This is a genomic window from Mycobacterium sp. ML4 (genome assembly GCF_054515735.1).
Window position 1 is genome coordinate 173,015 of the sequence record NZ_JBTNSY010000001.1, and the last position, 56,394, is coordinate 229,408.

The 56,394-nt window shown below is 66.4% G+C and carries 57 protein-coding genes and 2 pseudogenes (2 of these 59 only partly in view); 30 read left to right on the forward strand and 29 right to left on the reverse strand.

Annotation, left to right across the window (positions count from 1 at the left end):
* Together ACX9NE_RS00740 and ACX9NE_RS00745 are read right to left on the reverse strand one after the other, a co-directional pair.
* Window positions 1–137, reverse strand: partial view of a pirin family protein gene (locus ACX9NE_RS00740; RefSeq protein ID WP_459360213.1) — the start only. Its footprint begins 853 nt before the window's first position; 137 of the gene's 990 nt are visible here — the first part of the coding sequence; the start codon lies at window positions 135–137; the stop codon falls past the left edge of the window.
* 97 nt (window positions 138–234) lie between these two features.
* Complete coding sequence (locus ACX9NE_RS00745; protein WP_459360212.1) at window positions 235–660, reverse strand: WhiB family transcriptional regulator; 426 nt, start codon at window positions 658–660, stop codon at window positions 235–237.
* Window positions 661–807: 147 nt separating this feature from the next.
* Here ACX9NE_RS00745 and ACX9NE_RS00750 point away from each other — a divergent pair, with 147 nt between their 5' ends.
* Genes ACX9NE_RS00750 through ACX9NE_RS00775 form a run of 6 tightly spaced genes read left to right on the forward strand, consistent with a single transcriptional unit; the run spans window position 808 to window position 4,841 of the window.
* Complete coding sequence (locus tag ACX9NE_RS00750; RefSeq protein WP_459360211.1) at window positions 808–1,599, forward strand: helix-turn-helix domain-containing protein; 792 nt, start codon at window positions 808–810, stop codon at window positions 1,597–1,599.
* Complete coding sequence (locus tag ACX9NE_RS00755) at window positions 1,592–2,380, forward strand: C40 family peptidase (RefSeq protein WP_459360210.1); 789 nt, start codon at window positions 1,592–1,594, stop codon at window positions 2,378–2,380. Before ACX9NE_RS00750 ends, ACX9NE_RS00755 begins: the two co-directional genes overlap by 8 nt.
* Window positions 2,381–2,395: 15 nt before the next feature.
* Entirely contained in the window at window positions 2,396–2,749 is a 354-nt protein-coding gene (locus ACX9NE_RS00760; RefSeq protein WP_459360209.1) for a DUF4226 domain-containing protein, read from the forward strand.
* Between the two features lie 49 nt (window positions 2,750–2,798).
* Complete coding sequence (locus ACX9NE_RS00765) at window positions 2,799–4,184, forward strand: DUF4226 domain-containing protein (RefSeq protein ID WP_459360208.1); 1,386 nt, start codon at window positions 2,799–2,801, stop codon at window positions 4,182–4,184.
* Between the two features lie 24 nt (window positions 4,185–4,208).
* On the forward strand, window positions 4,209–4,520 hold the full coding sequence (locus ACX9NE_RS00770) for an ESX-1 secretion-associated protein (protein ID WP_459360207.1): 312 nt from the start codon (window positions 4,209–4,211) through the stop codon (window positions 4,518–4,520).
* A gap of 15 nt (window positions 4,521–4,535) precedes the next feature.
* Complete coding sequence (locus ACX9NE_RS00775) at window positions 4,536–4,841, forward strand: DUF2694 family protein (RefSeq protein WP_459360206.1); 306 nt, start codon at window positions 4,536–4,538, stop codon at window positions 4,839–4,841.
* Between the two features lie 4 nt (window positions 4,842–4,845).
* On the opposite strand, the gene ACX9NE_RS00780 is transcribed toward ACX9NE_RS00775, so the two are convergent.
* Entirely contained in the window at window positions 4,846–4,989 is a 144-nt protein-coding gene (locus ACX9NE_RS00780) for a hypothetical protein (RefSeq protein WP_459360205.1), read from the reverse strand.
* A gap of 81 nt (window positions 4,990–5,070) precedes the next feature.
* On the opposite strand from ACX9NE_RS00780, the gene ACX9NE_RS00785 reads away from it, so the two are divergent.
* From ACX9NE_RS00785 to ACX9NE_RS00810, 6 genes are all read left to right on the forward strand, one after another.
* On the forward strand, window positions 5,071–6,222 hold the full coding sequence (locus ACX9NE_RS00785) for a DUF5631 domain-containing protein (RefSeq protein ID WP_459360204.1): 1,152 nt from the start codon (window positions 5,071–5,073) through the stop codon (window positions 6,220–6,222).
* Window positions 6,223–6,258: 36 nt separating this feature from the next.
* Window positions 6,259–6,594, forward strand: coding sequence for a DUF2710 family protein (locus ACX9NE_RS00790; protein WP_459360203.1), 336 nt, complete (start codon window positions 6,259–6,261; stop codon window positions 6,592–6,594).
* Window positions 6,595–6,651: 57 nt separating this feature from the next.
* Window positions 6,652–8,154, forward strand: a complete 1,503-nt coding sequence (gene eccB / locus ACX9NE_RS00795; protein WP_459360202.1) for a type VII secretion protein EccB — start codon at window positions 6,652–6,654, stop codon at window positions 8,152–8,154.
* 2 nt (window positions 8,155–8,156) lie between these two features.
* The gene (gene eccCa, locus ACX9NE_RS00800) at window positions 8,157–12,239 is read left to right on the forward strand and encodes a type VII secretion protein EccCa (protein ID WP_459360201.1); all 4,083 of its coding nucleotides are present in this window, start codon (window positions 8,157–8,159) and stop codon (window positions 12,237–12,239) included.
* 81 nt (window positions 12,240–12,320) lie between these two features.
* On the forward strand, window positions 12,321–12,626 hold the full coding sequence (locus ACX9NE_RS00805; RefSeq protein WP_459360200.1) for a PE domain-containing protein: 306 nt from the start codon (window positions 12,321–12,323) through the stop codon (window positions 12,624–12,626).
* Window positions 12,627–12,633: 7 nt separating this feature from the next.
* Complete coding sequence (locus ACX9NE_RS00810; RefSeq protein WP_459360199.1) at window positions 12,634–13,809, forward strand: PPE domain-containing protein; 1,176 nt, start codon at window positions 12,634–12,636, stop codon at window positions 13,807–13,809.
* Window positions 13,810–13,989: 180 nt separating this feature from the next.
* Here ACX9NE_RS00810 and ACX9NE_RS00815 read toward each other — a convergent pair whose 3' ends face one another.
* A complete protein-coding gene (locus ACX9NE_RS00815) occupies window positions 13,990–14,763 on the reverse strand; it encodes a TIGR03084 family metal-binding protein (RefSeq protein WP_459360198.1) in 774 nt (257 codons plus the stop codon).
* A 12-nt stretch (window positions 14,764–14,775) separates the two neighbouring features.
* Window positions 14,776–16,095: an MFS transporter gene (locus ACX9NE_RS00820; RefSeq protein ID WP_459360360.1), complete on the reverse strand. Its 1,320-nt coding sequence runs from the start codon at window positions 16,093–16,095 to the stop codon at window positions 14,776–14,778.
* 104 nt (window positions 16,096–16,199) lie between these two features.
* Here ACX9NE_RS00820 and ACX9NE_RS00825 point away from each other — a divergent pair, with 104 nt between their 5' ends.
* A complete protein-coding gene (locus ACX9NE_RS00825) occupies window positions 16,200–16,805 on the forward strand; it encodes a YqgE/AlgH family protein (protein WP_459360197.1) in 606 nt (201 codons plus the stop codon).
* Between the two features lie 114 nt (window positions 16,806–16,919).
* On the opposite strand, the gene ACX9NE_RS00830 is transcribed toward ACX9NE_RS00825, so the two are convergent.
* Together ACX9NE_RS00830 and ACX9NE_RS00835 are read right to left on the reverse strand one after the other, a co-directional pair.
* On the reverse strand, window positions 16,920–17,270 hold the full coding sequence (locus ACX9NE_RS00830) for a hypothetical protein (protein ID WP_459360196.1): 351 nt from the start codon (window positions 17,268–17,270) through the stop codon (window positions 16,920–16,922).
* A gap of 54 nt (window positions 17,271–17,324) precedes the next feature.
* Window positions 17,325–18,422 carry an LpqN/LpqT family lipoprotein gene (locus tag ACX9NE_RS00835; RefSeq protein ID WP_459360359.1) on the reverse strand — a complete coding sequence of 366 codons (1,098 nt, stop codon included), beginning with the start codon at window positions 18,420–18,422 and terminating at the stop codon, window positions 17,325–17,327.
* 199 nt (window positions 18,423–18,621) lie between these two features.
* Here ACX9NE_RS00835 and leuS point away from each other — a divergent pair, with 199 nt between their 5' ends.
* Entirely contained in the window at window positions 18,622–21,483 is a 2,862-nt protein-coding gene (gene leuS, locus ACX9NE_RS00840; RefSeq protein WP_459360195.1) for a leucine--tRNA ligase, read from the forward strand.
* A 4-nt stretch (window positions 21,484–21,487) separates the two neighbouring features.
* Here leuS and ACX9NE_RS00845 read toward each other — a convergent pair whose 3' ends face one another.
* The 8 genes and pseudogenes from ACX9NE_RS00845 to ACX9NE_RS00880 all read right to left on the reverse strand — a co-directional run bounded on the left by ACX9NE_RS00845 (window position 21,488) and on the right by ACX9NE_RS00880 (window position 27,327).
* Complete coding sequence (locus ACX9NE_RS00845) at window positions 21,488–22,156, reverse strand: SDR family oxidoreductase (RefSeq protein WP_459360194.1); 669 nt, start codon at window positions 22,154–22,156, stop codon at window positions 21,488–21,490.
* 39 nt (window positions 22,157–22,195) lie between these two features.
* Window positions 22,196–22,690, reverse strand: coding sequence for a MarR family winged helix-turn-helix transcriptional regulator (locus tag ACX9NE_RS00850; RefSeq protein WP_459360193.1), 495 nt, complete (start codon window positions 22,688–22,690; stop codon window positions 22,196–22,198).
* Between the two features lie 89 nt (window positions 22,691–22,779).
* Window positions 22,780–22,918, reverse strand: a pseudogene (locus tag ACX9NE_RS00855) (peptide ABC transporter ATP-binding protein); the annotation flags it as partial.
* A gap of 2 nt (window positions 22,919–22,920) precedes the next feature.
* Window positions 22,921–23,649 carry a GntR family transcriptional regulator gene (locus ACX9NE_RS00860; RefSeq protein WP_459360192.1) on the reverse strand — a complete coding sequence of 243 codons (729 nt, stop codon included), beginning with the start codon at window positions 23,647–23,649 and terminating at the stop codon, window positions 22,921–22,923.
* Window positions 23,650–23,751: 102 nt separating this feature from the next.
* Window positions 23,752–24,552 (reverse strand): LLM class F420-dependent oxidoreductase, encoded by an 801-nt coding sequence (locus ACX9NE_RS00865; protein ID WP_459360191.1) that lies wholly within the window; start codon window positions 24,550–24,552, stop codon window positions 23,752–23,754.
* Window positions 24,553–24,569: 17 nt separating this feature from the next.
* Window positions 24,570–25,487 (reverse strand): alpha/beta fold hydrolase, encoded by a 918-nt coding sequence (locus tag ACX9NE_RS00870; protein ID WP_459360190.1) that lies wholly within the window; start codon window positions 25,485–25,487, stop codon window positions 24,570–24,572.
* 121 nt (window positions 25,488–25,608) lie between these two features.
* Window positions 25,609–26,727: an inositol-3-phosphate synthase gene (locus tag ACX9NE_RS00875; protein ID WP_459360189.1), complete on the reverse strand. Its 1,119-nt coding sequence runs from the start codon at window positions 26,725–26,727 to the stop codon at window positions 25,609–25,611.
* Between the two features lie 57 nt (window positions 26,728–26,784).
* A complete protein-coding gene (locus ACX9NE_RS00880; RefSeq protein ID WP_459360188.1) occupies window positions 26,785–27,327 on the reverse strand; it encodes a PadR family transcriptional regulator in 543 nt (180 codons plus the stop codon).
* Window positions 27,328–27,549: 222 nt separating this feature from the next.
* Between ACX9NE_RS00880 and ACX9NE_RS00885 the strand changes: the two genes are divergently transcribed.
* Window positions 27,550–29,709 carry a PE family protein gene (locus tag ACX9NE_RS00885; RefSeq protein ID WP_459360187.1) on the forward strand — a complete coding sequence of 720 codons (2,160 nt, stop codon included), beginning with the start codon at window positions 27,550–27,552 and terminating at the stop codon, window positions 29,707–29,709.
* A 36-nt stretch (window positions 29,710–29,745) separates the two neighbouring features.
* On the opposite strand, the gene ACX9NE_RS00890 is transcribed toward ACX9NE_RS00885, so the two are convergent.
* The gene (locus ACX9NE_RS00890; protein WP_459360186.1) at window positions 29,746–30,621 is read right to left on the reverse strand and encodes a DUF1707 SHOCT-like domain-containing protein; all 876 of its coding nucleotides are present in this window, start codon (window positions 30,619–30,621) and stop codon (window positions 29,746–29,748) included.
* Between the two features lie 124 nt (window positions 30,622–30,745).
* On the opposite strand from ACX9NE_RS00890, the gene ACX9NE_RS00895 reads away from it, so the two are divergent.
* From ACX9NE_RS00895 to ACX9NE_RS00935, 9 genes are all read left to right on the forward strand, one after another.
* Window positions 30,746–31,180: a DUF5318 family protein gene (locus ACX9NE_RS00895; protein ID WP_459360185.1), complete on the forward strand. Its 435-nt coding sequence runs from the start codon at window positions 30,746–30,748 to the stop codon at window positions 31,178–31,180.
* Window positions 31,155–33,665 (forward strand): transglycosylase domain-containing protein, encoded by a 2,511-nt coding sequence (locus ACX9NE_RS00900; protein WP_459360184.1) that lies wholly within the window; start codon window positions 31,155–31,157, stop codon window positions 33,663–33,665. Before ACX9NE_RS00895 ends, ACX9NE_RS00900 begins: the two co-directional genes overlap by 26 nt.
* Before the next feature lie 11 nt (window positions 33,666–33,676).
* Window positions 33,677–35,299, forward strand: coding sequence for a glycosyltransferase family 87 protein (locus ACX9NE_RS00905; RefSeq protein ID WP_459360183.1), 1,623 nt, complete (start codon window positions 33,677–33,679; stop codon window positions 35,297–35,299).
* Window positions 35,299–35,937, forward strand: a complete 639-nt coding sequence (locus ACX9NE_RS00910) for a DJ-1/PfpI family protein (protein WP_459360182.1) — start codon at window positions 35,299–35,301, stop codon at window positions 35,935–35,937. Before ACX9NE_RS00905 ends, ACX9NE_RS00910 begins: the two co-directional genes overlap by 1 nt.
* 110 nt (window positions 35,938–36,047) lie before the next feature.
* Window positions 36,048–36,338, forward strand: coding sequence for a 30S ribosomal protein S6 (gene rpsF, locus ACX9NE_RS00915; protein WP_459360358.1), 291 nt, complete (start codon window positions 36,048–36,050; stop codon window positions 36,336–36,338).
* Between the two features lie 68 nt (window positions 36,339–36,406).
* Window positions 36,407–36,919 (forward strand): single-stranded DNA-binding protein, encoded by a 513-nt coding sequence (locus ACX9NE_RS00920; RefSeq protein WP_459360181.1) that lies wholly within the window; start codon window positions 36,407–36,409, stop codon window positions 36,917–36,919.
* Between the two features lie 43 nt (window positions 36,920–36,962).
* Entirely contained in the window at window positions 36,963–37,217 is a 255-nt protein-coding gene (rpsR, locus tag ACX9NE_RS00925; RefSeq protein WP_459360180.1) for a 30S ribosomal protein S18, read from the forward strand.
* A 43-nt stretch (window positions 37,218–37,260) separates the two neighbouring features.
* Window positions 37,261–37,719: a 50S ribosomal protein L9 gene (gene rplI, locus ACX9NE_RS00930; RefSeq protein WP_459360179.1), complete on the forward strand. Its 459-nt coding sequence runs from the start codon at window positions 37,261–37,263 to the stop codon at window positions 37,717–37,719.
* A gap of 537 nt (window positions 37,720–38,256) precedes the next feature.
* Window positions 38,257–40,908 (forward strand): replicative DNA helicase, encoded by a 2,652-nt coding sequence (locus tag ACX9NE_RS00935; RefSeq protein ID WP_459360178.1) that lies wholly within the window; start codon window positions 38,257–38,259, stop codon window positions 40,906–40,908.
* Between the two features lie 496 nt (window positions 40,909–41,404).
* Here the strand turns inward: ACX9NE_RS00935 and ACX9NE_RS00940 are convergent, their stop codons facing one another.
* Genes ACX9NE_RS00940 through ACX9NE_RS00950 form a run of 3 tightly spaced genes read right to left on the reverse strand, consistent with a single transcriptional unit; the run spans window position 41,405 to window position 42,328 of the window.
* Complete coding sequence (locus ACX9NE_RS00940) at window positions 41,405–41,560, reverse strand: hypothetical protein (RefSeq protein WP_459360177.1); 156 nt, start codon at window positions 41,558–41,560, stop codon at window positions 41,405–41,407.
* Window positions 41,557–41,958, reverse strand: coding sequence for a toxin glutamine deamidase domain-containing protein (locus tag ACX9NE_RS00945; protein ID WP_459360176.1), 402 nt, complete (start codon window positions 41,956–41,958; stop codon window positions 41,557–41,559). The genes ACX9NE_RS00940 and ACX9NE_RS00945 overlap by 4 nt, the downstream gene beginning before the upstream one ends.
* Window positions 41,951–42,328, reverse strand: a complete 378-nt coding sequence (locus tag ACX9NE_RS00950; RefSeq protein WP_459360175.1) for an RHS repeat-associated core domain-containing protein — start codon at window positions 42,326–42,328, stop codon at window positions 41,951–41,953. Before ACX9NE_RS00950 ends, ACX9NE_RS00945 begins: the two co-directional genes overlap by 8 nt.
* A 30-nt stretch (window positions 42,329–42,358) precedes the next feature.
* On the opposite strand from ACX9NE_RS00950, the gene ACX9NE_RS00955 reads away from it, so the two are divergent.
* From ACX9NE_RS00955 to ACX9NE_RS00965, 3 genes are all read left to right on the forward strand, one after another.
* Window positions 42,359–42,802, forward strand: a complete 444-nt coding sequence (locus tag ACX9NE_RS00955) for a hypothetical protein (protein ID WP_459360174.1) — start codon at window positions 42,359–42,361, stop codon at window positions 42,800–42,802.
* 506 nt (window positions 42,803–43,308) lie between these two features.
* On the forward strand, window positions 43,309–43,959 hold the full coding sequence (locus ACX9NE_RS00960; protein WP_459360173.1) for a polymorphic toxin-type HINT domain-containing protein: 651 nt from the start codon (window positions 43,309–43,311) through the stop codon (window positions 43,957–43,959).
* Between the two features lie 204 nt (window positions 43,960–44,163).
* On the forward strand, window positions 44,164–44,406 hold the full coding sequence (locus ACX9NE_RS00965; protein ID WP_459360357.1) for a DUF1918 domain-containing protein: 243 nt from the start codon (window positions 44,164–44,166) through the stop codon (window positions 44,404–44,406).
* Window positions 44,407–44,607: 201 nt separating this feature from the next.
* On the opposite strand, the gene ACX9NE_RS00970 is transcribed toward ACX9NE_RS00965, so the two are convergent.
* From ACX9NE_RS00970 to ACX9NE_RS00980, 3 genes are all read right to left on the reverse strand, one after another.
* Entirely contained in the window at window positions 44,608–45,009 is a 402-nt protein-coding gene (locus tag ACX9NE_RS00970; protein ID WP_459370674.1) for a VOC family protein, read from the reverse strand.
* Window positions 45,010–45,185: 176 nt separating this feature from the next.
* Entirely contained in the window at window positions 45,186–45,569 is a 384-nt protein-coding gene (locus ACX9NE_RS00975) for a PIN domain-containing protein (RefSeq protein WP_459360171.1), read from the reverse strand.
* An 8-nt stretch (window positions 45,570–45,577) separates the two neighbouring features.
* Entirely contained in the window at window positions 45,578–45,862 is a 285-nt protein-coding gene (locus tag ACX9NE_RS00980) for a type II toxin-antitoxin system Phd/YefM family antitoxin (protein ID WP_459360170.1), read from the reverse strand.
* A 424-nt stretch (window positions 45,863–46,286) separates the two neighbouring features.
* On the opposite strand from ACX9NE_RS00980, the gene ACX9NE_RS00985 reads away from it, so the two are divergent.
* On the forward strand, window positions 46,287–46,466 hold the full coding sequence (locus ACX9NE_RS00985; protein WP_459360169.1) for a hypothetical protein: 180 nt from the start codon (window positions 46,287–46,289) through the stop codon (window positions 46,464–46,466).
* 275 nt (window positions 46,467–46,741) lie between these two features.
* Here ACX9NE_RS00985 and ACX9NE_RS00990 read toward each other — a convergent pair whose 3' ends face one another.
* Window positions 46,742–47,920, reverse strand: coding sequence for a glycosyltransferase (locus ACX9NE_RS00990; RefSeq protein WP_459360168.1), 1,179 nt, complete (start codon window positions 47,918–47,920; stop codon window positions 46,742–46,744).
* Between the two features lie 202 nt (window positions 47,921–48,122).
* On the reverse strand, window positions 48,123–48,722 hold the full coding sequence (locus ACX9NE_RS00995; RefSeq protein WP_459360167.1) for a TetR/AcrR family transcriptional regulator: 600 nt from the start codon (window positions 48,720–48,722) through the stop codon (window positions 48,123–48,125).
* 68 nt (window positions 48,723–48,790) lie between these two features.
* On the opposite strand from ACX9NE_RS00995, the gene ACX9NE_RS01000 reads away from it, so the two are divergent.
* On the forward strand, window positions 48,791–49,651 hold the full coding sequence (locus ACX9NE_RS01000; protein ID WP_459360166.1) for an MBL fold metallo-hydrolase: 861 nt from the start codon (window positions 48,791–48,793) through the stop codon (window positions 49,649–49,651).
* Between the two features lie 277 nt (window positions 49,652–49,928).
* Here ACX9NE_RS01000 and ACX9NE_RS01005 read toward each other — a convergent pair whose 3' ends face one another.
* Window positions 49,929–50,420: a TspO/MBR family protein gene (locus tag ACX9NE_RS01005; protein ID WP_459360165.1), complete on the reverse strand. Its 492-nt coding sequence runs from the start codon at window positions 50,418–50,420 to the stop codon at window positions 49,929–49,931.
* A gap of 304 nt (window positions 50,421–50,724) precedes the next feature.
* Here ACX9NE_RS01005 and ACX9NE_RS01010 point away from each other — a divergent pair, with 304 nt between their 5' ends.
* Window positions 50,725–51,441: a hypothetical protein gene (locus tag ACX9NE_RS01010; protein WP_459360164.1), complete on the forward strand. Its 717-nt coding sequence runs from the start codon at window positions 50,725–50,727 to the stop codon at window positions 51,439–51,441.
* Between the two features lie 43 nt (window positions 51,442–51,484).
* On the opposite strand, the gene ACX9NE_RS01015 is transcribed toward ACX9NE_RS01010, so the two are convergent.
* The 4 genes and pseudogenes from ACX9NE_RS01015 to ACX9NE_RS01030 all read right to left on the reverse strand — a co-directional run.
* A complete protein-coding gene (locus ACX9NE_RS01015; protein WP_459370675.1) occupies window positions 51,485–54,442 on the reverse strand; it encodes a DUF6531 domain-containing protein in 2,958 nt (985 codons plus the stop codon).
* A 426-nt stretch (window positions 54,443–54,868) separates the two neighbouring features.
* Window positions 54,869–55,549: a hypothetical protein gene (locus ACX9NE_RS01020; protein ID WP_459360162.1), complete on the reverse strand. Its 681-nt coding sequence runs from the start codon at window positions 55,547–55,549 to the stop codon at window positions 54,869–54,871.
* Window positions 55,550–56,038: 489 nt separating this feature from the next.
* A pseudogene (locus ACX9NE_RS01025) lies at window positions 56,039–56,110 on the reverse strand (type II toxin-antitoxin system VapB family antitoxin); the annotation flags it as partial.
* Between the two features lie 73 nt (window positions 56,111–56,183).
* On the reverse strand, window positions 56,184–56,394 hold the 3' portion of the coding sequence (locus ACX9NE_RS01030; RefSeq protein WP_459360161.1) for a PIN domain-containing protein. 191 nt of this gene lie beyond the right edge of the window; 211 of the gene's 402 nt are visible here — the last part of the coding sequence; its start codon lies off the right edge, out of view; the stop codon is at window positions 56,184–56,186.

Sequence of the window (56,394 nt, forward strand, 5' to 3'; positions counted from 1 at the left end):
GTGCGCTGAACCGGCATCGCCCGCGGCCCGCCGAGTGGCACCTCGCGCGGGCGCAGGACCTCCACCATCGGCGCAACACCGGCGACCTGTGAAGCGCCACAAGCAAATTCAGTCGGAGCCGGTTCGAGGTTGCTCACCTACGTGACCTTACTCGCCGAGTCATCGGCCCGGCGGCTGCAGCGCCTGCATCGCCATCCGCAGCACCGGCTCAGGGGTCCGACCCTCGACGAGAGGTCAGGCCGCCGAGCGCGGGCCCACGTGTGCGGGAAGGTGCAACACCACCGCGCCCACCTCGACGTCGGCGGTTGCGCGTTCGCTTTCCCGGCGGGCCAGCAGTGCCGCATTCTCGGGCAGTTCCCGGGCGTTGATCTCGCCGGAGGCGATCTGCCGCAAGACCTCATGAGCTTGGGCGAGCTGTTCGCGCTTGCGATATTGCCCGCCGGGTAGCTTGACGCCGGCCCACACTCCATACTCTTCGCGGTGTCTGATCGCCCACGCGGCGCACTGCCGTTGCTGCGCCAGCGGGCAGCGGCGCAGGCACTGAACCCGTGCCTCAAGGGCCGACCGTTCGTACAGGCGTGCCTTTGCGGCGCCGTCGCCGCCGTCGTCGTCGGGGTAACCGAACCACAGTTCCGGGTTTGATGTGCAGGGGTTTGCCATGTGCCGGCCTCCTTGTGCAAAGCGAAACGTATGCGAAAGCGTATACGCAAGCAGTAGTGCCACGCAAGCAAAACGTTGACAAGAACGTATATGCACGGCTGAATAAGCGCGTCTGTGTAATATTCGCCGTATGGCCTGGAGCCCGCCGTGAGCCGTGAGTCGGCGGGTGCGGCCATCAGGGCGCTTCGCGAGTCGCGGGACTGGTCACTGGCCGATCTGGCCGCAGCCACCGACGTGAGCGTCATGGGATTGAGCTACCTCGAGCGTGGCGCCCGCAAACCCCATAAAAGCACTGTTCAGAAGGTGGAAGAGGGCCTTGGTCTGCCGCCGGGGACCTACTCCCGGCTACTGGTGGCGGCGGATCCGGAAGCGGAACTTGCTCGCCTGCTCGCGGCGCGGCCGCCGGCACCGCCGGCGACCCGAGACTCAGGACCAGTCGTTGTGGAACGCCACAGCGACACCGACGTGCTCGAAGAGTACGCCGAAGCACAGCTGGAAACACTGCGTTCGCTCATCGATAGGATGCCTGCGACGACATCAAACGAATATGAGACGTATATTCTGACCGTGATCGCACAGTGCGTGAAAGCGGAGATGCTGGCCGCCAGCTCGTGGCGGGTGTCGGTCAACGCCGGCGCCGACTCGGCCGTTCGTCTCATGGAGCATCTGCGGGCGCTCGAAGAGACGCGGAGCTCTCTGCTCAAACGGATGCCCACGAGTCTGAGCGCGCGATTTGATCAGGCATGCGCGCGGTCGTCGCTCCCGGATGCGATCATCGCGGCCCTGATCGGCGTCAGCTGTGACGACATGTGGGACATCCGCAACCGCGGGGTGATTCCGGCCGCGGCACTTCCCCGGGTACGCGCGTTTACCGATGCGGTGCGCGGGACGGAGGCGGCTGGCGGGACAGGGGCGACCGAAGGCAAGGCCGATGAGTGAGCCCGAACTCCGGGCGCTGACCCGCGCCCACCGCCTGTTCGTCGGAGCCAGCCCCGCGGTCATGCTCGATACGATCGGCGTCCCCGAGTCCAATTCCGTTATCAGACAACACCAATACCGGACTGCGGTGGATCGAAGCCGCGTCGTCCTGGCATCGGCGGGCCAGACCGACTCGGCACTTGCGACGATCATCGCCGACGCGCACCGCGATCGGGGAGTCGCACGCGGGCTCACCGCCGGGATTGTCGAGGAGGCCCGTGCCGACGCCGCGTCAGGGCCGACGACGCCGCTTGCACAGCGCGAAGCGCTGCGCCGACGGGCGGCACGGTTACGGGCGCAGCGGTCCCACGTCCTGTCGGCGCACGGCCGGGCGCGACGCCATGCCGAGGCGGTGCGGGCGCTGCACTACCGGACCTCATACCACCACCGGCTGCCCTCGGCGCACGGCCGCGCCGGCGCCGCGGTACGGGCGGCGCTCTCCCGGCTCGGTCGTCCCTACGTCTGGGGTGCCGCCGGCCCCGACCGGTTCGACTGCTCAGGCTTGGTCCAGTGGGCCTACGCCCAGGCCGGCGTGCACCTGGACCGCACCACATACCAGCAGATCAATGACGGAGCGCCGGTGGCGCGCTCGCAGGTGCGGCCCGGCGACCTGGTCTTCCCGCACGCCGGACATGTGCAGCTGGCCATCGGGAACAACCTGGTGGTCGAAGCCCCCTATTCGGGCGCCTCGGTTCGGATCAGCCGGATGGGCGCCAACGTCGCGATCCGCAGGCCCTGGTGAGAGAAAGCTGAAACCATGTCAGAGCAGACGGGATCCTCGATAGCGGCCATTGCCGCCCGGCAGGCCGCGCTGTCCGCGCGCCACCGCGCGGCGACCGACGCCGACCGCGTGTTGACCGAAACGCTGGCCAGCGCACATGAGGCCGTGCGGAGCAGCCTGCGTCGGCTCGACGCAATTGCGGACGAGATTGAGCGGGCCCGCGAGCTTGCCGTCGACGCCCCGCTGGGAGCGCGGGAATTTCAGCGGTTCCTCCTGGCCAGGCAGCGCGACGTCGCCGCCGTCGTCACCGGTGTCCGCGAATTGAGCCGGGCGAAAAGCGTTGTGCTGCAGGAGTTACGCACGCACTACCGCCACTCACTCACAACGTGAATTGTCCGCGTGAGGGTGCCTGGGTACTGTCCCGCGACATGGAGGGGCCGTGACGACGTATCAAGACCTCGTCGACACGATGCGACTCATCCAGGAGCGCACCGGCGACCCGTTGGCGTGGATGAGCGGGTTGACGCCCGAGGAGTGGAGTGCGGTGGTCGCGCCCCAAACGAGCGCACCGCAACTGGCCGCGATCCTGGCAAAGATCCGTCAACAACATTCCGACCTGTTCGTTGCGCCGGCCGCGCCGAGTCGTGCGGACGGCGACGCAGCCAAGGCCATCGCGGACGCCGAAGCCGCACTCGCGCATCAGAATTCCGTCACATCCCAGCTGGACCTTCAGGTGGTTTCGGCCATCCTCAACGCACACCTGATGACCATCGACGGTCGCGACGCGCTCGACAGATTGCAGCGGGACATCGAGATCGCGGTGGCAACGCGATCGGATCTCGATACCCCGGCCGGTGCGCGGGACTTCCAGCGGCTGCTGATCGGCAAACTCAGGGATATCCGCGAAGTCGTTGCGACCGCACACCTTGACGACACGTCGAAGTCCGCCTTGATGGCGGCGTGGACATCGCTGTACAACGCATCGAAGGACACGCCGGAGCCGCCTGCCGAGCACCGGCCGGTGACGACACCCGACGCCGCCGGGCGGCGTGGCGGTGACGCACAACCGGCACCGGACGCCACAACCGATCCGCTGCTCGATTCGCTGCTGCCCGACGATTCGATGCCGACCGCGTCACCCGGGCCGGCGGCTGCGGCCCCCTCATCCGCACCGACGGCGCCCGGCACAGGCATCGGGCCGTCTCCGGTGGGCGCCGGAGTGCCCGCCTTGGGTGCACCGGGCGGTTTCCCCATGCCGACCATTTCCTCGGGTGGCACCGGACGGAACGCACGGCCCCTGGATGAAGGATTGTTCGGAGACGACGCGTTGGATGCCGAGTCAACCGGAGAGAAGCACAAGCGTGATGACGACGACGACCGCCGAGAAGACGAGAGCCCCGACGCGGGGCAGACCGAACCGCCACCCGCGGGTCCGACAACGGTGACGCTGCCCACCGGGGAGACGGTCACGGCTGCCAGCCCGCAACTCGCGGCGGCGATCCGGGCCGCGGCAAGCGGTACCCCGATCGCCGAGGCATTCCAGCAGCAGGGCATCACAATCCCGCCGCCGGGCACCGCGGTCAGCACTCCCCTGGATCCCTCCCGCGTCGAACCGGGCGACATCGGCATTTTCACCGACCGGCACGCGCTGGCGCTCGGTCGCGACAAGGCCTTGCTCGACGGACAGATTCAACACATCTCGACCGTGACCGGCCCCAGCTTCCTAGGCTGGGAGCACCCGCCGGCTCCGGCGACCCAGTCGTCACCGCCCGAACTGACCGACACACCGACCCCGACCCGGCCGTCCGCCATCGCGACGGCCTAGCGACGCACAGCAAGGAGAGAGCGGATGGCAGATCGAATCCATGTGGTGCCGGCACACCTGCGTGACGCCGCAGCCCATCACCAGCAAACATCCGAGCAGCTGCGGGCCCTCCCGGCGTCACACGCGGCGATCCAGGAAAGCCTCGACTCTCTCGGACCGATCTTCAGCGAGCTGCGCGAGGCCGGACGCGAGCTACTCGAGCTCAGGCGCGAGTGTTATGAGCAGCAGGCCGACGACCACGCCGAGATCGCCCAGAACCTGCACACTTCAGCGGCGACGTGGGAGCAGCACGAGCAGGAGGCAGCCGACAAACTCGGCGGCATCATCGACCGATGACGGTCCCCCAGATTCATGACTGACGCCAACCCCGCCTTCGATACCGTGCACCCCAGCGGCCACATCCTGGTGCGGTCGTGTCGTGGCGGATATCTGCACAGCGTCGCACTCGGTGAGGGGGCGATGGAGACTGACGCGGAAACCTTGGCGGAGGGCATTCTGCTGACAGCCGACGTCTCCTGCCTCAAGGCCCTGCTGGAGGTGCGTGACGAGATAGTCGCCGCCGGTCATACCCCGTCCGCCGAGGTGCCGACGGCGGGCGACCTCGATGCCGCGATCGAGAGATTGCTCGAGCACAGGCTGCGCCGCCGCGACCGGTGACTGCTCAGAGCAACCAGGTTCTGGCGGTTTCCGGGTCCGGTGCGATGTCGGCGGGTGGTTCGATCGGATTGTCGCCGAACAACTCTCGTGCACGGCCGAGTAGGGAGCGCACCTCATCGAGTTGCTGCTGCAGCGCCGAATCGGACATGGCAACACGCTACCCACGACCTGTTGGCGGCACAATTCACCGTTCGCCGGAGCCGTCGGCGGCGCGGGCTACTCTTACCCGGTGGGGATCCTCGGTCGCATCACAGCGCGTCAGCGGCTGCGCAGAGCGACGCAGGAATCGCTGTCGGTACCGACCTTCAGTGCTCCACTCGATTGCACCCCGTGGGTGATCGGCGGCTTGTGGCCCAACGAGTTGTCCACCGGTGATGCCGAAACCGCAACGCTCGCGGAGTATCTCAAGGCGGACCTGCAACGCATCGCCAGCGCCGCAAACGAGGATCTGCGAGCCATCGGCCGCGCCGGCATGGCGTATGCAGCCAGGCGCGAGGCCGAAGCCACAGTGATCGACGAGGCCCGTGACCTCGCGGCACGCCGTGTCGAGTCGACCATGCGTCAACTGCGCCAGATGCGACAGCCCGCGTACTCCGGCACAGATCTGGACGAGACGCGGATACTGCCGAAGGTTTGGGACCTGCGGCCCGCCGACATGGACAAGACGCAGCTGATGCCCGCCGTGAGAGACGACGAGGAGCCCGCCGAAGCAGCGCAAGCCGGTTGGGACGACCGGCTCTACGGGTTGCTGGCGTTCGTTGCACGCCAGGAGCCGCGTCTGAACTGGGCGGTCGGCGAGCGCCCGGACGGCACGACGGTGCTGGTCACCGACCTTGCGCACGGCTGGATTCCGCCGGGCATCGCCGTGCCGGAGGGGGTGCGGCTGCTGGAACCGGACGCTCGCGCGGGCCGCGCGGCGGACTTGCTCGGCCCCACGGCCCGGGCGGTGACCTACGTTCCGGGAGATCCCGCCAGATGGTCGAGCGCCGCACCCGATCCGCGCACCTCGGTTGATCCCTTGCAGCTGCCGGCGGTCGAGGACCTGGGCCGGCAGCTGGGAGTGGCCACACACGGGCGCGAGGGACTGCCCCGGCTGGTCAACGCGCTGGCCAAGGCGGCCGCGGCCGGCGCGGACATCGTCGAACCGGAGATCGACCTGCTGCGGGTGCACCTGGACACCAGCCGCTACCAGGTACTGGCGCAGTATCCCGACATCGATAGGGCGCAACTGCTCCACTGCATGGTGCTGGCCGCCACCGTGGACTTCGTTTCCGGCGACCCGGTCGCGGCCAACTACCACTTCTCCTGGTTCAAGAAGCTGGATGCCGCCGAAACCGGCCACCGGGCTGAGCATAGGCCCGAAGATCACGCCCGATTCTGAATTGACGCTGGTGGGGGGCATCGACATACTGTCAGGGTGCCGGGGTCGGGTCGTTCCAGCGAACTCAGCGACCGCGGCACCGGAAGCGATGCGGACCTCGTCGAAGCGGTTCTTCGTGAGCTGAGCGAGGCAGCCGACAAGTGGGAAGCACTGGTCGCGCAGGCCGAGACCGTCACCTACAGCGTGGACCTGGGGGATGTCCATGCGGTGGCGAATTCGGACGGCCGTCTGCTCGACTTGACGCTGCATCCGGACGTGATGACCGGCTACGCACCCGGCGAGCTGGCTGACAGATTGAACCTCGCGATCGCAGCGCTGCGGAAAGAGGCCGAAGCCGACAACCGGGCACGGTACGGCGGCCACCTGCAGTGAATCGGCGACGGGTACGGAATCGGGTCCGTACGGGTCACCGGAAGGAGAAAAAAGACTTTGCCACTCAATCTGTCCAACCGCGACCAGAATTCGGGGCATCTCTTTTACAACCGCAGGTTGCGCGCCGCGATCACCCGATTCTCCGTGCGGATGAAACACGACGATCGCAAGCAGCAAGCGGCGGTAGCGCTGTCGGTGGTCCTCGTTCTCATCGGTGTCGGCTGGATGGCGCTGCTGCATGTCATGAAGCCGGCCGGGCTGGTCGCGGCGGCGGCCGTCGTCGGCAACCGCGACACCGGAGCGATTTACGCCAAGGTGAACGGGCGGCTGTATCCAGCGCTCAACCTGACTTCCGCGCGACTGGTTGTCGGTGCTGCGAACGCGCCCACCTGGGTGACGGCCAACGAGATCGCCAAGTACCCGACCGGGCCGCTGATCGGCATTCCCGGGGTGCCGGACAGTCTGCCGATCACGGCGGGCGCGGTGTCCGCGTGGGCCGTCTGCGACACAGCACCGACCGCTGGGGCGACGCGGGGCAGCGCAACACCGCCACTGGTCACAGCGATCGCGGGGCCGCTCACCCGGTCGGACCGGGCTGCGGTGATGGGGCCGAAGCAGGCACTACTGGTGACCCACAAGGGCGCAACCTACGTGATCTGGGGCGGGCAGCGATCCCGTATCGACCCGGCCGATCGATCCGTGACATTCAACCTCGGCTTGGATCTGGGAGTGACCTATCCGGTCGAAGTCTCCAACGCGCTCTTTGATGCCATGCCGGCCACCGAACCGCTTGTCTCACCGGTCATTCCGGAATCCGGCAGCCCGTCACAGTGGTTGCCCGGGATCAAGGTGGGCAGCGTGCTGGAATCCCGCGACGCCGGCGGTGCGGTCACCGGGTTCTACGTGCTGCTGAGCGCAGGCGTGCAGAAGATCAGCGGCTTCGTCGCAGATCTGCTGCGCACCGGCGACTCTCAGGGCGCAACCGCGCCCACCCTGGTCCCACCGGACAAGCTGATCCACATTCCGGTCATCGATGCGCTCGATGTCGACTACTACCCGCCGGGCAAGCTGGATTTCATTGACACCAAGGCGAATCCGGTGACATGCGTGGGGTGGGAGAAGCAGTCCAGCGATCCACAGGCCAGGATCTCCGTGGTCTCCGGCCGAGGTCTGCCCGTCCCGATCAGCATGGATGTCCGGCTGGTGCACCTGGTGCGCGACGACCGCAACCCCGAATCCACGGAGGCGGATCAGACCTTGATCCTGCCGGGCGCGGCGAACTTCGTGGCCACCACGAGCGAGGTGGTGACGGCCGGCAGCCGAGAGAGCTTGTATTGGATTTCGCCGCAGGGTGTTCGCTACGGAATCGAGTCGGATCCGCGGACATTGCAGGCACTGGGACTGCAACCGCGGTTGGCGGTGCAAGCGCCCTGGCCTCTGGTGCGTACCTTCGCTCCCGGCCCGGCGATCAGCCGCGATGCTGCCCTCGTTGCCCGCGACGCGGTGGCGGCGGGAGGCGCATTGGCACCCATTCCCGACTCCGGCGAGCCGGGGAATTAGTTATGTCCAAGCGAGGTTTCGTGCGTCCGAAGCGCACGCCGCCACCGAGTGTCCCGCCGGTACGGGTCGCGGTGGCCGCGCCGATGGCACTGCCCGAGCGCGAGCCGCGCAACATCCTGCTGATGATCGCACTGCCGGCCGTGCTGGTCGGCATCGTCGGAACCCTGGTGGTGATGTACGCATCCGGGGTGCGGTCGCTGCAGTCGGGCTTCTTCCCGATGGTCGGACTGGTGGGTTTCGGCGCGCTGATGTTCGGCGGGCGGTTCGGTCGTGGCCGCCGCATCAGTTGGGGCGAGTTGGAACGGCAACGGCGCAGCTATCTGCGCCAACTCGACGACGACCGAGAAGAGGTGCAGCGCGCCGCACGGGAGCAGCGGCGGAGCCAGCTGTTCGTGCATGCCGACTCGCGCCAGCTCGGCTGCGTGATCGGTGGACCGCGGATGTGGGAGCGCCGCCCGGCTGATCCGGACTTCCTTGATGTGCGGCTCGGCATCGGTGTTCAGCAGGCTGGTGAATCAGCGGTCTCGCTGCAATGGCCCGATGTTCCCGTCGGTGAGGAGCTGGAGCCGGTAACCGGCGGCGCCTTGCGGGATTTCATCGTGGAGCAGAGCAAGATCCGCGGAATCGGCAAGGTGCTGAGCCTACGGTCCAAACCCGGTTTCAGTTTCACCGCCGAGGATCTCAGCGAGTTGCACAGCATGATGCGTGCGGTGTTGTGTTCGCTCGCCGCCTACCACAGTCCGGATGATCTCAAGCTGATGGTGGTGACACGCCATCCCCAGCATTGGCAGTGGCTGGTCTGGCTGCCGCATAACCAGCATGACGAGATGTTCGACGCGTGCGGACTTCGGCGCCTGGTGTTCGCGTCTCCGACCGAGTTGGAAGAGGCGCTCGATGCCGAGTTGCACCGCAAGGGTCGTGGACCGTGGTCGCCGCCGGTCACGGTGAGCCCGACGTCCATGCCGTCGCCGATGGAAGCCGCGACCGCCCCGGCGTTGGGTCCGCACTGGGTGATTGTGGATGACAATGTCGGCACCCCCGAGCAGTGGGAGGGGGTGACCGGTCAGAAGGGTATGGCCGGAATCACGGTGTTGCGGTTGGCAACCCGGGACGGAGTCGGTGTCGGGTTCTCCGAGGAGAGCCAGCGGTTCACCCTGCGCGACGGTCGGCTCATCCACCGCGGCACCTGCTACGCCGTCGCCGACACGCTCGCCGACAGCACCGCCAACCGGTACGCGCGGGCCCTGGCCCGCTGGTCGCCGATGGATGCCGGTGAACTGTCCGAAACCGACAGCCAGGCCGGCGAACTGTTGCGAGCACTGGGCATCGCCGACCCGCGGGACCTCGATGTCGACCGACTCTGGGCCGAGAGTCGCGGCCGGGGCGACCCGAAATGGGCCATGGTGCCAGTCGGCGTCCGGCAAAGCGGCGATCTGCAGTACGTCATCCTGCGCGCCAAAGACTTTGGTGGGTACGGCTTTCACTCCGTGGTCATCGGAACGTCGGGCTCCGGCAAGTCGGAGTATTTCCTGTCGTTGTGCAGTGGAATCGCCCTGACGCACTCGCCGGAGACGTTCATCGTGATCTTCGTGGACATGAAGTTCGAATCGGCCGCGCAGGACCTACAGGGCTTTCCGCACGTCGCAGGATCGTTGTCGAACCTCGGGAAGGACGACCGGCACCTCGCCGAGCGGATGCGTAAAGCCGTCAACGGTGAGATCGCCCGTCGCTACCGGCTGTTGAAAGACGCCGGCGCCCGCGATGCCAACGAGTATGAGGAGATGCGGCTTGCTGGAAGGGATCTGGAGCCCATACCGATCCTGCTGGTGATCATCGATGAGTATCTCGAGTTGTTCATCCACCATCCGGAGTGGATCGATCTGGTGATCCACATCGGCCAGGAAGGGCGCGGATGCAACGTCTTCTTCACCCTCGGCGGCCAGCGACTGGACCTGTCATCGTTGAGTAAAGCCAAGAGCAACATCGCCTTTCGGGTGGCGCTGCGCGCCGAGACCGCTGAGGACTCCCGCGACGTCATCGGTAGCGACGCCGCGCTGCACCTGCCGTCACAGGAGAACGGTTACGCGCTACTCAAGGTCGGGCCCCGCGATCTCGAGCAGTTCCGGTGCTTCTACGTGTCCGCGCCGTTCGTGGTGCCCAAGCCGGCGCTGGATGTGAACAAGCCGGTGGCCATGAGCTTTTCGCAGCCCCGCGCCTACACCTCGGACTACCAACCGCTCAGCGAGTCCGACAGTGCGGCATTGGCGGTCGCCGATGCCCCCCGGGAACCCGACGAATTCCTCTTCCATTCCGATGGGTTCCGCAAGAAGAAGCTGGTTGACGTCGTCCGTGAGGCCCTAGTCTCGCATCCCGCCCGTCCGCCACACCAAATCTGGCTTCCACCACTGGAAGTCAGTGAGCCGATCGACGCGCTGGTGGCACGGTGGCTGGGCCGGCCGTGGCACGTCGAGTACGGGCAGAATCCCGGTCTGGTGTTTCCGCTCGGCATCGTCGACATCCCCGAGGAGCACGATCAGCGCGTGCACGCGATCAACGCCGAAATGGACAACGTCATGGTGGTCGCGACCGCGCAGCGGGGCAAGTCCACCACGTTGATGACGCTGATGACGTCGGCGGCGTTGATGTACCGCCCGCAACGGGTAACGTTCTTCTGCATCGGGGCGTCGCTGTATCCGGTAGAAGACCTGCCGCATGTGGCGTCTGTGGTCAGCCCCACCGACCGAGAAGGAGTTTCGCGAACCATCGCGTCGATTGAAGGCCTGATCCTGGCCCGCGAAGCAGCGTTCAAGCACTACCAGATCGATATCTCGGAATTCCGGGAACGTCGATTTGCCCCAGATGCCGTTGGGAACACGGATCCCGACGACAAGTTCGGCGACGTCTTCCTGGTCATCGACAACTTCAGCGATCTCTACGACAAAGACGCCGCCATCGGAGAGCGTGCCATCGCCATTGCCCGCCAAGGCCTTTCGTACGGTGTGCACATCATGACGACTGCAACGGCGTGGCTGGTGGGCCAGAAGCAGCAACTGGTCAACGTCTCCAACGCCCGCATCCAGTTGCGGTTGAGCAATCCCGACGAAACTCAGATGGGTCAGGGATTCGAACGCAAGAAGGCTGCCCGCAACACGTTGGACCGTCCCGGTTTCGGGCTGACCCGCGAGGGCTTCGAGCTGCTAATCGCAGTGCCCGAGATGACCGGTCCCACCGGGGAGCGGGTGGCCACACGCGACATCGGGGCGCTCGTCTCGGAATTGACCGGGGCCGACCGTGTCGAGCGCCTCGCCCGGCTGCCCGAACGGATTCCGCTCGCCGAGGTGGCGGCCGCGTTCGCGCGCACTGCCGCCGACGCGGACCCGTTGACCATCCCGTTCGGCATCGGCGAAACCGCATTGCAACCGGCGGCGCTGCCCTGCCGGCTGGTGCCCAACATGCTGGTAGTAGGCCGCCAACAATGTGGCAAGACAACGACGTTGGCGGTGTTGGGGCAGATGATCGTGGCACGGTGCACACCGGAGCAGGCGCAGATCACCATCATCGATCCCAAGACCTCGCTGATCGGCAGGATCCAGGGCGATCACGTGCGGGCCTACGCGTACACCACCGACGACATCGACGCGGCGATCGCCGAGCTGGCGCAGCTGCTGCGCGACCGCCTGCCACCGTCGGGTCTGAGCCAGCAAGAGCTGATCAACCGGAGGAGTTGGGACGGTCCGCACCACTTCGTATTGATCGACGACGAACAGGAACTGCGTCCGCACGGTGTCCTCGGGAAGAATGCGGCGACGGCGCCGTTGTGGGGTCTGATCGAGCGCAGCCGCGAGATCGGACTGCATGTGATCGCGTCCCGGCTGCCCGGTAACTGGGCGGGTGTCTCGGTCACGAATCCGTTCCTGCAAAAGATGACGGGATCCAGGGCGCCGACGTTGTTCATGGACAACGACCCGGCGGCGGTGAAGGTGTTCGGCCGGACCAGCGCCCAGCAATTGCCGCCGGGCCGTGCATTGCTGGTCACCACCGACGGCCTCATCGAAGGCGTGCTGGTAGCAGAGCCGCGGACTTGAATCGACAGCCGGCCAACGTCAACTTAGACTCAGCGCAACTTGTCGCCGGACGCGTTCGGCGGGATCAACAGAGAGGTAGCAATGGGCGGATTTTTCGGCATGGTGCCGGGCGGTGTCGACTTGTCGGCGGCTGCCGAGGCGGGAATCAGCGAGGAGATGGCTGCGACGACGGCCGCGGGTGCGGCCGCCCTGACCGGAGTGCTGCCCATGGCTGCTGACGCCGACTCGATCGAGTTCGCGGCCGCACTCAACGCGGCCGGTGCCACCTACCTGGGCACGGCAGCGGAGCACGTCGGGCAACGCGTCGGCCTCTCCGGAGCACAAGCGCTGTCCTCGGCCGCCACCGTCGCTGCCGAGGCCGCCAACGCGGGCGCCGTAGGGCTCTAGAACGTCGATGCCAGATCCCCGCTGGACCGGACCACCCGAGGTCGTCGCGGCAATTTTCGAGGCCGGCTCCCCCGCCTCGGTGATCGCCAACAACCTGGTCTGGGTCACCGAGACCGCCAACAACGAAGTGTCGGCGGGACTGTCGACGGTCAACACCCTTGCTACCCAGGCGCAGTGGCAGGGAATCGGCTCGGCGGCGTCGACGGTCGCCGCGAGCGGGCTTAATGCGGGGCTGCACACGCTGGTCGGCTGGACTGCCGAGAAGATCAGCGTGACCCAGGCCGCGGTCGAGGCGTTCATGCTCGCGCGCTCTTCGGTCATTCCCTCGCTGGTCTCGCAGACCAACCGTGACGAGTGGACCATCCTGAACGCCACCGACTTCTTTGGCCAGAACACGCCGGGGATCGTGGAGCGGGACACGACGTACTTCGGCGAGCACTGGCCGCACAATTCCGGAGTCGGCTGGACGTACTCCGCGGCGTTGACCGCCCTGACCGCGGCATTGTCGGTTCCGCCGCCGCTGGCGCCGATGGGTGCCTCACCGGCGGCGCCCGCCGCCGCGGCGGAGGCGGTGGCGCAGGCCGCTGCCCAGACCGGCATGCACGACGCGGTTCAGGCCTCGGGTCAGGTCGCGCAGACCGCAGGGCAGGGCGCCTCCTCCCCCGCCGACGCGACCGGCCAGCTCAGTTCGCTCATGCAGCAGCCGATGCAAATGGTTTCGGGTGTTACCCAGCCCTTCAAGGAAATGCTGCAGGCGCCGATGCAGGCCATGCAGGGCGTCACCGGCCTGCCGCAGAGCATGATGCAGTCCTTCGGCGGGATGTTTTCTGCTGCCGGGGCGCCGAGTGCCGCGGCCGTCGGTGAACCCGTGGGGGCCGTCGGCGGCGGCTCGGCGGGCGGCATCTCGGGCGGCATCGGCGCGGCCGGCGGGTTCCCGGGCGCCGGGCTGACCAGCTATACCCGTCCCACCAGCAGTTTCGAACCGGAGACCAGCGGCAAGCCGATCGGCCTGCGGGCCGGGGTGCTCAATGCCGCCGAGATGCGAGGGCCGACGGTCTCGACGGGTGGCGCCCCGCTGCCGATGACGCCGGCGGGCATGCTGGCGCGAACCGGGAGCGAGGCCGACAAGGAGGACGTGACGCGGGCACGCGTCGTCGTCGACCGCGACCCTCGTCGAACGTGAAGCCAGTCGCACGTTCGGACTCGAGCGTGCCACTAGCTTCACATTCGGCGGGCAAGGCCCGCGCCGGCGCGCTCATCGCCCGGGGCCGGGTCTAATGGCCCCGGCTCTCTTCCCGGGCCGGCGCGCTCATCGCCCGGGGCCGGGTCTAATGGCCCCGGCTCTCTTCCCGGGCCGGCGCGCTCATCGCCCGGGGCCGGGCGGGCCCGCGAAGGCTTGAGCGATCTGCAGCCACTGCTGCGCATCCTCCCCCACCGCCTTGACGTCCAGCCCGGCCAACGGCCGCCGCCGGGTGGCGAGGTAGCAGAAGTCCTCGGCCGAGCCGGTGACGCGCTGGGCCGCGTCCGCCGGCCCCCACGACCAGATGTCGCCGCCGGGCCCGCGCAGCTCGACGTGAAACTCTTCGGTCGGCGGGGTCAGGTTGTTCACGAAGTAGGCGTAGTCGCGGGCGCGCACGCCGATGTGGGCGATCGAGCGCAACCGATCGGTGGGCGCCCGGGTGACGCCCAGGGCGTCGGCGACATCGAGGCCGTGCGCCCATGTCTCCATCAGCCGCGCGGTGGCCATCGACGACGCGCTCATCGGCGGGCCGAACCATGGCAGCTTCCGGCCGTCGGCGACCCCCAGCAGCGCCTGGTGCAACCGCCTTCGAGTCTCGCGCCAGTCCGCGAGTAACTCGGCGGGTGGCGTCGCCGCCAATTCTTCGGCCGCGGCGTCGACAAAGCCAACAGGATCTGCCGCGGCGGCGGCCAGCGCATCGCCGAACGCCGCCTCATCGGTGACCGAAAGCAGCGACACCCGGTCGGTCCACAACAGATGCCCGATCTGGTGTGCGATGGTCCAACCCGGCGCCGGCGTCAGCGTGGCCCACGCTTTCGCCGGCAGCGGGGCCACCAGCGCGTCGAGGTCGTCACTCTCGGCCTGCAGATCAGAGACCAAAGCAGCGGTACCGGCCATCTGAAGTACCTCCTAACTCGCAGGATGCGCCCTACGGCCGACCAGGCTGTGCACCAGCAGCCCGATCAGGTAGATCACCGAACCGAACAACACGAATGCGGGCGCGCGCCCATCGTCGGGAATGAAGGCAGCGGCGACGGTGACCGCGACGATGAATGAGACCCAGAACAAGGCATCCTGGACCGCGAACACGTGCCCGCGCAACGCGTCATCGACGTCGATCTGCATCGCCGAGTCCGCACACAGCTTCACCACCTGACCTGCGATGCCCAGCAGAAACCCGCAGACCACCATGACCCACAGCAGCAGCCTGGCGCCCGCTGTCTCAACTACGGCCGCGGCCACCAATGCGCCGTTGGCCGTCGCGTACCGGCCCCAGCGCCGAATGAGTATTGGAGTCAGCACGTTGGCCAGAAAAGCTCCCAAACCCGTCGCCGCGAAGAACACCAGGGCCGTGCCCAGGCCCTCGACCTCGGCGTTCTTCATGTGGTGGACCAGCAGCAGGATCAGCAGCGAGTTGATCCCGACGACCATCCGGTGGGCGGCCAGCCCGGACAGCGCCGCGGCCACCGACGGGAGCTGAACGATCGTCCGCACACCGTGCAGCCACCCGGTGATCACGGCGTACACCGCAGAGCCGTGGATGGCCCGTTTGGTGTCGTCGGGACCCAGGACTCGCGGAGCGAACCGCAGCGACAGCACCAGCGCCAGGGCAACCGGAATCAGGGCGGTAAAGATGACCGCCGCGGCGCCGTGATCCCCGGCGCCGCCGAGCCAGCGCGGCACCAGCATGAAGTTGGCGCCCAGGAACGCAGCGATCGCGCCCGAGGCGGTGGCCACCGAGTTCATGGTGACGACCTGCGGCCTCGGTACGACGTGCGGCAACGACGCCGACAGCCCGGACGCGACAAAGCGGGCCAATCCGTTGGCGAGCAACGCGGCGCACAACAGGACCACGTCGCCGGCACCGACCGCGAGGATCGTGCCGATCGCGGCGATGAAGCACAACCGCGCGATGTTGGCGCCGACCAGCACCAGCCGCCGGTCCCACCGGTCCATCAGCGCGCCGGCGAACGGGCCCAGCAATGAATACGGCAGAAACAACACCGCGAACGCGCGGGCGATCGCCAGCGGATCGGCGGCCCGGTCAGGGTTGAACAGCAACGCACCCGCCAGGCCTGCTTGGAACAATCCGTCGCCGAACTGACTCGCCATGCGTAGCTGCAGGAGCCGCCCGAAGTCGGGTAGAGCGCGCACTGACCGCCATAGCTCGACGGGTGCGCTTGCCTGCATCCGGGTGCGAATCACTAACCCCACTTCCGCGATCGGCACAGGCAAGGTCGGCTCGGTTCTGCGCCCTCCCAATCACAGTACAAATCTCTGCCGACCGCGGCTGTTTATACCGGCGATGCGCGTGCGAGTGCGATGATGTGGTAGTGACACAGCACGAAGATCCTGAGGACTATGTCGCACCCGCTGCACAACGTGTCCGGGCGGGTACCTTGCTTCTGGCCAACACCGATCTGTTGGAGCCGACCTTTCGGCGCAGCGTCATCTACATCGTCGAACACAATGAGGGCGGAACGCTCGGCGTGGTGCTCAACCGGTCCAGCGAGACCGCCGTCTACAACGTGTTGCCGCAATGGGCCAAGCTGGCCGCCAAACCCAAGACCATGTTCATCGGGGGCCCGGTCAAGCGGGACGCGGCCCTGTGCCTGGCGGTGTTGCGCGTCGGTGCCGAACCGGATGGTGTGCCGGGTCTGCGGCATGTCGCGGGCCGGATGGTGATGGTCGACCTGGATGCCGATCCGGATCTGATTGCGCCGGCGGTCGAAGGCGTGCGGATCTACGCCGGCTACTCCGGCTGGACGATCGGACAGCTCGAAGGTGAGATTGAGCGGGCAGACTGGATTGTATTGTCGGCGTTGCCGTCTGACGTGCTGGTGCCACCCAGGGCGGATCTCTGGGGCCAGGTGCTGCGCCGGCAGCCGTTGCCGCTTTCGTTGCTCGCCACCCACCCCATCGATCTGAGTCGCAACTGATCGCAGCCCGCACCGATGCGGCACACCGCTCCGCCCACTGAATTGCCGCCCGGGAGGTGCCGAGGCATCGACTGATTGCCCTGGCGGGCGATCGGCGGACGTTGCCCGCTGAAGTCAGTGGCAGGACAGCGTGCACACGCCGCAGCTACCGGCACAGCCCGATACTTCGGCGGCGGCCGTCTCACGTCGTAGCGCATACCGCGCGCTCTGCAACGAACCGGTAGCCAGGGTGCCGAGTGCGCCGGCGATGCAGACGATCACGACCACCAACGCCGTGTGCGGGGACGCGGCGAGCGCCATGACTCCTCCGGCGGCGAGCATCACCGCGGCGGCGAACTGCGTGGGCGCCATCGAGCGCAGCGCCAATTGCATGGAGTCCGCGGTGGGCGTATGGGACAGGGACCAGATACCGAACGCGGCTGACGCTATCGCCGCACACACGCACACCACGCCCGCGATAAGCATGGACTCACAATACGAGCCCGCCGCTGATTCCGCGCGCCGGGCTCCACCGTCCAGCTAGTGCGAAGGCGCCGGAGTCAGTGTGACCAGGGGTGGCGTGGCGGGCGCCTGGCTCGGCACCGGAACTCCCCGAGGCGCGGGGCGGATCGCCTCGAGCGGGGCCGGTGCCGCGGGCTGAGCGGCTGCCTGAGGTGTGGTGGGGGCGGCCGGCCGGACGGGTGCCTGCGGTGCCGGCGCGGCGGGTGCCGCCGGTGTTCCGGTCCGCGCCGGAGCCGGTCCACCCACTCCGGGCGTACCCACCCGGAAGCCGCTGACGATGGCGTCGGTGGCCGGCGCGTCGCTGACGGCCTGCGTTGCCGCGGTGGTGACCGACAGCGACACCAGGTACTTGTCGGATCCGGAGTGAGCCAGCACGTGTCGGCGCGAGGTGTTGAGCGTCATGTCATTTTCACGGTAGGTGCCCTCGATCACCGACGACGGGAAGGTGCCGAGGTTGGTCAGCGAGGCGTTCGTCGTCTGCCACGCAAGCAGTCGCTGGCTGTCGACGAAGCCGTGGGTGATCGCCTCGGCCGCGTCGAAGTCGCCGATCAGCTTGTAGACGACCACCTGGGCGTTCGACGTGTACACGCTGTTGCCGCCGACCCGGTCGGCGATCACCACGAACGCGTCAGGAACGTTGGGGTCGGGCACCTGTGTCCAGCGCGGCGGCATCGGCACGGTGATCTCCAGAGCTTTGAAACCCAGTGGGCGCTGGGCCTCGAGCTTCACGCCCTTGCCTTCCAGGTACTCGCGCAGCGTGCCGGTGGTGGCCGGGGTGACCGCCGGCGGCTGTGGGGCGGCGACGGCGGGCGCGGGTCCGGTTGCCGGCGCGGCCGCGGGCGCGACCGTGGGGAGCGGCGAGGCGGCCGGCGCCGGCAGCGGAACCTGAGCCGGGGCTTGGGCGGGCGCCGGCGCGAAACGGTTGACGCCTCCCGGGAACACCGTGGAGTTCTGCGCCGGCGGGGCGGCCGGCTGCATGGGTACCGGACCGGGCAGCGAAGGCTGGGGGACCAGAGGTTCTGCCGAAGCAGTCCCGCCGGCAACCATCACGACGCCGACGACACCGGCGGCCAGCCCGCCCACGAGTGTTCGCCAGCTGCGCGCGATCTGCATCATCTCGATCGGTCCCTCCGGAATTGCCGGGGCGTCACTGCCCACCGTCGAGGCCGAATGTATCCCCTGCTCAACGGCGTCGACCATGCCCGAAACAGAGCTGGGATGAACCTCTGATCGGGGTGCAACGCAACCGAGACCAACCCGTGCCCACCGGGCTCGGCGCGGCTCGTTCCGAGAGCGCCCTTATACCCTGTTGGGCGTGACAGAATCGCCGACCGCACCCGACGCCGACTCCGACGCGCCGCGGTACCGCTACACCGCCGAGCTTGCGGCCGGGCTCGAACGCACCTGGCAGCAGAACTGGGCCCGGCAGGGCACCTTCAACGTTCCCAACCCGGTCGGCTCCTTGGCCCCCGCGGACGGCTCGGCCGTCCCGCAGGACAAGCTGTTCGTCCAGGACATGTTCCCCTATCCGTCGGGGGAGGGGCTGCACGTCGGCCATCCCCTGGGTTACATCGCCACCGACGTGTATGCCCGGTACTACCGGATGACTGGCCGTAATGTATTGCACGCATTGGGCTTTGACGCATTCGGGCTACCGGCCGAGCAGTATGCGGTGCAGACCGGCACCCACCCCCGCACCCGCACCGAGGCCAATGTCGTCAATTTCCGCCGTCAGCTGGGCCGGCTGGGGCTCGGTCACGACAGCCGCCGCAGCTTCTCCACTACCGATGTCGAGTTCTACAAGTGGACACAGTGGATCTTCCTGCAGATCTACAACGCCTGGTTCGACACCGCGGTCAACAAGGCCCGCCCGATAGCTGAGTTGATCGACGAGTTCGATTCGGGGGCAAGGCGTCTGGACGATGGAAGACAGTGGGCGCAGCTGTCGGCGGGGGAGCGGGCCGACGTGATCGACGGTCACCGGCTGGTGTACCGCGCCGACTCGATGGTGAACTGGTGTCCCGGTCTGGGGACGGTACTGGCCAACGAGGAGGTCACCGCCGACGGCCGCAGCGACCGGGGCAATTTCCCCGTGTTTCGGAAACGGTTGCGGCAGTGGATGATGCGAATCACCGCCTATTCCGACCGCCTGCTCGACGACCTCGAGATCCTGGACTGGCCGGATCAGGTCAAGGCCATGCAGCGCAACTGGATCGGGCGCTCGACCGGTGCGATAGCGTTGTTCGCTACCGCAAAGACCGACATCGAGGTGTTCACCACCCGCCCGGACACGCTGTTCGGTGCCACCTACCTGGTGCTGGCGCCCGAGCATGACCTGGTCGACGAGTTGGTCGCGTCGAGCTGGCCCGAGGGAGTCGACGGGGCATGGACGTTCGGTGGTTCCACTCCCGCCGAGGCGGTGGCTGCGTACCGGCGCGCCATCGCGGCCAAATCGGACCTCGAGCGTCAGGAGAGCAGAGACAAGACCGGCGTCTTTCTGGGTAGCTATGCCGTCAATCCGGCCAACGGCGAGTCGGTGCCGATCTTCATCGCAGATTATGTGCTGGCCGGCTATGGCACCGGGGCGATCATGGCGGTGCCGGGCCACGATCAGCGCGACTGGGACTTCGCCCGGCAGTTCGGTCTTCCGATCGTCGAAGTCATTGCCGGAGGCGATGTTTCGCATGCCGCCTACTCCGGAGACGGTGTCCTGGTCAACTCCGGCTTCCTCGACGGGAAAAGCGTGGCGGAGGCCAAGCAAGCCATCGTCGAGCGGCTGGAGTCGCAAGGCCGGGGCCAGGCCCGCATCCAATGCAAGCTGCGGGACTGGCTTTTCGCCCGCCAGCGCTACTGGGGCGAGCCGTTCCCGATCGTCTATGACACCGACGGGCGCGCACACCCGATCGACGAGGCCGCGTTGCCGGTGGAACTGCCCGACATGGCGGACTATTCCCCGGTGCTCTTCGATCCCGACGACGCCGACAGCCAGCCGTCACCGCCGCTGGCGAAGGCGACCGAATGGGTACACGTCGAACTGGATCTCGGCGACGGCTTGAAGCCCTACACCCGCGACACCAACGTGATGCCGCAATGGGCCGGCAGCTCATGGTACGAGTTGCGTTACACCGACCCGCTCAACCCAGAACGCTTCTGCGCCAGGGAGAACGAGGCCTACTGGATGGGGCCGCGACCGGCCGAACACGGGCCCGACGACCCGGGCGGCGTCGACCTTTACGTCGGGGGCGCCGAACACGCGGTCCTGCACCTGCTGTACTGCCGCTTCTGGCACAAGGTCCTCTACGACCTCGGCCACGTCAGCTCCCGGGAGCCCTATCGCAGACTCGTCAACCAGGGATACATCCAGGCGTTCGCCTACACCGACGCGCGGGGCTCCTATGTGCCCGCCGAGGAAGTGATCGAGCGGGACGGCGGTTTCGTCTACCCGGGGCCGGACGGTGAGATCGAGGTGTTTCAGGAATTCGGCAAAATCGGTAAAAGCCTGAAGAATTCGATCTCACCGGATGAGATCTGTGACGACTACGGTGCCGACACGTTGCGGGTTTATGAGATGTCGATGGGTCCGTTGGAGGCGTCGCGGCCATGGGCCACCAAGGATGTCGTCGGTGCGCACCGATTTCTGCAGCGGGTGTGGCGGCTGGTGATCGTCGAGGAAACAGGCGAGACCCGGGTGGTCGACGAGGACCTGTCCGCCGAGACCCTGCGGGCGCTGCACCGCACCATTGCCGGAGTTTCGGAAGATTATGTGGCACTGCGCAACAACACCGCTGCCGCCAAGTTGATCGAGTACACCAACCACCTCACCAAGCAGTTCCGTGACGGTGTGCCGCGCGCGGCGGTCGAGCCCCTGGTCCTGATGCTGGCGCCGCTGGCCCCGCACCTGGCCGAGGAACTGTGGCTGCGGCTGGGCCACACCACGTCGTTGGCGCACGGGCCGTTCCCGGTAGCCGACCCCGCCTATCTGGTGGAGGACACCGTGCAGTATCCGGTACAGGTGAACGGCAAGGTCCGGGGCCGCGTGGTGGTGGCGTCCGACGCAGGCAGCGACGCGGTTCAGGCCGCGGCGCTGGCCGACGAGAAGGTGCAGGCGTTCCTGGCGGGGGCCAGCCCGCGCAAGGTCATCGTGGTGCCCGGCCGAATGGTGAATCTGGTGGTCTGACCCACTATCCGCGTGGACGGATCACCACTTCGTGCACGTGACCGTCCCGGGGAGTGGCCACCACGTTGGCGACCACCCCGGCGACGGTCTCCGGGCGCAGGAACTTCGCCGGGTCGTATTCACCGCCCTCGTAGGCCACCAGGTCTCGTTGCATATCGGTGTCCACCCGGCCGGGGTGGACCGATGTCACCAGAAGTGAGGGCTCGTCGCCGCGCAGCGAATCGGCGAACGCGCGCAGGGCGAACTTGCTGGCCGAATAGGACGCCATACCGGGTGAGACGTTATGTCCCGAGCCGGAATTGATGAAGACCACCCGCCCACGAGCCTGGCGCAGCGCGGGCAGCAGCGTCAGCGTCAGAGCAACGGCACCAAAAACGTTGACACTGAACGTAGCTCGCCATTCGTCGACATGTGACTCGTCGACCCGGCCGGGGATGGACACCCCGGCGTTGTGCACCAGTACGTCGAGCTCATCGATCACTTCGCAGCCGGCTTCGATCGAATCGGTGTCGGTCAGGTCCAAGGGAAACGTGGTGGCGCCCAGTCGGTCGGCGACGGCGTCCAGCCGCGCCGACGGCCGGCCGGCCAGCAACAGCGTGTGCGTGGGCGCCAGCGCCGTCGCGATGGCGGCGCCGATACCGCCACCGGCCCCGGTGATGAGTGCGGTAGGCATGGCTTCAGGGGTTACCAATCATATTGGCAACAAACACTTTCACCCCTCGTCGTCGGCTGCCGCAGGGGCAGCCGGTTCACCGCTGGCCAGCCGGGCCAAGGGCGCCAGGGCCTCCATCAGGACGTCCAGGTCGGACTTGGGAAGCTGGCTGAGCATCGCCGCCAGAGCGGCATGGCGGTTGGCCAATGACTCGTTGTGCACCGCACGCCCCTGCGGCGTGATGTCGACCAACACCGCGCGCAGGTCCGACGGGTCACGCGACCGCTTGACCAGCCCGATCTTTTCCAGCCGACGGATGGCCACCGTGGTGGTGGGGGTGCGGACGCGCTCGTGCGCGGCGAGGTCCGTCATTCTGATCGGACCCCGATCGAGCAGGGTGATCAGAATCGACAGCTGAGCCAGGGTCAACTCGCCGGCAACCGCGGTGTTGGTCGGATCGCCGCGGCGCAGGATGGTCGACAGCTTGGACAGGGAGCGGTGCAACCCTTCCGCCAGCTCCGACACCTCCGGGGCTGTGGGTTCGCTGTCCGCCATAAATCGGCAGTCTAGCCCGCCATGCTGGCGGGTGGAGACAATGCGTTGCGCGGGCGTGCCTGCCGCATCAAAGGCCGGAAAAGGCCGGGTCACAGCGCCTGGGAGAGGAACCGCTGCAGCCGCTCGGTCTCCGCGGCGTCGAATATCCGCTCCGGGGGGCCGGACTCCACGACTTTGCCGTGGTCCATGAAGACAACGCCATCCGAGGCCGCGGCGCGCAAAGCCCAGGTTCAGAGCACTACCGACGACCGTCCTCGGTCCGCCTCGGGCTCAGCGGTCACCGCCAGCGCGTCCGCCCCGTCCTCACGGGGGGAGAACACCCCCCGGCGGCACAATTCGGCCACCATGGTTTTCGCCATGAGTTCGGAGCGTCCGACACACGCGGCCCGCGCGGCTTCCGGGTCGCGCCGGTGCATGGCGGCGTTCTCCTCTTCGTAGAACGGCAGCATGTCGTCGCGGCTGTGCTGGTAGGTCATGAAGAAGACGCGCGGGATGAGGTTCTGCGAGGCGCGAATCGTGGCGTGCAGCCGTGGTCCGGCATACTCGTCATTGACCACCCGCCGGTACTCCCAGGCGATCTCGGCGAAGTTCCTCGGCTCCTTGGCGGTGCGCAGCGAACGCATCAGCGCGTCAAGTTCGCTGAGGATGCGCGGCGTGGGATTGGCCGCTGCCCGTGCGGAGGCGATGCCGTTGAGCAGGCCGTCGAGCTCGTGGTGCTCCAGCACGGTCGATTCGTCGAACCGTTCGACGAAGGCGCCCCGGTGGTACCGCGTCGACACAACGCCGTCATGTTCCAGTTGGACCAACGCCTCCTGGATGGGGACTCGGCTGATACCCAGATCCTGCGCTATCTCGTTTCGGTCGACTCGATCGCCGCTGCGCAGTTTCCCGGTCAGTACCAGGTTGAGTAGGTGCGTGACCACCTGGTCTTTTTCTTTGATCCCATATTTCTTAGGCATCAGCTTTTTACATCTCTTTTCAGCCACCCGACGGCCTCTATGCGCGGCAAGTTTCTCACGACTGGGCGGGTACGTTGAGATGTTTGGCAGATGAAGCGCGGCTTAAGTCGAACCGTCGCGCCACCGGCAGAGCGCTGCTGCGTCCTTGAGGTCGAAATCGGGTCCGTCGCAGCCTACCGTCAGCATCGTCACGCCGAGCCCGGCCAGTGCGTCAGCGTTGGCGACCACCTCCGGGCCGCTGCCGGCCGAGGCGGAACGTTCAATGGTGGCCGGGTCCCGCCCGACGGCCTCGCAGTGCTGTGCGAGCACCGCGGCTTTCGCCGGGAATTCGTCAACGGAGGCGAAGCTGTGCCAGATGTCGGCGTGCTCGGCGACCAGGCGCAGCGTCTTGCGCTCGCCACCGCCGCCGATCAGGACCGGGATATCCCGGGTGGGCGCGGGATTCAGCTTAGTCAGGCGCGACTTGATTCGGGGGAGTGCACCCGCCAGGTCCTCGAGCCGGCTGCCGGCGGTGCCGAACTCGTAGCCGTACTCGTCGTAGTCCTTCTGCTTCCAGCCCGAGCCGATGCCCAGAATGAGCCGACCGTCGGAGATGTGGTCCACGGTGCGCGCCATGTCAGCCAGCAGTTCGGGGTTGCGGTAGGAATTGCACGTCACCAACGCGCCGATCTGAATCCGCGACGTCTGCTCGGCCCAGGCTCCGAGCATGGTCCAACACTCGAAATGGGCGCCATCGGGATCGCCATAGAGCGGGAAGAAGTGGTCCCAGTTGAAAGCGACGTCCACGCCGATGTCTTCGCATCGGCGCACGGCATCACGGATCTGGCTGTACCGCGGGGCGTGCTGCGGCTGCAGCTGCACGCCGATGCGGACGGGGAAGTCGGGAAGCACGGGGGAGGTCATACTGACCACCGTAGGCCTCAGCGCGATTCGATCACCATGCGCACGAGTTCGGTCAGCGCGCGCGGCTGGTCGCTCTGGACCGAGTGGCCCGAGTTCTCAACGACGTGTGCGCCTTTGAAACACGTTGCACGCCTGCCGAGTTCGGCGACATCGTCGTCGCTGACGAATCCCGATGAGCCGCCGCGAATCAGGGTTACCGGCGCGGACAGTGCGTCGACGTCGTCCCACAGTGTGCTGAAGTCCGGAAAGACCCGGATGGCGTCATAGCGCCAGGTCCAATTGCCGTTGTCCAGCCGGCGCGAGTTGTGGAAGACGCCGCGGCGCAAGGCTTTCACCTCGCGATGGGGTGCGGCGGCGATTGTCAGGTCCAGCATGGCCCGGAAGCTGGGGAACTCACGCTCGCCGTGCATCAACGCCACCGTGCCCTGCTGCTCCTTGGTCATCTCCGAATGTCGTGCCAGTGCCGACGGCGTGACGTCGATGAGGACGAGCTCGTCCACCAGCTCAGGCGCCAGGGCCCCGAGCCGGATACCGGTAAGCCCGCCCAGCGACATCCCGACCACGAGCTCGGCACCGGGTGCAAGCTCACGCAACACCGGCGCCAGGGCGTCGGCGTTGTGTTGGGGGGAGTAGTCGCCGTCCTCGCGCCAGGAGGAGTGGCCGTGCCCGGGCAGGTCCACCGCGAGCGCGGGCTCACCCAGGCCGACGATCACCGTGTCCCAGGTGTGCGCGTTCTGTCCGCCGCCGTGCAGGAAGACCACCCGCGGATCGGAGCTGCCCCAGCGCAATGCGCTGATATCGCCCGCACTTACCCGCTCGACGCTCGGTAATGGACCCGACACCCCGGCTTGTTCGGCGTTTTCGGCCAACAGGTCGAATTCGGAGAGCCCGGTCAGGTCGTGAGTGCCCGTCTGGTCGGGTAATGCGTCGGTCACCTCACCGACTCTACGAACATGCGGGTGATCATCAAAGGTCACCCGCATGCCGGTCGCAGTCAGCGAACCCGAAGACTGCGAAGAGATTACGCGCTTCGAGATCTTCAAATTCGGCGGCGGTTCAGCCCTCGGAGATGAACTCTTCGAGCTGCGTGCGCGCGATGTCGTCGGGCAGCTGCTCTGGCGGGCTCTTCATCAGGTAAGCCGACGCCGGAATCACCGGTCCGCCGATACCGCGGTCCTTGGCGATTTTGGCGGCGCGAACGGCGTCGATGATGATGCCGGCGGAGTTCGGCGAGTCCCACACCTCGAGCTTGTACTCGAGGTTCAGCGGCACGTCACCGAAAGCGCGGCCTTCCAGGCGCACGTAGGCCCACTTGCGGTCGTCGAGCCAGGCGACGTGGTCGGATGGTCCGATGTGGACGTTCTTGTCCTCGATCTTGCCGGCCAGCGAGCCGGTTAGGTTGGACGTCACGGCCTGGGTCTTGGAGACCTTCTTGGACTCGAGGCGCTCGCGCTCGAGCATGTTCTTGAAGTCCATATTGCCGCCGACGTTCAGCTGGTAGGTGCGGTCCAGGGACACGCCGCGGTCCTCGAACAGCTTGGCCATCACACGGTGGGTGATGGTCGCGCCCACCTGGCTCTTGATGTCGTCGCCGATGATCGGCACGCCGGCATCCTTGAACTTCTTGGCCCACACCGGGTCTGAGGCGATGAACACCGGCAGCGCGTTCACGAACGCCACCCCGGCGTCGATGGCGCACTGGGCGTAGAACTTGTCGGCCTCCTCGGAGCCCACCGGCAGGTAGGACACCAGTACGTCGACCTTGTTGTCCTTGAGCACCTTCACCACGTCGACCGGCTCGTCGTCGGACAACTCGATGGTGTCGGCGTAGTACTTGCCGATGCCGTCGAGCGTGGGTCCGCGCTGCACGACAACGTTGGTCGGGGGCACGTCGGCGATCTTGATCGTGTTGTTCTCCGAAGCGTAGATCGCGTCGGACAGGTCGAAGCCGACCTTCTTGGCGTCTACATCGAAGGCGGCGACGAACTTCACGTCACGGACGTGGTATGGGCCGAACCGGACGTGCATCAGACCGGGGACGGACGAGGTGTCATCGGCGTTGTAGTAGTACTCGACGCCCTGAACCAGCGAGGAGGCGCAGTTGCCGACGCCTACGATGGCGACGCGTACCTCGGACTGCGCTTGTTCCGCCTTGGGCGGCTGGAACCCACTCATTGGGCGTTCTCCTAACCTTCGTAACTTCGGTTGTCTTGTGATCGGTCGTGCGGGGGGTTACATCTGTTCGACGGGGTTGGGCGCTGCCCGTTCCGCGGCGATGAGCTCGTTGAGCCACTTGACCTCACGCTCGCTGGACTCCAGCCCGAGTTGATGCAGTTGACGGGTGTAGCGATCAAACGAGCTGCTGGCCCGCGCGACCGCTTCACGCAGGCCTTCCCGGCGCTCCTCGACCTGACGGCGCCGGCCTTCCAGGATGCGCATGCGCGCCTCCGCCGGAGTGCGGTTGAAAAATGCCAGGTGCACTCCGAAGCCGTCATCGGTGTAGTTGTGCGGACCGGTGTCGGCGACAAGTTCGGTGAAGCGCCGGCGGCCCTCGTCGGTCAGCTGGTAGACCCGCCTGGCCCGTCGCACGGGTGTCCCCGCGGGCGCCGCGTTCTCGGCGATCAGCCCGTCGGCCTGCATCCGCCGCAACGCCGGGTACAACGACCCGTAGGAGAATGCCCGAAAGGCGCCGAGCAGGCCGGTCAGCCTTTTGCGCAGTTCGTATCCATGCATGGGTGATTCGATGAGGAGCCCCAAGATGGCAAGTTCCAGCATCGATTCACCTCCTTTTGGTGTATCTGGTTACGACGACATGACCCCTCGCGTAATAGTATCGCTCCGATATATTAGCGACAACACCACCGCTCGTTAATGCGCTGTTAGTCACACTCGCCGGCGCAAAGATTTCCGGCTTTGGCACCCAAGCGGGCATGGGACTGAGACGAGTTCGCTAAAGTTGGCGGCGCCAACAGCGGGGCTCTTGCCGGTGGAGACACGATGTCACATTTCATGGCCGTACCCGAGATGCTTGCAACGGCGGCAACGGATCTGGCGAATATCGGCTCGGCGGTAGGTGTTGCCAGCAAAACGTTCGCGGTGCCGACCACCGCTGTGGGTGCTGCCGCCGCCGACGAAGTTTCGACAGCGCTGGCATCGTTGTTCTCCGGATATGGGCAGGCCTTCCAGACGATCAGCGTTCAGGTGAGCCACTTCCACAGCGTGTTCGTGGACACATTGTTGGGCGCAGCCCGGGCGTACACGACCGCTGAGGCGGCCAACTCCGCGTCATTACAGGGCATCGAGCAGCAGCTACTCGATGCGATCAATGCTCCCGTCCAGACAGTGCTGGGGCGCCCGCTGATCGGCAATGGCGCCGAAGGAACCGCCACGCACCCCGACGGGGGGCCCGGCGGGATCTTGCTCGGGGACGGCGGCAAGGGATACAGCTTCAGCACCGGCAGTAGTAGCGAAGGCGGCGGCACCGGCGGTGCGGCGGGACTGATCGGCAACGGCGGTGCGGGCGGAAACGGCTATCTGGGCGGCGCGGGCGGTGCGGGCGGACGCGGCGGAATCCTGTATGGCAACGGTGGCGCCGGCGGAGCCGGCGGGGCGGGTTCGATAGGGGTTGGGGGTTTCAACGGCACCAGCGGCGGTGCAGGTGGAGCCGGCGGTGCCGCCGGGTTGTGGGGTTCGGGCGGGGCCGGCGGGCACGGCGGAATCGGCGGGGCCGGCGGCGGAGTGGCCGCGAACGGGGCCAGCGGCGGTAGCGGCGGCGCTGGTGGCGCCGGTGGTTCGGGCGGCTGGCTTAATGGTAGCGGCGGTGCCGGTGGCGAAGGTGGTGCCGGTGGCGACGGCAGCACCATCAGCAACCCGTACCGGGGCGGCAGTGGTGGCGGCGGCGGGGCTGGCGGGTCCGGGGGCACGGCGGGATTGCTCGGTACCGGTGGCGCCGGTGGTTCCGGCGGGGCCGGTGGTCTCACCGGTAACGACGGTACCGGTGGTGGCGGCGGCGCCGGCGGCGGTGGCGGGCACGGCGGGTGGATCTTCGGCGATGCCGGTGCCGGCGGGCAAGGCGGTATGGGCGGTGACGGCACCTACACCGGTGCGAGCAACATCGGCTACCGGGGAACCCAGGGTGGACTCGGCGGCGCCGGCGGGGCCGGCGGCGACGCCGGCCTGTTCGGTGCGGGTGGCGCCGGCGGCGCTGGTGGGGTCGGTGGATTGACCGGAAGCGCTTTCACCTCCAATGCTGCGGGCCCCGGTGGCGCAGGTGGACACGGCGGATCCGGTGGCCTGCTCTACGGCTTCGGCGGCGCTGGTGGGTACGGCGGGGCTGGTGGCAACGGTTGGTTTCAGACACCCTTCACCGGGCCGACTCCCATCGGCACCGCCGGCGGCGGGGGTGCAGGCGGCGCAGGTGGTTCCGCCGGGATGTTTGGTGCCGGCGGAACTGGCGGGGCCGGTGGAGCAGGCGGGGTGGGTGGGTACAACGCAGGCAATGGAGGGGTGGGTGGTGCCGGCGGTGCCGGCGGCTGGCTTGGTGGCAATGGCGGTTCCGGCGGGCTCGGCGGAGCCGGGAGTGCCGCCTACTACGCCAATAACGCCGGAAGCGCCTTCGGTCGCACTGGCGGAGACGGCGGTTCCGGCGGCAGCGGTGGCGCTGCAGGGCTATTCGGTAGCGGCGGTTCCGGCGCTGCCGGTGGCGCTGGCGGAACGAGCGGCACTATCAGCGGTGGCGTCGGCGGAGCCGGCGGCGCAGGTGGCGCCGGAGGCCGGTTGATCGGTAGCGGAGGGTCGGGCGGCACAGGCGGCGCCGGCGGAGAAGGTCTGACCGTTTCCAGTGTCCGCGGCTATGGCGGGGCCGGTGGCGCCGGCGGGGCTGGTGGTTTCGCCGGGTATTGGTACGGCGACGGAGGTGCTGGCGGTGGCGGCGGCGGAGGCGGCCGTTCGTACGCGGCAGGCGCGGTCGGCGGCAACGGTGGCGATGGCGGCGCAGGCGGCTCCGCCCAGTTCGCCGGCAACGGAGGCAGTGGCGGTTCGGCGGGCTCCGGCGGGGCCGGTGGGCCTGCGGATCCGAATACCGTCCCGCCGACTCCGGCCGGGCAAAGCGGATTCGACGGACGCACCGGCATCGCCGGGGCGAACGGGATCTTCTAACAGACATATCCGGGCAACACGCCCCGTGCCGGCCGGTCAGCTTACGTAGCGAACCTGCTTGACTGTGCCGTCGCCGGACAACTCGATATAGCCGCTGCCGTAATCGCTCGAGACATAGATGGTCAGCGACAGCGCCCCGGGCGTGGTCGGGTCCTTGGCGGCCTCGACGATCAGATAGATCGACTTGACGTCCTGCTGCTTGATTCCGACGGTCTCCGGGGCACCGCGCAGAATGCCCACCACGGTCTTGACGTCGAATTTGCCCAGGTCGACGAGCGCGGCGTCAGTGCTGCTGTTCCGCGCGGAGCTGGACGGATCGCCCCAGCCGCCTCGGTAGCTGTAGTCCAGCACCCGGCGGTCGTCGGTGGGATCCTTGCGGTCGATCGAGGTGTAGTCAGGGTAGACGAGCAGGCGGTACCCCATGGTGTCGCCGAAGCGCTTGCGGGTCTGCTCCAGCAACCCCGTCAGACCGCCGAGGGACTGCAGTTGTTTGGGCGGAGTCAGGACCACCGGAGCGATGCCGTCCGATTTGGCTCCCGGGTCGGAGGTGAAGTCCAGCGGTGAGGTGGTGTTGCCGTACAACCCCCACCCGATGCCGATGCCCAGCAGCACCGTGACGCCGAACGCGGCGGCGGCCAGGCCCAAACCGTTGCGCCTCGCCCGGACCTTGAGCTTCGGCATCTGCGCCGGGCGCTCACTCTCGGCGGACTGCAGATCGTCGACCAGGTGTTGCAGGTCACCCAGGGTGACGGAATTGGTGGCGGCCCGGATCCGGTCGCGGTGTTCCTCCATCGACAGCTCGCCGTCGTTCAGCGCGTTGTCGAGGATCCGGCACGCATCTTGTCGGTCGCTGTCCTTGGCCCGCGTTGTAAAGGACCCGCCACGGGCAGGTGCACTCAACCATTTCGCCACGGGATGATGGTAGAAGTTCGGCCTCGGCCCGGCACAGCCTGTGACCTCCCGGTACCCGACCGCACCCGCGACAACAGGCTGAGTTGCGCGCCGGTCCCGGGGAGGGCGACGTACTCTGGTCAGCGTGCGACTGCAGCGACAGGTAGTGGATTACGCGCTTCGGCGCCGCTCGCTGCTGGCCGAGGTGTATTCGGGGCGCACCGGCGTATCCGAAGTGTGTGACGCGAATCCCTATTTGCTGCGCGCGGCAAAGTTTCACGGGAAACAAAGCCAGGTGATGTGTCCGATCTGCCGCAAAGAGCAACTCACTCTGGTTTCCTGGGTGTTCGGCGAACATCTCGGCGCAGTTTCCGGCTCTGCACGCACCGCCGAGGAGTTGGTGTTGCTGGCAACCCGCTTTTCAGAGTTTGCTGTGCACGTGGTGGAAGTATGCCGGACCTGTAGCTGGAACCACCTGGTGAAGTCTTACGTCCTGGGTGCGGCGGTGCCGGTCCACCCCCCGCGGGGGTCGGGCGGCAAGCGGACGGCGCGCAATGGCGCCCGTACGGCCAGTGAATAGCGGACGGCGCCACCACCAGTCGTCCAGCGAGACTCCGGATGAGTCGGCGAGGGTGGATGGCGGCAGACACGCCGGGGGCGATCAGCATGGGGCGCCACCGCCGCCACGCCGCCCGGTACCCCCCGATGACCGGCTGACGACGATCATCCCGGCGGTGCCCGACGAACGGCCCGGCCGGCACGCGGATCCGATCGACCAGGTCAAGGCCGCCCTCGAAGCACCGGCACCGCCGCCCGACCCGCTCGGCCAGGTCAAGGCCGCGCTGGATTCCCCGTCGCCGCGCCCGGGGCACGAACGACTCAGCGGTCAGCGCCGTCCACCCGGTGGACCGCCCCCATCGGGTCCCGACGGGGCGACCCGTGGGCCGCGGCCCAAGCCCACCTGGGCCCAGCAGATCAACTGGCGATGGGTCCGCCGGTCGCTGTATCTGAGCCTGGCGGTCCTGATCCTGCTGCCGATCGTCACCTTCACGATGGCGTACTTCATCGTCGACGTGCCGCGGCCCGGCGACATCCGCACCAACCAGGTCTCCACGATCTTGGCCAGCGACGGGAGCGAAATCGCCAAAATCGTTCCGCCCGAGGGTAACCGCGTCGATGTGAACCTCAGCCAGGTGCCGGTGCACGTGCGCCGGGCGGTGATCGCCGCCGAGGACCGCGGCTTCTACTCCAACCCGGGTTTCTCCTTCAGCGGTTTCGCCCGGGCAGTGGGAAACAACCTGTTCGGTGGTGACCTGCAGGGCGGTTCGACGATCACCCAGCAGTACGTCAAGAACGCTCTCGTCGGTTCCGCGCAGCACGGGTGGAGCGGTGTGATGCGCAAGGCCAAGGAACTCGTCATCGCGACCAAGATGGCGGGGGAGTGGTCCAAAGACGATGTCCTGCAGGCTTATCTGAACATCATCTACTTCGGCCGGGGTGCCTACGGCATCTCGGCGGCATCCAAGGCCTACTTCAACAAACCGGTCGAACAGCTCACCCTCTCCGAGGGGGCGTTGCTGGCGGCGCTGATTCGGCGGCCTTCGACGCTGGACCCCGCCGTCGACCCCGAGGGCGCGCTCGCCCGGTGGAACTGGGTCCTCGACGGCATGGTGGAAACCAAGGCGCTGTCCGCCAGTGACCGTGCCACGCAGGTCTTCCCCAAGACCGTGTCGCCGGATCAGGCCCGTGCCGAGAACCAGACCACCGGCCCCAACGGGCTGATCGAACGTCAGGTCACCAAGGAACTGCTGGAACTGTTCAACATCGACGAGCAGACGCTCAACACCCAGGGTCTGCAGGTCACCACCACGATCGATCCGCAGGCGCAGCAGGCCGCCGAGAAGGCGGTATCGAAGTACCTCGACGGCCAGGATCCCGACATGCGCACTGCGGCGGTGTCCATCGATCCGCGGACCGGCGCCGTCAAGGCCTACTACGGCGGATCCAATGCCCAGGGCTTCGACTTCGCGCAGGCCGGTCTGCAGACCGGTTCGTCGTTCAAAGTGTTCGCGCTGGTGGCGGCACTCGAGCAGGGCATCGGTCTGGGCTACCAGGTGGACAGTTCCCCGCTGACCGTCGACGGCATCAAGATCACCAACGTCGAGGGCGAAAGTTGCGGTACCTGCAACCTGGCCGAGGCGTTGAAGATGTCGCTGAACACCTCGTACTACCGCCTCATGCTCAAGCTCAAGGGCGGACCGCAGGCCGTCGCCGACGCCGCGCACCAGGCCGGTGTCGCTGAAAGCTTCCCCGGGGTGCCGCACACGCTGTCCGAGGACGGCAAGGGCGGCCCGCCCAACAACGGAGTCGTGCTGGGCCAGTACCAGACCCGGGTGATCGACATGGCGACCGCGTACGCGACGCTGGCGGCATCCGGCATCTACCATCGCCCGCACTTCGTGCAGAAAGTGGTCAACGCCGAGGGACAGGTCCTCTTCGACGCCGGCACCGCTGACAACAGTGGTGATCAGCGCATCCCGAAAGCCGTGGCCGACAACGTCACCGCGGCGATGCAGCCGATCGCGGGATATTCGCGGGGCCACAACCTGGCGGGGGGACGGCAGTCCGCTGCCAAGACCGGCACCACGCAGTTCGGTGACACCACGGCAAACAAGGACGCCTGGATGGTCGGGTATACCCCGCAGCTGTCCACCGCCGTCTGGGTCGGCACCGTCAAAGGTGATGAGCCGCTGGTGAATGCTTCCGGTGGGCCGGTTTACGGTTCCGGCCTGCCGTCGGACATCTGGAAAGCAACCATGGACGGCGCCCTGAAGGGCACCCCCAACGAGACCTTCCCCAAGCCCACGGAAATCGGTGGCTACGCGGGCGTACCGGTGGCGCCTCCGCCACCGCCTCCGCCGTCGGAGACGGTGATTCAGCCTACGATCGAGATAGCGCCCGGCATCACGGTTCCGGTGGGCCCGCCCACCACGATCACAGTGCCGCCGCCGGGCGCGCCGTCTGCGGTACCGCCGCCGTCTGACGTCCCCCAGCCGCCCCCGTGACCCGGCCCGGTATGCAGGTACAGACAGAGCGCGTCACCATCTCCCCACGGCCCCTGGCCGCCGACCGCCGTAGCGCCAACAGCCGCGACTGCCCCAGCCGCAACGACGTTCTCGGTGCCGCGCTGGCCAATTTGGTCGGCGGGCCCGTGGGCCGGCATGCACTGATCGGCCGTACCCGGTTCATGACACCGGTGCGGGTGATGTTCATGATCGCGCTGGTCTTTCTGGCGTTGGGCTGGTCGACGAAAGCGGCGTGCCTGCAGAGCACCGGCACCGGATCGGGTGAGCAACGGGTTGCCAACTGGGACAACCAGCGCGCCTACTACGAACTCTGCTACTCCGACACCGTGCCGCTGTACGGCGCGGAGTTGTTGAGCCAGGGCAAGTTTCCGTACAAGTCCAGCTGGATCGAGACCGACGGTAGCGGCACTCCGCAAGTTCGCTACGACGGCCAGATTGCCGTGCGCTACATGGAATATCCGGTTCTGACCGGGGTCTACCAGTACGTTTCGATGCGCCTTGCCAAGGCCTATACCGCTGTGAGCAAGGTCCTGCCCGTTCCGGTCGTCGCCGAAGTCGTGATGTTCTTCAATGTCGCGGCCTTGGGGCTGGCGCTGGCCTGGCTGTGCACCGTCTGGGCCACGGCCGGGCTCGCCGGCCGCCGCATCTGGGATGCCGCGCTGGTGGCCGCGTCTCCGTTGCTGATCTTCCAGATTTTCACCAACTTCGATGCACTGGCGACGGCTTTCGCGATGGGCGGCCTGCTGGCCTGGTCGCGGCGCAGACCGGTGCTGGCGGGGGTGCTGATCGGCTTCGGTGTCGCAGCCAAGCTCTATCCACTGCTGTTTCTCGGGCCGTTGCTGGTCTTGGGGATCCGGTCGGGACGTCTGCGCGATGCCTATCGCACCTCCCTGATCACCGGGGCGACCTGGCTGGCGGTAAACCTGCCCATCATGGTGCTCTATCCACGCGGCTGGTCGGAGTTCTTCCGGCTCAACACCCGTCGCGGCGACGACATGGACTCGCTTTACAACGTGGTGAAATCGTTCACCGGCTGGCGCGGATTCGACCCGGTGCTGGGCTTCTGGGAGCCGCCCACGGTGCTGAACATCGTCGTCACGGTGCTGTTCGTATTGAGTTGCGCGGCAATCACTTACGTCGCGTTGACCGCGCCGCAGCGGCCACGGCTGGCGCAGCTGGCGTTCCTGGTGGTGGCGGCCTTCCTGCTCACGAATAAGGTGTGGAGTCCCCAGTTCTCGTTGTGGTTGGTTCCCCTGGCGGTGCTGGCCGTTCCGCATCGCCGGGTTCTGTTGGCGTGGATGACGATTGACGCACTCGTGTGGGTCCCACGGATGTACTACCTGTATGGCAATCCGAACCGTTCGCTGCCCGAGCAGTGGTTTACGACAACGGTATTGCTGCGCGACATCGCGGTGATGGCGTTGTGCGCTCTGGTGGTACGGCAGATCTATCGACCGCACGAGGATCTGGTGCGCTGGCAGGGCCGGGTCGATGACCCCGCGGGTGGCTGCTATGAGCTGGCGCCGGATGATCCGCCCGGCTGGTTGCCGGCGTGGCTGCGTCCGCCTCGGCGCCCGCAGCTGCGCTCGGAACCCGAATTCGAGCCCGTGTGATGCAGATCGCGATTCCGGTGTTTCCGCGGTTCACGGCATTGGATGCCGTCGGCCCTTATGAAGTGCTGCAACGCGTCCCGTCGATCGAGGTGGTATTCGTCGGTCACCGGCGCGGGGAGGTGCGCACCGAGAACGGCATGCTGGGCGTCACTTGTGACGCCACCTTCGACGAGGTCGACGCTCCTGACGTGGTCGTGTTCCCCGGCGGCATCGGGACCCGGGTACTGGTGGATGACGAAACCATCGGCAACTGGCTGCGGGCCGTGCACCCCCGTACGACGTTGACCACCTCGGTGTGCACCGGAGCGCTGCTGCTGGCCGGCGCGGGGCTGCTCGACGGGCTCACTGCGACGACACACTGGAGGGCGGCCGACGAGCTGAACCGGTTGGGCGCGCGGTATGTGCCCGAACGTGTCGTCGAGCACCTGCCGCAGCGCATCATCACCGCAGCCGGGGTATCCAGCGGCATCGACATGGCGCTGCGCTTGGTGGAGTTGCTCTTCGACCGGGTGGCCGCTCAGGCCACGCAGCTCCTCGTCGAGTACGACCCGCAACCGCCTTTCGACTCCGGCGCGTGGGCGAAGGCGGACGAGGCGACACGGGCCAGGGCGCTGGAGTTCTTGCGGTCCCGCAAGTGATTTCTCCGGCAGCCTGATGTCCGGTAGCCTGGGGCGGTTGCCGACGCAGGCGACCCTCCTGCCACGGAAAGTCCGTGGCCGCCCAGACCAGAGGAGGTGATGAGGTCCCTATGCGTCCATACGAAATCATGGTCATCCTCGACCCCACGCTCGACGAACGCACCGTTGCTCCGTCCCTGGAGGCGTTTCTGAACGTCGTCCGCAAAGACGGTGGATCGGTCGACAAGGTCGATATCTGGGGCCGGCGGCGGCTGGCCTACGAAATCGCCAAGCACTCCGAAGGCATCTATGTTGTCATCGATGTGAAGGCCGCCCCCGCGACGGTTTCCGAGCTCGACCGCCAGCTGAGCCTGAATGAGTCGGTGTTGCGCACCAAGGTGATGCGCACCGACAAGCACTGACCACCCCTCTCGGAGCGGTTGCTTACGCTCGTTGATGACAACCCACCAGGCGGACCCAGGAGGCAATTATGGCTGGTGACACGACGATCACGGTCGTGGGAAACCTCACCGCTGACCCCGAACTGCGGTTCACGCCCTCGGGGGCGGCCGTGGCGAACTTCACCGTGGCGTCCACACCGCGGATCTACGACCGACAGAGCGGGGAATGGAAGGACGGCGAGGCGCTGTTTCTGCGCTGCAACATCTGGCGTGAGGCGGCGGAGAACGTGGCCGAGAGTCTCACTCGGGGCGCGCGGGTGATCGTCACCGGTCGGCTCAAGCAGCGGTCGTTCGAAACCCGCGAGGGCGAGAAGCGCACCGTGGTCGAGGTCGAGGTCGACGAGATCGGGCCTTCGCTGCGATATGCGACCGCCAAAGTCAACAAGGCCAGCCGCAGCGGCGGTGGTGGCGGCTTCACTGGCGGCGGCGGTGGATCACGACAGCCAGCGCCGGCGCAGTCCGGTGGATCCGGTGAGGACCCGTGGGGCAGCGCCCCGGCCTCGGGTTCGTTCGGCGGCGGCGACGACGAACCGCCCTTCTGACCTACACCAACCCTGCACAGCACACGAACGGAAAGATTGACACATGGCCAAGTCCACCAAGCGGCGCCCGGCTCCGGAGAAGCCGATCAAGGCGCGCAAATGCGTCTTCTGCGCCAAAAAGGACCAGAGCATCAACTACAAGGACACCAACCTGCTGCGGACCTACATCAGCGAGCGCGGCAAGATCCGGGCCCGCCGGGTCACCGGCAATTGCGTGCAGCATCAGCGGGACATCGCCGTGGCGGTAAAGAACGCCCGCGAGGTTGCGTTGCTGCCCTTCACCTCCTCGACGCGCTGATCACCCCAGCGCCCAACCAAAGCCCAATGAAGGTATCTAAACGATGAAGCTGATTCTTACGGCTGACGTCGACCACCTCGGTTCCAGCGGCGACACGGTCGAAGTCAAGGACGGGTATGCCCGCAACTTCCTGCTGCCCCGAGGTCTGGGGATCGTCGCCTCCCGCGGGGCGCAGCGGCAGGCCGACGACATCCGCCGCGCCCGCGAAAGCAAGACCGTCCGCGACCGCGAGCATGCCAACGAGATCAAGGCCGCCATCCAGGCGCTCGGCTCGGTCTCGCTGCCGGTGAAGACTGCGTCCGACAGCGGCAAGCTGTTCGGCTCGGTGACCGCCGGCGACGTGGTGACCGCTGTCAAGAAGGCCGGTGGGCCGAACCTGGACAAGCGCATCGTGCGGATGCCCAAGGCGCACATCAAGTCAGTCGGCACCCACCCCGTGGTGGTGCATCTGCACCCCGAGGTCAATGTCGAGATTGCGCTCGAAGTCGTTGGCGAGAGCTAGCTAACGCGATTTGCCCCACCCGGTGCACCCTCGCGGGCCGCACCGGGTATTCGGCTACCCAGAATGGCCCCATTCAGCACCGCTGTCGCGTCTGCGGTGTCGCATTCTGGCGAACGATTCCGGAAGCGCTTTCACCGGGTCTGCGTAACTTTGCATTTACTCGGCGAAAACGCAGCCGAAAACCAACACGCCCGACGCGATAACCTGCGCCGACACGCCGTAGAGATTCCTGTCCACATGATTTTCGCGGCGTTGTATGGCGTTCAGCAGCAGTGATGCCGAAAAGCCCGGGTTTGATCCACAGGTTCTCCACACCCCGTTCAACACAGGTGTTCAACGATATGCACATTCGCTCCACAGGTTCATGAACAGGCGCTGTTGGAGTCCTGTCCAGCAACGTTTACGTTTCTCCCTGCGCAGTGATCGTTGGGTGTGGACGCCCAATCAAGGCAGGGGCGGGTGTCGGTGCTGTGACTTACGCTCTGAAGATCAGTGATCGAATGTATGTTCGGTGGTTGAGTCGGAGGGAGGTGGTCCGTGGCGGTCGTCGATGACATGCCGCACCCCGGGATGGATACGCCGCCGCCCAGTGAAGATTACGGGCGTCAACCTCCGCAGGACCTCGCCGCGGAACAGTCGGTGCTGGGCGGGATGCTGCTGAGCAAGGACGCCATCGCCGATGTCCTGGAACGGTTGCGGCCCAGCGACTTCTACCGTCCGGCACACCAGAACGTCTACGACGCCATCCTGGACCTCTACGGGCGTGGCGAGCCGGCCGACGCCGTGACCGTTGCCGCGGAACTGGATCGGCGCGGCCTGTTGCGCCGCATCGGGGGGGCGCCGTATCTGCACACCCTGATCTCGACCGTGCCGACGGCCGCCAATGCCGGCTACTACGCGGGCATCGTCGCCGAGAAGGCGCTGCTGCGCCGTTTGGTCGAGGCAGGCACGCGGGTGGTTCAGTACGGCTACGCCGGGGCAGACGGCGCCGACGTGGCAGAGATCGTCGACCGGGCACAGGCCGAGATCTACGAAGTCGCCGACCGGCGGACCTCGGAAGACTTTGTCCCGCTCGAGGATCTGCTGCAGCCGACGATGGACGAGATCGACGCCATCGCCTCCAATGGCGGCATCTCGCGCGGTGTGCCGACCGGGTTCACCGAACTCGACGAGGTGACCAACGGGCTGCACCCCGGGCAGATGATTATCGTGGCGGCCAGGCCGGGTGTGGGGAAGTCGACCCTGGGGCTGGACTTCATGCGCTCGTGCTCGATCAAGCACCGGATGGCCAGCGTCATCTTCTCGCTGGAAATGAGCAAGTCCGAGATCGTGATGCGGCTGCTGTCGGCAGAAGCGAAAATCAAACTGGCCGATATGCGTTCGGGCCGGATGACCGACGACGACTGGACGCGCCTGGCGCGGCGGATGAGCGAAATCAGTGAAGCGCCGCTGTATATCGATGATTCACCGAACCTGACCATGATGGAGATCCGCGCCAAGGCACGCCGGCTGCGGCAGAAGGCCAATCTGAAGCTGGTTGTCGTCGACTATCTCCAGCTGATGACGTCCGGTAAGAAGGTTGAGTCGCGACAGATCGAAGTATCGGAATTTTCAAGGCATCTCAAGCTCTTAGCCAAAGAGCTCGAGGTACCGGTGGTCGCGATCAGTCAGCTGAACCGCGGGCCCGAGCAGCGCACCGACAAGAAGCCGCTGCTGTCCGACCTTCGCGAGTCGGGTTGCCTGACCTCCGCGACCCGGATTCTGCGGGCCGACACCGGCGCCGAGGTGACATTCGGTGAGCTGATGCGCACCGGGGAGCGTCCCCTGGTGTGGTCACTGGACGAGCGCCTGCGGATGGTTGCCCGGCCGATGACGAATGTGTTCCCGAGCGGGCGGAAGGAAGTGTTCCGGCTGCGGCTGGCCTCCGGACGGGAGGTCGAGGCTACCGGCAACCATCCCTTTATGAAGCTCGAGGGCTGGACCCCGTTGGAAGAGTTGACGATTGGCGACCGCATCGCGGTGCCGCGGCGGGTGCCGGAACCCGTCGATACGCAGCGGATGGACGATTCAGAAGTGGTGCTGCTCGCCCACATGATCGGCGACGGGTCGTGTGTGGAGCGTCAGCCGATCCGCTATGCGTCGATGGACGAGGCGAACCTCGCGGCGGTGGCGTTGGCGGCCGCTCACTTCGGTGTGACCGCCGTGCGTGACGATTACCCGGCCGCGCGGGTGACCACACTGCGGTTGCCGCCCCCAGAGCGCTTGACACACGGGCGACGCAATCCGATAGCGGCGTGGCTCGACGGGCTTGGTTTGTTCGGTAAGCGCAGCTACGAAAAGTTCGTGCCGGAAGCGGTATTTCGCGCCCCCAATGACCAGGTGGCGTTGTTCTTGCGGCATCTGTGGGCGACGGATGGGTCGGTGCGGTGGGATGATGTTGCCGACCAGGGAAAGATCTATTGTGCGTCGACCAGTCAGCAGCTAATCGACGGCGTGGCGCAATTGCTGTTACGGCTTGGCGTGCAGAGCCGGATCGCAAGGGTGGAGAAGGCGGGTTACCGGGCCTGCTGGCATCTGTACGTTAACAGGGCGGAGAACCAAACCGCTTTCTTGACCAAGATCGGTGTACATGGTGTTGGTGGGAAGTCTGCACAATCAGTATTGGAACGATTAGCAGCTCGCGGGCGTCGCCCCGGTGCTGATACGGTGCCGACTGAAGTTTGGCACAGAGTGCGAGAAGCGTTGGCTCGCAACCCTGTTGCGATGGCTGAACCTAGATCAGCTGCGAAGGCCAGTGTTTGCGAGTCCAGGTGGCGTCACGCGCCGGGCAGGCCGTTGTTGCATAAGAAAGCTGCCACGTTTGAGGACCCCGAAATCCACATGATCGCGACTAGCGACGTCTATTGGGATCGAGTTGTAGAAATTTCCAGCATAGGCGTACACGACGTTTACGATGGCACTGTGAATGGTACGCATAATTTTGTTGCAAATGGAATTAATGTGCATAATTCTTTGGAACAAGATGCTGATATGGTCATTCTTTTGAATAGGCCGGATGCATTTGAGCGAGATGACCCACGCGGGGGAGAGGCGGATTTCATTCTGGCCAAACACCGTAATGGGCCGACGAAGACAGTGACGGTTGCACATCAGCTGCACCTTTCGCGTTTTGCCAATATGGCGAGGTGATGCAGCAACGTGTAGGGTCTCGCGGCGCGGTTCTAGCTAGATCTCACGGGCGAATTCAAAAGGACTTCAAATTTCAAAACGCGCGCCTAAACTAACCGAGCGGTAGCGGGCGAGCTGTAGGATGAGCCAACTCGGGTCAGACAACAAGGCTCCCCGGAAAGCGGACGGTCAATGGTGTAGGATCCTGCATCATCTGCCGACCGGGGCCCGTCTCAGCTCACCGACACGAGCCCATCAACCCGGGAATTCCCACCCTCACCCGCACTCCATTTCCGGAAGAGCCGGAAAACCGCAAACACTCCATATTCGTCTTGGCGCGTTGCGCTATCGCCATGGGCAGCGATTGCTAACCCAAGTTACCCTCTGAGGCCGTAGATCCGCCATCTGGTGTACCGAGCCATTGAGGCGGAATCTCGTAGCGGTGCTGTGTACCATCACGAGATATTTTCAACGGTATATTTCCGGTGAGGGCAGACCTAAAGTCGCCATGTTGAACTTAGGCAACAGCATCGTATGGAAAATACCAAGCGGAGTCGGTTTCGACAATCTCGCTGTCAACAATCATGACTTCGCCGAGGTGCTCTCGCCGCGCCATTTCGTAAATCAATTTCTCAGCCTGGCATCTTGCCTGGCTGAACGTGATCGCGTTCATCTGTACCTCATTAAGAAAAGGCGCTGGTAGCCAGCAAATGTGGCAGTTTTGCCGGTCTGGCCGTCCAAAAAGCGTATCGCGCCATGCTGGTTCACCACGTTAAAAACATGCCCCACTTGGCCCGGTCGACGAGCGCCGAAGACAACTCCGCGTGCGCCGTCACCAGCGGCGAGCATTTCCGATTCAATTTCGAGCATGCCTCCGATCGGTATGAATTGAGAGCCGAAATAACTCTCAAGAAATGTAATGGGCTTCGGACTGCCAAGTGCTGCAGACACTCTTAACCCATCCAGCATCTGATCTGTTGCTATACGCAGTTCGCGCAGTTCGCCGTGCCGCCACCCGGGTTCACCGAGCGGATCGAGCCTGCGGTCTCTTGTGAGCAGGGAATTAGCCAAGGGGATCGATGGTGATGGTCGGGTTTCGTGGGTAGGTGTGGGGGTTGGGTGCGGGGGTGAGTCCGAGGGGGTCGGGGGTGGTGTAGCGGCCGGTGTGGGGGTGGTAGTAGCGGTGGTGGTTGTAGTGCAGGTCGGTTTCGGGGTCGTGGTATTGGCCGGGGAAGCGGAGTGGGGTGGAGGTGTTGCCGGTCCAGGTGGTGTGTCCCCACAGGGTGGTGGTGGCGTGTGCGGTGAGGGTGGCGGTGTCGGGGTCGAGTAGGTGGGTGGGGGTGCCGAGGTGGTCGGTGATGATCGCGTAGAAGGCGCGGTCGATCTCGGGTTGGGTGGAGTTGCGGGTGGGGGTGGCGCCGAGGTGGAAGGGGACGTCCACGGAGGCCTGGTCGCGGGGGTGCGGTGTGGTGTGGATTTGGGCTGGGGGGGTGTGTGCGTGGGGCGGGTAGGTCCAGGTGAGGGTGTCGCCGGTGGTGGTGGTTTGTTCCAGGAGTTGATTGCCGAGCCAGCTGAAGGTGATGGTGTGCCCGGTGGTGGTGTTGGTTTTGTGGGTGCGCCGGTTGGCGGGGTCATAGCCGTAGATCCAGGTGTGGCCGTCGGGGGTGGTGACGGTGCGCAGGCGGTCGTAGGCGTCCCACTGGTAGTGAGGGGGACCCGTTTGGTGGTCAACTGGACCAACTACGGCGGGCTCACCTCACGCGAACGAAACGGTCCGCGTCACCACGACGGGGAAGTATGGGTTCGGCCAGGTGATCCGTTGGCGCACCTGGCCGAACGCCGCGCACGGTCTTACATCCTGACCGGCACGGCGGCGTTTGCACATCAGGGCGCCGCGAACGGGTCGACCGGGTGAGCGCGAACCAGGCGGTGGCCTCCCGCGTCTACTTCTCGCCCAGACAAGCAGCGCTGGTAGGGCTTCATGTACATCCGCCCCCACTGGCTGCCAGTCGGGAAGGTCACGAACTGCCACGAAGATCGACGTCGCAAGATTCGACCAAACTAGCTGCTCTGCAATGGATTTCGAAGATTAATCTTGGAGTATTAAATCCATTGTCTTTCAATAGCTTTCGCTTGGCCGACGAATTCAATTGAAGGATTTAATCATCGACCGACGACAACCCGTGGGAGGTGTGGACCTACGCCAACGACCACAACTGGCCGCCGCTCGGGCGAACCCGGCGCTGCTCTGGCACCCCTGGGTTCTGCTATCCGGCGTCCGCGGCAGTCGATTGCCGCCAAAGCGCTACCCGCAGTGCAACCTTTGGCATTGGATCGGCGTCAATTGCATATTCTCTGCGGACGTCGATCGGACGCATACTCAAGTACGTCCGCAAAACTCTTCGGTGGGAGATTCTCGACATGAAACCGACCAAGCAGGATTACATTGATGAAGGGAAGAACTGGGGAGCAAAAGTTGGTGGTGGCGGCGGCTTGGTCATCGGCGCCCTGGGAGGTGGACTGTGGGGCGCCGCGATCGGTGCGGCCGGCGGAGCAATTTTCGGTGCCATTGCCGGAGGCGCCTACGGCGCATGGCAGGCAGAGCGTCACGGTGTGTGCTTTGTCCGCGGCACCCTCGTCTCGACCACCGAAGGTTTCGTCCCGATCGAGCTCGTGCAGCCCGACACCAAGGTGCACTCGCGCGACATGACAACTCGCCAGGCTGTGCTTGCGGTCGTCGAGCAAACATTTTCCGGCAAGAGTGCCGACCTCGTAACGATCGAAGTGGGCGAAGACACCATCACGTGCACTCCGCGGCATCGCTTTTACACCGATCGCTGGATAACCGCTCGCGAACTGAGCCGCGGCGATTGTCTGCTGACCGGCGACGGAAGCCGGCTCGAAGTTCGGCGGGTGTCGAACCGCGCGGAAAAGCGGGTGGTTTTCAACATGCGGGTGGCCGAAACGGCCACCTACCTTGTCGGGCGCTCCCAGATCGTGGTGCACAACCTCAAGATGCAACAACAAGACGACGAGGACGAAAACCCACACCACCCACACCACGACGACTAACGCTGTCTGGGTTTTTGCGATGTGATTGAGCAAGTCCCTTGCGACCATGCCTGACAGAACTCGGGTGCCGCGGTGAACACGGGGTCAACCAGGCGGCTGGCTCCGTCGCCGGCAAGCTGCAGTAGTTACTCACGCTTCCATTAGGCGATGAGCGCGCGCACGATGGAGAAGTCCGCGGTCACCGCGAAGCGAAGGGAGCGGGCGATGAAGGCGAAGGTCGGCGACTACCTCGTGGTCAAGGGCACCACCACGGAACGACGTGATCAACATGCCGAGATCCTTGAAGTGCGTTCTCAAGACGGCTCTCCGCCCTACGTGGTGCGTTGGCTGGTGACCGGGCACGAGGCGACGGTTTACCCCGGGTCTGACGCGGTGGTCGTCACAGCTGCCGAGCACACCGAAGCTGCACGACGCGCTGCTGCGCGGGCCGGTCACGCCGCGACGTAGCCGCACGGCGGTTCCGTGAGAACTGTTGGGGCAGCGAGTAAGCGGAACTGTTGGCCGTCGATGGTGACGGCGACCTTGACCAAGCCGCGTGTACCGAGGATGTCCGCCGCGCCGGGCAGCTGCATCCATGTCCAGTGTCGCCTTCACGCACCTTCCCGAGAGTCGCGGTGAAAGTGATGTCCAGCGGTGAAATCTTGCTGCTCATGTGCCTGTCGAACCTTTTGCACCTTGGGATTTCGCGTCGCCCTGTTCCTCAAGGTAGACCAGACCGTTGCCGTCCGGGTCAGCGAAGTGGAACATCGGCGGCATGCCGTCCATCCGCAGAACATCGGCATTGTGCAGCGTCGCGCCTGCCTGGCGGAGTCGGGTGTGCGCCGTCTCGGCGTCGTCGGTGCCCAACCGAACCGCTATCGGGATCTCGCTGTCGGGTGGCAGCAGCACGAGCCCGACACCAGATCCGGGCGGCACCACTTCGACCAACCTCGCGCCAGGCCAAACTTCGACGTCGGTGCGCACCTCGCAGCCCAACACGTCGACATAGAACGCAAGTGCTCGATCTTGGTCGGCGACCGGAATGGACACACTCTGAACGCTTATCGTCATCCTCATATCCAGGTAGACACGTCGGGCCCCGAAAGTCATCGCCTGCCCGGAGTTCTAGCTGATGCAGCGATTCGTGAGACGAACCGACTCTCCGCCGAGGTGAGTGACAACACATCAAGACAGCAACTCAGCGCGCACTTGGTATGTCGCTGAAGGTGAGAAGCTACAACCGTTCCTCAAAGCGCAATTACCTCAAGCACGTTTTCGAGCCCGGCGAAGTCGGTGGTGTTTCGGGTGGCCAGGGCTGCGTTGTTGGCGACCGCCACAGCCGCGATCATCACGTCTACTCGCCGTCGGCCGCCAGGCGTTCGTCCAGCCGTCACCACTGTGGCGCACAGTTCCCGGTAGACGTCGGCCTCACGTTGGGCGAAGGGCAGGCCCTCGCCGTAGGCGTTGCGCAATTTGATCAGATCGAGTGCGGCGCGAGCCGCGATTGTGGGATCGGGATGCGTTGTGCCTTCGCTGAACTCGGCGAAGGCGATCGCAGAAACGAAGAGTTGATGGTCCCCAGGCGGCAGCAGCTCCCATCGGGGCCGCTGAATCAACAGATTGGTATCCACGTGGATGTTCATCGATCGCCGATTCGGCCCGCCTGGTCGCGTCCGCGCTCGACGATATCCAGGAGTGCCTGTTCGTACCCGGCCGGCTTTGGCTGGTCGTATACGCCGGACTTCGCGATTTGTTCGAGCGTGACTCCGGGTCGTTGTTCAGGGGGCGCGGCATGCGGTTGCCTGGTGATGACCACACCTGTGTCCTTGCCATGGTTGGTAACGCGGTAGGTCGTTCCGTTCTCGGCCGCCTCGATGACTTGCGAAGCGTTCTGGCGCAATTCACGGATTCCGACAGTCTGCATGCGCAGTATCGTAGCACATTTGTAGCACCATTGTTGTGCACCTGTTCGAGTCGTTAGTCGAGCACCGGGCACGCGCCGTTACCCAAGGCGCCTGGGGATTGTGGAACAACGGGATCGGGACGCCGATCTAGCGCACGCCGGCCAGAGCGGCCAAGGGCGTGGGGCTGCGGACCCGGCGGTACTCGGAGAAGGTGAGACGACGACCGAGTAAACGAAACGGCTCGGGCCAGGGAGACCCGGAGTGACCATCGACAATCCTTGATGGTCCAGCACTTCGTCGAGATCGACGGCCTGAGCGGCAGCACTGTCGTGGGCTATTCAGCCTCGACCGGACGGTCGAGGAAAACCTGGCCCGCTCGCCCAACCGGCCAAAGGTGGTCAGGACGTACTGCTGGACCATCCCGCCTCCGAAATGGTGGACTTCGTGGCGCGCTACGCCGAGGGTGGACTGGTCGATCCGATGGCGGGCACGGGGTACTGGGCCTACCTGCTCGCCCAGGTGGGCGTCGACCTCGTGTGCTATGACGCGAACCCCGGGACTGCGCTCACCACCAATGGCTGGCACGGTGACGATCTCCACGCCGAAGTGTGCACCAAAGGCTGAGCCGACGCCGGGGCCCTACACCCGGATCGGACCGCGTTCCTCTCGTGGCCGCCGCACGGGCAGGACGTCGGTGCACGGGTATTGCTGGCATACCAAGGAAGGCGCGTCATCTACATCGGTGATGGCCCCGGCGAGGCGACAGTAGACGACGGTATGCACCGAATACTCGCCCGCGAATGGGCCCAGGCTAACTCTCACCGGCCCGTGCAGTGGTGGGGTCAACACGATCGGGTGACGGTATAGGTGCGTGCCGGCCACCGCGCATCAGCGAACCGTCAACCGGAGCGCCCGCAGCCGGCGACGTCTTGCACCAGGTCGGCGGCCATGGCGACGCTGTCCGTCGCCGGCGTCATCCGGGCCGCCACCTCACGGGCCCGATCGGCGTACTCAACCGTCAGGACAATGCGAAGGAGCCTCGTCAGCGCGTCCTCGGTGGTGACGGAAAGCTGAAGGGCCACACCAACTTCCAGGCGTTCCAGCGCCGCCGCCCAGATAGGCTGATCGAGCCAGAGCCACAGCACCACCGCCGGGATCCCGGCCCGCAGGCCCGCGGCGGTGGTGCCGGCGCCTCCGTGGTGAACCATGGCGCGGCACGCCGGCAGCACAACGTGATGGTTCACCGTGTCGACCACCATGACGTGGTCGGCGCGCTGCAGGGCCGTGAAGTCGTTGCGGCCGCTGCAAATCAACGCCCGCTCACCAAGCCGCGCGCAAGCCCCAGCGATCATGGCGCCCAACCTGGCCGGAGACCCGATCGGCGTGCTGCCCAACCCGAAACAGATTGGCGGCGTTCCCGCACCGATCCACGACAGCACCTGAGCGTCTGTGTCGGTCGACGCCGAGAGCGTAAGCGCCCCGACGAAGGGCCGGCGCGCCGCCGATTGTCCCCACGTTGCCGCCACCCCCGGCATGCAGAACTCGTCATACCCCTGAAGCTCCAGCGCGGCGGCTCCGTACCCCGCGGCCGCCGGCAACCCCAGAGCGCGGCGCTGGGACTTGGCAACACCGGCGACAAGACTGGCCGACAGTGGCCCGGACGGCACCAGTTGCGGCGGGAAGAAGTGCATCCCAACCAACGAGATGCCATGATAATCAGCGACATTCGCGGCGAGTTGCTGCTCGTTAAAGCCGGCTACGAGCACGTCGGCTCCCTGCGCCAGCGACGTCAGCGTCGAGGTTTTGTCGGCCCAGATCGCGCTCAGCTGCTCGACGGCGTGGGGCAACGCGCTGATCGGATGACCAACGGTACGAAGGACGCTGGCCGCGGCCGTCATCTGCTCTCGCGTGTCCGGTCCGTACGGCGCCGCGCGAAGCCCCGCCGACTCGACGAAGTCAACCCGGTCGGGTGAAACCGCCATCATCACTTCGTGACCCCGGCGCGACAGCTCCCGTCCCAGCGCGGCGCACGGCTCGACATCGCCGCGGCTCCCGTAACCTGCCACCACCACCTTCACGGGCGCCGATGGTATACAGCCGCCAGGCCGGCCGCGCGAGGCAACGCTACCGAAGAGGAGCTGAGCCCCGGCTCCCGGTGGCGGCATGCTGGTCATATGCACGTGATGAGCAGTGTCCGCGACCCGGCGGCCACCTTTCCCCTCGAGGTTGACTCCGCGGTCGTTTTTGCCGGCCGGCGGGAGGCACTGTTCATTGTTGGAACTATCCGCTCACCAACTGACCGACCGCTCGCCCGACGTCGGAGGCAAGTGCCTCAGCTGTGAGCCCGGGCGCCAGGGCTCCGCCCCAACGCCCAACGTCGACAGCGCCGTGTGCTAACGCCCATGCAAGCATGGCTTTGCCGCCGGCCTCGTCGCTCGACAATGCGGGATTGGCGGCTCGAACCGCTTCCACCAGCCTGCCGAACGAAGCTAGCGCGGCCTCACGCAGTGCTTCGCCCTCAGCACCGCCGACCTCGGCAGGCAGAGTTTTGAACATCAACTCGTAGTGGGTCTGGTGCGCCATCGCGAAGAGCACGTACCGCTTGACCATCTCTTGAAGTTTTCTGCCGGCCGACCCGCGCCGGCCCAGGACCTCCAACTGCACCCGTGTCAGCGCATCGAAACCGTCGCGCGCCACAGCGGCGAGCAGCGCGTCTTTGTCGGTGAAATGGTGGTACGACGCGGACGCGGTTACCCCGGCCCTTCGCGCCACGGCACGCAATGTCACTTCTTCGGCGGTGGATTCGGCAACGAGTTCAAGCGCGGCACCGATGAGTGCTGGGCGGAGGCTTCCGTGATGTTGCCCGACGGTTCGTCCCACGTCACGAGATTGACAGTGTTCAACACTGGGGTCAAGATGAACAATGTTCAACAACTGAGGGAGTGCGTATGCGACACCACGCGAAGTCTCAGTTCACTGTCGGCGGCCGACCCGTCGAGGTGCACGCCATGTTGTGCGGAACGGTGACAGTCAAGCGGTCGCACGCCGTGTGCTGCGTACCGGAGAGAACCCCCGCGCCACTGCGCTTCCTGACGATCCTGGCCGACCCGAAGTTCGCGGCCCCCATGCCAATCTGGTGCTACGCCATCGAACATCCGGAGGGGCTCTACGTTGTCGACGCCGGCGCCTCGCCGTCATACAACGACCCCACCTCCTGGGAGCCCGACCCGCGGACCGGTGCAGTGATCCGGTCATTCATCAAACTCGACGTAGACGACGGTCAGACGCTTCCCACCCAGCTCGACAGCGTCGGCCTGAGGCCGAGCAATGTGCGTGCGGTCGTGGTGACCCACCAGCACATCGACCACACCGGCACAGTGCCGGACTTCCCGGCTGCGGATGTCTGGACGACTCGGGCCGAGGATGCCGCAGCGAAACGTATCGGCGCGCTGCATTGGCGATGGCGGGACGAGTCGACGGCCATCCGCCACGTCGACGCCGAGGGAAAGGACACGAATCTCGGTGCAGCCGTTGACCTGACGCGCGACGGTAGTCTCACCGCGATTCATACCCCCGGGCATACGCCGGGGTCCGTCACGGTACGGCTGCACACCGATCAGGGCTACGTCTGGTTCACCGGTGACACCTCGTTCACCGCAGCGGGCATGGATCCCGCCGCGCCGACAGCGGGTATCCACTCCGACATGCGCCAAGTTCGGCTACTCCAATCTCGCCTGCGTAGCGCAGGCCTGCTGCTACCGTCGCACGACCCGACGGTCCCCGACCGACTCGATGCGGCCTTCCGATGAGAACGTCCGTCACGACGTCGACCGCCACTCGCCACTCGTAGCCCTCGAAGGGCCTCGCGGGCCAGGACCGCCGCGGCTCCAGACGTGGACAACGGTTCTCGGATCGCCACGAAAACCGGAAAGATCCCTTCGCCATATCTCCCGGAATCTCGACTAGTGACCTACTCAGAGATCTCGGCGCTCGCCACCGGCAAGCGGAACCGACACTGGCAGGTGACTCCTCCCCTTGCGAAAGATGCTTGCAGGCCCAACGAGGCAAGACCCCGTGCTCGGGCGGTCACTTGTTGAGTTGCCACACGGCGAGGTTCAGGCAGAGGGCGAACGTAGTCCAGAGGAGGTAAGGCACCAACAGCCATCCGGCCACGGCGCTGCGGCGAAAGAACAACACGACAGTGGCGAGAAGGACTGCCCACAGAATCGCGATGTCGATCAACGCGATACCGCGCCACCCGAGTCCGAAGAACAGTGGGGTCCAGGCCGCGTTGAGAACCAACTGCGCGGCGTATGCGGCCAGTGCACTCCGGGTCGCGCTGCTGGGTCCGCCGCGCCACACCAACCAAGCCGCCACAGCCATCAGCGCGTAGAGGGTGGTCCATACCGGCCCGAACACCCATGCGGGGGGCGCCCACGAGGGTTGCCGCAGCCGGCCGTACTGCTGGGCGCTGTTGGCGGCTAGCCCACCCACCCCGGCGGTGAGCACCACCGCCAGAAACGACACGCCCAGTGCGGCGAAGTTCCTGGCGCCCCGACGATTTGCGGCATCTACCATGTGACCCACGGTAACGACCGAGTTCGCACGGCCACGGCCGGGTGAAGTTCTGGGCTCGGACAACTCGCGCTGATCGAACACAGCGGACGCCGTCCGCTGCACGAGCATCGGGAAGTCTTGTGCGGCAGAGCTTTGCCGCCGCTGCGCGCCGATGATCGGCTGTGGTGCCGCGCCACAGTGGTGGGCGAAGTTCGGCCTCGTTTCAGAACCCTTGCATTGCGGCGTGAATCATCGTCTGGATTGACCGCCGCGCACCCGGTCGCCGTCGCTCCACGGAGACGACCACGAGCCATACACTTGCCGCGTGAACATCAGCAAGGTCATCGTCGGCGTAGCAACAGCCCCTGTCCGGGCCGGCGTCGCGGTGGCCGACGCCGGGCTCGCCGCTGCGGCCATCGCGCTCGGGGCTGTGAAGGAGTCCTTGGGCGAGGAAAGACCGAAGACCGTAGACCCGATCACCGACCTGTTTCCGCTGCGCGGCGCACTCGTCGGCGCCAACCGAGTCGCCGAGTTGACCGAGAACGACAGGGCGATGGGGCGCGTTCTGGTCCGCGGCGGGCCCGCGGACAAGCTGACACGTCCGGGTGGGGTTGTCGACCTGTTGACCGCGCCCGGCGGTTTACTCGACCGGGTATCCGTAGAAGGTTCCGCGCTAGAGCGGATCCTGGAGCCTGGTGGACTTGCCGATCGGCTCCTCGCGAAGGACGGGCCGATAGAGCGGATGTTCGCCGAGGACGGCATCATCGAGCGGGTGTTTGCCGAGGACGGCATCATCGACAAACTGCTGGCCAAGAATGGACCGCTCGAACAATTCACCGAAGCTGCAGAGATCCTGAGTCGACTGGCGCCCGCCGTGGAGAGAATGACGCCCACGGCTGACACCCTTGAGGCTGCTGTCGATACCCTCAACAGGATGGTCAACTCGCTGAGTGGGATCACAGAGCGCATTCCGCGGCGGCGATCGACGCGGCCGGCTGTGCGCGCGAAGGGCAACGTCGACCAGGACGCCATCGACCCGTGAGCCGACCCGGCCACGACGGCCGGGAATTCGTGGCAGCAGTTGGTCAAGGTCCTCGGTGATGTTGGCGACCGCGTTGGCGTACTTCGTGCCGTAGGCCGCCTCGAATGCGTTGACTAGGGGGGGTGTGCGCGTGGGGCGGGTAGGTCCAGGTGAGGGTGTCGCCGGTGGTGGTGGTTTGTTCCAGGAGTTGATTGCCGAGCCAGCTGAAGGTGATGGTGTGCCCGGTGGTGGTGTTGGTTTTGTGGGTGCGCCGGTTGGCGGGGTCATAGCCGTAGATCCAGGTGTGGCCGTCGGGGGTGGTGAGGGTGCGCAGCCGGTCGTAGGCGTCCCACTGGTAGTGCCAGACGTCGGGTGTGCGGCCCAGGCGGCGGGTGACGGTGCGGATCAGGCGCCCGGCGCGGTCGTAGGTGTAGTGGGAGCGCCCGTCATCGAGCAGCAGGGTGCCGCGGTAGTGCCAGCGTCCGGGCCGTTGGCCAACCGTGGTGATGTTGTGGGTGGCGTCATAGCCGAACTGTTCGGTGAGGACGTCGCCGACGGTGGTGGCGTTGACCCGCCCCACACCGTCCAGGCGGTAGCGGGTCTGTACCTGGTCGACGGTGCGTGCGGTCAGCGCCCCGTCGGGCCGGTAGGCAAACGTCGCCTCGGTCACCACGGGTTCGCGCGCCGGGGTGGGTCCGAGGAAGAGTTGCCCTTCGGGTGTGCCGCGCCATGACTGGGTGAGCAGGCGCCCGAGTGGGTCGAACTCGCGCGCCACCCGCGCACGCCCCACCGAGGTGTGGGTGACCCGGCCCGCCGCGTCGGTGCCCACATCGATGACCCGGCCGGCGCTGAGCACCCCGCTCAGGGCGCCGCGGTGGTCGTAGCGGTAGTCGGTGTGCACCCCGCTGGGGCTGCGCACCCCGATGAGTTGACCGGCGGCATTGAACGACGCCGTCACCGTGTGCTGGTTCCAGGTGTGGGTGTGGGTCCGCCCATCCCGGTCTCGCCGATAGGTGCCGGTGCCGTGGGCGTTGGCGGCCCCGCTCAGCTCCCCATCAATCCCGTACCGGAACCGGGTGACCTCGTCGCCGGTGGTTTCGGTGAGCGCGCGCCCGAGTGCGTCGTAGGTGTAGCGGAGGGCCTGGCCCGCGGCGTTGGTCTTCTCGGCCAGCCGGCCCGCGGTGTCGTAGCGGTAGGTGGTGGTGGCGCCGTTGAAGTCGGTTTCGGAGGCTAGGCGGCCATCTTGGTGGTAGGTGTAGCGCCAGCTCAGCCCGTCGGGGTTGAGCACCTCGACCAGGCGGCGCGCGGTGTCGTAGCGGTAGGTGGTGCGCGAGCCGTCGGGGGCGATCTGGGCGGTGAGTTTGTCGTAGTAGCCGTATTCGAAGCGGGTCTGTGCGCCGAGTTCGTCGACATGGGACACACAGTTGCCTTCCCCGTCGTAGGCCCAGGACTGCGCGGTGCCGTCGGCGGCGACGCGGTGGCGCACGCGGCCTTCGGCGTCGCGGCGTACCCGGGTGCGATACCCGTTCGGGTCGGTGATCGCGACCGCGCGACCGAACGCGTCGTAGTCGATGACGGTGACGAACCCGCCGGCGTCGGTGATGCGGGTCGCCAACCCGGCCGCGTTCACGGTGATCGCGCTGCGCCGGCCTTCCTCATCGGTGATCGCGATCAGCGCACCCGCACCGTCGTATTCGAAGCGCCGCGTCGCCTGATCGGCGGTGACCGCGACCACGTTGCCGGCGTCGTCGTAGCTCACCGACACCGGCGAACGGCCTGGGCGCACCACCACATTCACACGCCCCGGGCCGGCATACCCGAACCGGGTCACCCCACCCAACGCATCGGTGACCGCCGCGACGTCACCGTGCTCGGTGTACTCATAGCGGGTCACCGCACCGGCGGGGTCGGTCACCACCAGCGGGTCGCGCCACCGGGTGAATTCGGTGACAGTGAGCCGGCCTTGCCGATCGCGCACCCGCCGCGGCCGCAGATCAGCATCGAACTCATGCGCGGTCTGCCCACCGTAGGCGTCGGTGTAGGTCGACACCAAACCCTCCGGGGTCGACAGGTAATCGAAGGTGCCCGCCCACACCCCGCCGCTGCCCTGCTGGCTGACGACCCGCCCCGCGCCGTCATAGACGTTCTCATACCGCGCCCCGGTCGCATCCGTCCAGCCGATCATCTGATGCTCACCGTCATAGGCAAACGACGTGGCGGCCCCGCACCCGTCGATCACAGAAACCAGATCCCCACCCGCATAGGTGAAGCGGCGCAACGCAATACCGCCCCCGCCGGCGGGGTCGGCCAGGTCATAACCGGTGATCCGGGCCCCATCGCAGTGCACATCCACCCGATACCCGCCGGAATGGGTCACCGCGACCGGGATCCCAGTGTCGCTGTAATGAAAACGGATCCGGTTGCCGTGGCGGTCGGTGATCGCCGAGATCGACACCACCCCCACGGCCAGATCCGTTCCGTGCAGCCCGCCCTGAGGCTCGAAGTGGTAACTGCGGTCGCTGTCCTGACTAAACAGTCGGTATCCGCCGTCAATAGCTTTAAACAGCAACCAGTTCCGCCCACGCAGCGGCTGACTCGGCCTATCGACACCCGGATGATCGAACACCAGCATCGTGCCCTCGGCGTCCACGGTGGTAACGCCCTGCTCGGTGACCACCACCCGCGCATCGAAACTCGAGGTCCACGACGGCCCGAACCATACCCCGCGCCGCCACTGGGAGCGGTGCTGGCGGGTCAACACCAACGCCAACACCCCGGGCAACTCCACATCGGTCATCGGCAAGAAATACTCACCGGTGGCCATATCCACCGGTTCACCCGCCGCACACCGGTCCGCAGGCTCAACAGAACGGCCCGGCTCCCGCGCCTGCTCACCGATCCCGCGATCACGCTCGGCCAAGGTGAACGGGTCCTGAGCATTTTCAGGGGTGGGAGGATGATCACCTGGTGGCTCCGGCGGGCCATGACCCTGACCCGGCGAGACCGCGGCCGGCGCATCCACCGGGCCATGCGCACCCTCGGCGGGTGCGCCGCGAACCTCCGACGCGAACCCGCGCGGCCCCGCAGCCTCACTCGACGCTAGCGGGGCCGTCTTGGCCGGCTCCGGCCCATGCGCCGGAACGCGAGCCCCGTCACCGGCGGCCGCCGCGGGTCGGCCAGCCGCCTCGGACACCGCCGGGGCGTGGTGGGCGGGCGGGTGTGTCGCAGGCGGTGATGCCTCGACCGGGCGGATCGGCTCGACGGGCGCGTACGGGTGCGGCGCCGCGGGATTGGTGTGCGGTACACCCGGCGGTTCGTGGTGAGGACTTGAGACCGGTCGGCGGGAGGGTGCCCGGTGGCCGGTGCTGCAGGATGCGGTGACTCGGGTGCGTCATCCAGCAGGTGTGTGCCTGGGTGCTCGCCAGCCGGCCGCTCAGTGAGAGGCGCCTCATGAAACTCCGCGGGACTGTGTACAACGGGGCGCCGGTTCGGTCAACGGCGCCGACATGGGCTCGCTGGGCGCATGGGAAGTGGGTGCAGGCTCTGCCGCCGGTGTGTGCACTGGTTCGGTCGGTGGGTGCGAGGCGGCCGGCGCAGGCTCCGTGTACGACGGGCGGGTCGGTTGCGCGGGTTCGTGGCCACCGGGATGCTCCACCGGTGGCCCCGGCTGTGCCGGGGTCGGCTTGACTTCGGCGGCCGGCATGCCGGGCTGGGTGGGCGGCGCTGGACCGTCCGGATGCTCGCTGGTTATCGCAGCACGTTGCGGCGGCTCTGGACCCGCCGGCGCGCCGCCGTAGGTCGTCCATGCCCCCGACGCGGCACGCAACGAAGCCGGGTTGCCATCGGGCCAGACTTCGCCGACGAAAGCCTCCACGATCGTCCACAACACCGGAGCCGCAACTCCCGGCCCGAACGGGCTCGCCATCGCCGGCGCCTGCTGGGCGGCAGGGCACGGCGGAATCGACAACGACGGCTGACCTCCGCCGGGAATCGACATCGCAATGCTCAGCGCATAGTTGTACGCGGACATCTTGATTCCATACGCCATCCGCCGACAGGCGTTGACCGCCGCAGACCCCGCACCGAGAACCCCTCTGCCGGCGTTGAGGCACTCCGTGCCGAAATGCACACCCGCGCCTCGTGACCCGCATTCACCCCAGCAATGCCCGACGTGAGGGCCGACAGGGCCGCAACCAACCGATCGCCACCCGCGGAAAGCTTGTCACCGGCAGCCGAGAGTTCGCCAGGGTTCACATCGAGCGGCGCCACCATTCACCCCCTCACGCCATCCACTATGACAACCACAGAACGTACAAAACTTACGGCGATCGATAGCGTCGCAGGCCTCCGGAATATGGAGTACATCACCGATGGCAACAGGTGACTTTCTTGGTCCTCGGCCGACTCGGAGCCTGGCCCCGCTGCGTTGAATCGTGCGAATTTCAGCTCGCAACCACGTCCGCGACGAAATCAGGCCTCAACCGCGCCGAGGGCAGCTCCGGCTGCCATTGAATCCGCCAGACGGCCGATGAATCGGCGAGGAAGAAGATCAACTGCCGAGGGCCTTCTCATCGGCGCGGACGGCACGCCAACCCTCGTAGTCCCACCCTTCGGCATGTTTACGGGACCGAGCGAGCGCCTCGATGCGCCGAAAGCGCTCGACGTAGTCGCGCACGGCGAGCTTCACCGCATCTTCTTGGTGCGCGGCGCGTACACGGCCGCTGGGAAGTGCTGATTCCGCCGCAACCAAGCGGTCTCGGATACTAGACGGTCACGACCTTGACGATCTGCTCAAGGCCGTCAAAATCGTTGGCGTTGCGCGTGTAGAGCGGCAGGCCCGCGGCCAGCGCGGTCGCGGCGATGAGCAGGTCGACGGCGCGCCGCCGGGGCTGGCGCCCCGCAGCCAGAACGGCGGCGTAGATCCGCCCATATGCTCTCGCGCAGTCACCGTCGAAGGGTACGGGCTCCACCCAG

Bases quoted from the DNA above. Each gene is read 5' to 3' on its own strand.
- ACX9NE_RS00745 (WP_459360212.1), bottom strand. From the start codon at position 660: ATGGCAAACCCCTGCACATCAAACCCGGAACTGTGGTTCGGTTACCCC.
- ACX9NE_RS00755 (WP_459360210.1), top strand. From the start codon at position 1,592: ATGAGTGAGCCCGAACTCCGGGCGCTGACCCGCGCCCACCGCCTGTTC.
- ACX9NE_RS00760 (WP_459360209.1), top strand. From the start codon at position 2,396: ATGTCAGAGCAGACGGGATCCTCGATAGCGGCCATTGCCGCCCGGCAG.
- ACX9NE_RS00770 (WP_459360207.1), top strand. From the start codon at position 4,209: ATGGCAGATCGAATCCATGTGGTGCCGGCACACCTGCGTGACGCCGCA.
- ACX9NE_RS00775 (WP_459360206.1), top strand. From the start codon at position 4,536: ATGACTGACGCCAACCCCGCCTTCGATACCGTGCACCCCAGCGGCCAC.
- ACX9NE_RS00780 (WP_459360205.1), bottom strand. From the start codon at position 4,989: ATGTCCGATTCGGCGCTGCAGCAGCAACTCGATGAGGTGCGCTCCCTA.
- eccCa (WP_459360201.1), top strand. From the start codon at position 8,157: ATGTCCAAGCGAGGTTTCGTGCGTCCGAAGCGCACGCCGCCACCGAGT.
- ACX9NE_RS00805 (WP_459360200.1), top strand. From the start codon at position 12,321: ATGGGCGGATTTTTCGGCATGGTGCCGGGCGGTGTCGACTTGTCGGCG.
- ACX9NE_RS00810 (WP_459360199.1), top strand. From the start codon at position 12,634: ATGCCAGATCCCCGCTGGACCGGACCACCCGAGGTCGTCGCGGCAATT.
- ACX9NE_RS00815 (WP_459360198.1), bottom strand. From the start codon at position 14,763: ATGGCCGGTACCGCTGCTTTGGTCTCTGATCTGCAGGCCGAGAGTGAC.
- ACX9NE_RS00830 (WP_459360196.1), bottom strand. From the start codon at position 17,270: ATGCTTATCGCGGGCGTGGTGTGCGTGTGTGCGGCGATAGCGTCAGCC.
- ACX9NE_RS00835 (WP_459360359.1), bottom strand. From the start codon at position 18,422: ATGATGCAGATCGCGCGCAGCTGGCGAACACTCGTGGGCGGGCTGGCC.
- ACX9NE_RS00845 (WP_459360194.1), bottom strand. From the start codon at position 22,156: ATGCCTACCGCACTCATCACCGGGGCCGGTGGCGGTATCGGCGCCGCC.
- ACX9NE_RS00850 (WP_459360193.1), bottom strand. From the start codon at position 22,690: ATGGCGGACAGCGAACCCACAGCCCCGGAGGTGTCGGAGCTGGCGGAA.
- ACX9NE_RS00860 (WP_459360192.1), bottom strand. From the start codon at position 23,649: ATGCCTAAGAAATATGGGATCAAAGAAAAAGACCAGGTGGTCACGCAC.
- ACX9NE_RS00865 (WP_459360191.1), bottom strand. From the start codon at position 24,552: ATGACCTCCCCCGTGCTTCCCGACTTCCCCGTCCGCATCGGCGTGCAG.
- ACX9NE_RS00875 (WP_459360189.1), bottom strand. From the start codon at position 26,727: ATGAGTGGGTTCCAGCCGCCCAAGGCGGAACAAGCGCAGTCCGAGGTA.
- ACX9NE_RS00880 (WP_459360188.1), bottom strand. From the start codon at position 27,327: ATGCTGGAACTTGCCATCTTGGGGCTCCTCATCGAATCACCCATGCAT.
- ACX9NE_RS00885 (WP_459360187.1), top strand. From the start codon at position 27,550: ATGTCACATTTCATGGCCGTACCCGAGATGCTTGCAACGGCGGCAACG.
- ACX9NE_RS00900 (WP_459360184.1), top strand. From the start codon at position 31,155: ATGGCGCCCGTACGGCCAGTGAATAGCGGACGGCGCCACCACCAGTCG.
- ACX9NE_RS00905 (WP_459360183.1), top strand. From the start codon at position 33,677: ATGCAGGTACAGACAGAGCGCGTCACCATCTCCCCACGGCCCCTGGCC.
- ACX9NE_RS00910 (WP_459360182.1), top strand. From the start codon at position 35,299: ATGCAGATCGCGATTCCGGTGTTTCCGCGGTTCACGGCATTGGATGCC.
- rpsF (WP_459360358.1), top strand. From the start codon at position 36,048: ATGCGTCCATACGAAATCATGGTCATCCTCGACCCCACGCTCGACGAA.
- ACX9NE_RS00920 (WP_459360181.1), top strand. From the start codon at position 36,407: ATGGCTGGTGACACGACGATCACGGTCGTGGGAAACCTCACCGCTGAC.
- rpsR (WP_459360180.1), top strand. From the start codon at position 36,963: ATGGCCAAGTCCACCAAGCGGCGCCCGGCTCCGGAGAAGCCGATCAAG.
- rplI (WP_459360179.1), top strand. From the start codon at position 37,261: ATGAAGCTGATTCTTACGGCTGACGTCGACCACCTCGGTTCCAGCGGC.
- ACX9NE_RS00940 (WP_459360177.1), bottom strand. From the start codon at position 41,560: ATGAACGCGATCACGTTCAGCCAGGCAAGATGCCAGGCTGAGAAATTG.
- ACX9NE_RS00960 (WP_459360173.1), top strand. From the start codon at position 43,309: ATGAAACCGACCAAGCAGGATTACATTGATGAAGGGAAGAACTGGGGA.
- ACX9NE_RS00965 (WP_459360357.1), top strand. From the start codon at position 44,164: ATGAAGGCGAAGGTCGGCGACTACCTCGTGGTCAAGGGCACCACCACG.
- ACX9NE_RS00970 (WP_459370674.1), bottom strand. From the start codon at position 45,009: ATGACGATAAGCGTTCAGAGTGTGTCCATTCCGGTCGCCGACCAAGAT.
- ACX9NE_RS00980 (WP_459360170.1), bottom strand. From the start codon at position 45,862: ATGCAGACTGTCGGAATCCGTGAATTGCGCCAGAACGCTTCGCAAGTC.
- ACX9NE_RS01000 (WP_459360166.1), top strand. From the start codon at position 48,791: ATGCGACACCACGCGAAGTCTCAGTTCACTGTCGGCGGCCGACCCGTC.
- ACX9NE_RS01005 (WP_459360165.1), bottom strand. From the start codon at position 50,420: ATGGTAGATGCCGCAAATCGTCGGGGCGCCAGGAACTTCGCCGCACTG.